This window comes from Streptomyces sp. NPDC058052 (assembly GCF_042885515.1).
GTDB lineage: Bacteria > Actinomycetota > Actinomycetes > Streptomycetales > Streptomycetaceae > Streptomyces.
Window position 1 is genome coordinate 53,809 of sequence record NZ_JBHVRX010000026.1, and the last position, 55,631, is coordinate 109,439.

Below are 55,631 nucleotides of genomic sequence, written 5' to 3' on the forward strand. Positions count from 1 at the left end.
CTCCGCAGCACGCGGGCGACGCACTTGTCAAGCCCCGAGATATGCCCTGACCTGCGGAAACGCCATTCAGAAGAAGCAGTTTCCGTGTTACCCTGGATAGCCACGGAAGGGGTACCTGTCACATGACGTTCAAGGTTGGCGACACCGTGGTCTATCCCCATCACGGGGCCGCGCTGATCGAGGCCATCGAAACTCGCCAGATCAAAGGCGTGGACAAGACCTACTTGGTGCTCAAGGTCGCGCAGGGCGACCTGACGGTTCGCGTGCCGGCGGACAACGCGGAGTTCGTAGGCGTGCGCGACGTTGTCGGGCAGGACGGGCTGGACCGGGTCTTCGAGGTGCTGCGCGCGCCGTACGCCGAGGAGCCGACGAACTGGTCCCGCCGCTACAAGGCGAACCTCGAGAAGCTCGCCTCCGGCGATGTCATCAAGGTCGCCGAAGTGGTCCGCGACCTGTGGCGCCGCGAGCGCGAGCGCGGTCTCTCCGCAGGTGAGAAGCGCATGCTCGCCAAGGCTCGGCAGATCCTGGTGAGCGAGCTGGCGCTCGCGGAGAACACGAACGAGGACAAGGCCGAGGCCCTCCTCGACGAGGTGCTCGCGTCCTGACGCCTGGCGCACACCATGCACAGCAGTAATGCCGCGGTGCCCGCCGACACACTGTGAATCATCGATTCCACAGTGCCGTCGCCGGGCACTGCGGCATGTTCGTCTCCTCTTTTCCTCCCCATCGCACCCGGGCACGAGCAGGGACACCGGTCCCGGGACACCCGTCCCGGGAGCTGCGGCTCCCGCATGGCGACGCCTCGACCGTCGTCACGGAAAGGGCCCGGTCGAGGCGTCGTCCCACAGCCTGCTGACGCCATACCCACGTCGCCCGCGGAAACAAACCTGCCGGAGTGCAACCGATGTCTGACGAAGCGCGTCCTAGCCGTACCGCCGTGGTGATCCCGGCCGCCGGGCGGGGCGTACGCCTCGGTCCTGGCGCCCCGAAAGCGCTGCGCGCGCTGAACGGCACCCCCATGCTCGTCCACGCCGTCCGCGCCATGGCCGCCTCCCGCGCGGTCCAGCTCGTCGTCGTGGTCGCCCCCGCCGACGGCGTCACCGAGGTCAAGCACCTCCTCGACGCCCACGCCCTCCCCGAGCGCACCGACTACCTCGTCGTCGCAGGCGGCGACACCCGCCAGGAGTCCGTCCACCTCGGCCTCAAGGCGCTCCCCGAGGGCATCACCACCGTCCTCGTCCACGACGCGGCCCGCCCCCTCGTCCCCGTCGACACCGTCGACGCCGTCATCGAGGCCGTCCGGGACGGGGCCGTCGCCGTCGTCCCCGCGCTGCCCGTCGCCGACACCGTCAAGGAGGTCGAGCCCGCCGGGCGGCCCGGCGACCCCGAGCAGGTCGTCGCCACCCCCGTCCGCGCCCGCCTCCGCGCCGTCCAGACCCCCCAGGGCTTCGACCACGCCACCCTGGCCGACGCCCACGCCACCATCGCCCTGGCCGGCGAGGGCGCCACCGACGACGCCGGCATGGTCGAGCGGCTCGGCGCGCCCGTCGTCGTCGTGCCCGGCCACGAAGAGGCGTTCAAGGTGACCCGCCCCCTCGACCTCGTCCTCGCCGAGGCCGTACTCGCCCGCAGGAGGGCCAACGATGGCTTCTGAGTTCCCCCAGGCCCCCGGCTCCGCGCCGGCCGGCCGGACCCCCTTCCTCCTCCCCCGCACCGGCATCGGCACCGACGTGCACGCCTTCGAGAAGGGCCGCGAACTGTGGTGCGCCGGCCTCCTCTGGGAGGGCGAGGAGTACGGGCTCGCCGGCCACTCCGACGGCGACGTCGCCGCCCACGCCGCCTGCGACGCGCTGTTCTCCGCCGCCGGCGTCGGCGACCTCGGCGCCCACTTCGGCACCTCCCGCCCCGAGTGGTCCGGCGCCTCCGGCGTCACCCTCCTCGCCGAGGCCGCCCGGATCGTCCGCGCCGAGGGATACGAGATCGGCAACATCGCCGTCCAGGTCGTCGGCGTCCGCCCCAAGATCGGCAAGCGCCGCGACGAGGCCCAGAAGGCGCTGAGCGAGGCCGCCGGCGCCCCCGTCTCCGTCTCCGGCACCACCACCGACGGACTCGGCCTGACCGGCCGCGCCGAGGGCCTCGCCGCCCTCGCGACCGCCCTGGTGTACCCCGTCACGCGCTAGGCCGTCCCTTTCGGATCCTGCCGGGCTCGCGGCGCCCGGCCCGCGGAAACGGCCTGGCACCGGCGAAAAACGTGCCCCGTGACCGGGAATCGGTCGCGGGGCACTACCACACGCCCACTACCCTGGACCCGTGACTATTCGCCTGTACGACACCAGCGCCCGGCAGATCCGTGACTTCACCCCGCTCACGCCGGGCTGCGTCTCGATCTACCTCTGTGGCGCCACCGTCCAGGCGGCCCCGCACATCGGTCACATCCGGTCGGGGCTGAACTTCGACATCATGCGCCGCTGGTTCGCCTACCGCGGCTACGACGTCACGTTCGTCCGCAACGTCACCGACATCGACGACAAGATCATCGCCAAGGGCAGGGACCAGGACCGCCCCTGGTGGTCGATCGGCTACGAGAACGAGCGCGCGTTCAACGCCGGCTACGACGCCCTGGGCTGCCTGCCGCCCACGTACGAGCCCCGCGCCACCGGCCACGTCCCCGAGATGATCGAGATGATGCGCGGCCTCATCGAGCGCGGCCACGCCTACGAGGCCGACGGCAGCGTCTACTTCGACGTCCGCTCCTTCCCGGGCTACCTCCAGCTCTCCAACCAGGACCTGGACGACCTCCGCCAGCCCGACGAGGGCGTCTCCGGCAAGCGCGACCCCCGCGACTTCGCCATGTGGAAGGCGACCAAGCCCGGCGAGCCCGACTGGGAGACCCCGTGGGGCCGCGGCCGCCCCGGCTGGCACCTGGAGTGCTCGGCCATGGCCCACAAGTACCTGGGCTCCGCCTTCGACATCCACGGCGGCGGCCTCGACCTGATCTTCCCGCACCACGAGAACGAGATCGCCCAGGCCAAGGCGTTCGGAGACGAGTTCGCCCGCTACTGGGTGCACAACGCCTGGGTCACCATGAGCGGCGAGAAGATGTCGAAGTCGCTCGGCAACTCGGTCCTCGTGAGCGAGATGGTCAAGAACTGGCGCCCCATCGTCCTCCGCTACTACCTGGGCACCCCGCACTACCGCTCGATGATCGAGTACAGCGAGGAGTCCCTGCGCGAGGCCGAGTCCGCCTTCGGCCGCATCGAGGGCTTCGTCCAGCGCGCCACCGAGAAGGCCGGCCGGACCGTCGCGCCCGCCGCCGAGGTGCCGCCGGCCTTCGCCGAGGCCATGGACGACGACCTGGGCGTCCCGCACGCGCTGGCGATCATCCACACCACCGTCCGGCAGGGCAACAGCGCCCTCGGCGCCGACGACAAGGACGAGGCCATCGCCCGCCTCGCCGAGGTCCGGGCCATGCTCGGCGTCCTCGGCCTGGATCCGCTCGACCCCCGGTGGGCCGACGGGTCCGGCGGCGGCGATGAGCTCCACGGCGTCGTCGACACCCTGGTCCGGCTCGTGCTCCAGCAGCGCGAGGCGGCCCGCGAGCGCAAGGACTGGGGCACCGCCGACGCCATCCGCGACCAGCTCACCCAGTCGGGCCTGGTGATCGAGGACAGCCCCGACGGCCCCCGCTGGACCATCGCCAACCGATAGAACGCCCCGAAGACGTGCCGCCCGGAGCCCCGGGCGGCACACTTCACTTACAGACTTCCGCACGTACGCCAGAGGAACAGGTAGCAGTCATGGCCGGGAACAGCCAGCGCAGGGGACGTCGCACGTCCAACAAGAAGGGCGCGACGATCGGCAGCGGTGGCAAGCGACGCCGCAGCCTGGAGGGCAAGGGCCCGACGCCCAAGGCCGAGGACCGCAAGGGCCACAAGGCGTTCCGCGTCTCCAACGCGATGGCCCGGAACGCGGCCAAGCGCAAGCCCGTCGCCCGCCGCGGCGGCAAGGGCCAGGCCGAGATGGTCGTCGGCCGCAACCCGGTCTTCGAGGCGCTCCGCGACGGCGTGCCCGCCTCCACGCTCTACGTCCAGCAGTTCATCGACAACGACGAGCGCGTGCGCGAGGCCCTCAACCTCGCCACCGGCCGCGGCACCATCAACATCATGGAGGCGCCGCGCCCCGAGCTGGACCGGATGACCAACGGCCTGAACCACCAGGGCCTCGTCCTCCAGGTCCCGCCGTACGAGTACGCGCACCCCGAGGACCTCGCCGCGGCCGCCTACGACGAGCACGAGGACCCGCTGATCGTGGCCCTCGACGGCGTCACCGACCCGCGCAACCTCGGCGCCGTCGTCCGCTCCGTCTCCGCCTTCGGCGGCCACGGCGTCGTCGTCCCCGAGCGCCGCGCCGCCGGCATGACCGCCGGTGCCTGGAAGACCTCCGCGGGCACCGCCGCCCGCACCCCGGTCGCCCGCGCCACCAACCTCACCCGCTGTCTGCAGGAGTACCAGAAGGCGGGCCTGACCGTCGTCGGTCTCGCCGCCGACGGCGAGACCGAGGTCCACGAGCTGGAGGCCCTGGAGGGCCCGGTCGTCATCGTCGTCGGCTCCGAGGGCAAGGGTCTCTCCCGCCTCGTCGGCGAGACCTGCGACTTCCGCGTCCGCATCCCGATGCCCGGCGGCGCCGAGTCCCTGAACGCCGGCGTCGCCGCCGGCGTCGTCCTCTACGAGGCCGCCCGCCGCCGCATGTCCTGACGCGCGGCTCCGGCAGGCCCCCGCGGGAGCGGCCGGACCGCCGCGACGACCCGTCGCGGCGGTCCGGCGATGCGCGTACCGTGCCTGCTGACACCTGGGGGGGCGGCGTGAGCAGGCGCATAGTGGTCACCGGCGGTGCCGGTTTCGTCGGATCGGCCTACGTCCGGATGCTTCTGGGGCCAGGGGGACCCGACGGCGTCGAGGTCACCGTCCTGGACGGACTTACCTACGCGGGAGACCTGCGGAACCTGGCCGGGCTCCGCGACGACCCCCGCCTCACCTTCGTGCGGGGGGACGTCCGCGACGGCCGGACGGTGGAGGCGCTGGCCGCCCGGCACGACGAGATCGTCCACTTCGCGGCCGAGTCCCATGTCGACCGCGCGAACGAGGCGGGCACCCCCTTCGTCAGCACCAACGTCCTCGGCACCCAGGTCCTCCTGGAGGCGGCCGTCCGGCACGGCGTCGAGACGTTCGTCCTCGCCTCCACCGACGAGGTCTACGGCACCATCGACTCCGGCTCCTCGACGGAGGACGCTCCTCTCTCACCCACGTCGGTCTATTCAGCCTCCAAGGCGGCCGCGGACCACCTGGCGCTCGCCCACCACCGCACCCACGGCCTCGACGTCCGGATCAGCCGCTGCTGCAACACCTACGGACCGCGCCAGTTCCCCGAGAAGATCGTCCCCCTCTTCGTCACCCGGCTCCTGGACGGACTGACGGTTCCGCTGTACGGCGACGGCGGCCAGGTCCGCGAGTGGCTCCACGTCGACGACCACTGCCGCGGCGTCGAACTCGTCCGCACCCGGGGGCGGGCCGGACGTGTGTACAACCTCGGCAGCGGAGTCGAGCTGACCAACAGGGAGCTGACGGACCTGCTGCTGGAAGCGTGCGAGGCCCCGGCGGACCGGGTGCGCCACGTCGCGGACCGCAAGGGCCACGACGCCCGCTACTCGGTGGACTGGTCCCGGGCCCGCGACGAACTCGGTTACACACCCGCCGTCGGTCTGCGGGAGGGACTCGCCGGGACGGTGGACTGGTACCGGGAGAACCCCTCGCGGCGGGAGCGCCGACCGTGAGCGGCGCGACGCCCGGCACCGGAGCAGGCGCGACGCCCGGGCGGGGACGGCACGGGCGCACGGACCGCATGACCGGCGCGGAGGGCCGGATGCGGCGCACGTCCATCGACGGCGTCCGGCTGTCCGTCCCCGAGGTGCACCCCGATGCCCGGGGCACCTTCCACGAGGCGTTCCGGCAGGACACCTTCACCGAGTCCGTCGGCCACCCCCTGCACCTGGCCCAGGCCAACGTCTCCGTGTCCCGGCGCGGGGTGCTCCGCGGCATCCACTTCGCGGACGTGCCGCCGGGGCAGGCCAAGTTCGTCTCCTGTCCGAGCGGAGCCGTCCTCGACGTGGCCGTCGACCTCCGCGTGGGGTCGCCGACGTTCGGCGCACACACGGCGCACGAGCTCAGCGCCCGCAACCACCACGCGCTGTACCTGGCCGAGGGGATCGGCCACGCGTTCCTGGCGCTGACGGACGAGGCGACCGTCGTGTACGTGTGCTCGACCTCCTACGCGCCCCACAGGGAACACGCCCTGGACCCCTTCGACCCCGACCTCGGGATCGACTGGCCGTGCCTTCCCACTCGCGTCCTGTCGCCGCGTGACAGCACGGCCCCGAGCCTCGCCGAGCTCGCCTCCCGCAACCTGCTGCCTTCGTACGCCAGTTGCCTGACCCGGTGATCTTGACGGACCTCGGACATCCCGAGCCCGTCAAGGCAGTGTCCTAACCCCGCGTCACTCGGTTAGATGAGTGTGGACACCAGAACGCCCCGGCCGGGGTTCGACGATCAGCCCGCGCTGAGCATGGTCAAGGTGGATTCCGATCCCGCCCAGGTGATCGTGAACCACGCCAGCTTCCGTGTGCGGCTCGCGCCGGCCCAGCAGCCGAAGTTCGCCGCGAACCCGCGTGTGGGCGCCCTCGCCGGCGCCGGCGGCGCGGGGGCGCCGCGCCGTCGACCCGTCGTGTGGACCGGCAAGGCCACGCCGGGCGCGACCGGACTCCTCCAGGCCGTGCGCGAGTCCTCGGCCGCCCCGGGGGCCGCGGTCTCCACGCTGGAGCCGACCACCCGGGCCATCCCGCGCATCGACGACACGATGCCGACGCCCGTCGTGCCGGCCGAGGCCGCCGCGCCGATCCTGCCGCCGATGCGGCGGGCCGAGGGCGCGTACGACGACGTGTACGAGATGCGGCCCGAGGCACCGGCGTACGAGGAGGCCCGTCCGGCTCCGCAGCGGCCCGGGGCCGACCCCGTCCGGCACGCCTACTACCCGGGCCGGCGGATGAACCTCGGCGTGGTGCTGCTGCCGCTCCGGGTCTTCCTCGGCTTCATCTCCATCTACGCGGGCATGGGCAAGCTCTGCGACCCCGTCTACTTCGACGGCGGCGAGCGCGGCTCCATGGTCAAGTGGCTGACCCAGCTGCACCCGTGGCCGCTCGCCGAGCCGCTCCGGGACTTCGCGCTCCAGCACCCCGTCGGCGCCGGACTGACCGTCGCCTTCCTCCAGGTCGTCGTCGGCGTCCTGACCGTCCTCGGCCTCTGGCAGCGCGTCGCGGCCGTGGTCGGCGCGCTGCTCTCGGCCGCGCTGATCCTCACCGTGAGCTGGCGGACCGTCCCGGTCTACGACGCGCCCGACATCATCTACCTGGCCGCCTGGTCGCCGCTGATCATCGCCGGCGCGCCGGTCTACTCGATCGACGGGCGTCTCGCCGGCGAGGCGTGGCGGACCCTCGGGCCGCGCGCCGAGCTGTGGGAGCTGCGCCGCCGGGTGATGCGCCGCTCGCTCCTCTTCGCCTCCGTCGCCGTCGGCCTCACCCTGCTGATCGGCTCGGTCCTCGGCGGGGCCGTGCGCTCCACCGAGATGGTGACCGTCCCGGGTCCGAACGACGACCCGATCAACCACCTGCCGGGCCGGCCGCTGCCGACCGAGCCGGAGCGCCGCCGCACCCCGTCGGAGTCGCCGCGCGGCGAGCGGACCGAGCCGTCGGCGCCGACGACGACCGAGGCGCGCGAGGAGACCCCGGAGGCGACGCGGGAGGAGACCCGGCCGACGGAGACCGGCTCCGGCACCGGCTCGTCGTCCCCGGCGCAGGAGCGCCGCCCGACCGCCACGGACGGCGGCGGCGGGAGCACCGGCAGCCGGACGCCGGCCCAGTCGCAGCCCGCGCCGCCGCCGGCCACCAGCGACAGCCCGAGCGGCACCTCCGGCGGTTCGTCCTCCGGCGGTTCGTCGACCGGCACCCCCAGCCAGGAGGCGCCGACGCAGGAGGCCACGACGGGCGGCGGCGAGGCCCCGCGGAACCCGATCGGCGGCCTGCTGGGCTGAGCCCGGAGCCGTTGCGCGGAGGAGAGAGGCGGCACCGCCCCGAGGGGTGGTGCCGCCTTCGCGTGTGCGTCAGAGGCCCTGCGCGGCGAGCTCCTTCGCGGCCTCCGTCAGGTCCTTGGCGGTGTCGATGGCCCTCCAGTACGCCCCCTGGGGCAGCGGGAAGCCCGCCAGGCGCCGCTCGCGGGCGAGGCGGGGGAAGGTGGTCCGCTCGTGGTCGCCGAGGTCGGGGAGGAGCTCGGTGAAGGCGGGGGAGAAGACGTACACGCCGGCGTTGATGAGGAACGGCGACGGCGGCGCCTCGACGAAGTCGGTGATGTGCCCGAAGGTGTCGGTCTCGACGGCGCCCCACGGGATGCGGGGGCGGGCCAGGGCGAGGGTGGCGGTGGCGTCCCGCTCGTCGTGGAAGGCGGCCATCTCGCGCAGCGAGAAGCGGGTCCAGATGTCGCCGTTGGTGGCGTACCAGGGGCGGTCCGGCGCGGGCAGGTGCGCGGCGGCGTACTTGAGGCCGCCGCCGCGGCCCAGCGGCTCGGACTCGACGACCGTGGTCACCTTGAGGGGGAGGTCGGCCTCCTCCAGCCACTCCTGGAGGACGTCGGCGAGGTGCCCGCAGGAGACGACGGCGTCGGTCACGCCCTCGGCGGCCAGCCAGGAAAGCTGATGGCCGATGATCGGGGTCCCGGTGCCCGGGATCTCGACCATCGGCTTGGGGCGGTCGTCGGTGTAGGGGCGCAGCCGCGAGCCCTGGCCGCCCGCCAGGACCACGGCCTGCGTCGGAGTGGTGTGCATACGGGGAACGATAGGTGCCCCGCGGGCGCGGACGCGGTGACGGCGCTCAGCTCGTCGCGCGCATCACGCCGGTCGCGTACGCGGTGTCGCAGACGGGCCGGGAGAAGGACTGGGCGCGGGCGGGGCCGTAGTGCTCGACGGCGGCGCGGCCGAGGGCGCGGGCGATCGACACGCAGTGCTCGGCGAGCGAGGGGCGGTTCTCGACCTCGCGCTGGAGGTGGGTGAGGGCGACGCCGGGGTCCTTCTCCTGGAGCTCGGAGAGGAGCCGGTCGCGCAGGACGTCCTGCGGGGCGCGGGACTTGGCGCGGGTGGAGACGTCCGCGGAGGAGGCGGTCAGCATCCGGCCGTCGGAGTCCTGGCCGGCCCACGGGACGGCGGAGACCGCGAGCGTTCCCGACAGGACCAGGACGACGGGCAGGACGAGGGCGAGGGAGCGGCCGATGCGGCGGGCAGTGTGCGTCACGCAGGCGAGCGTAGCGGCCGGTAGTGATATGGCGACATTTAGTCACTCTCGCGAGGGACGGTTCGACGCGGCTTTTCGATTCCCGTGTTGACGCCGGGCTCCGGGGAGGCCCCGAATGCCGGGGTTTTCCGGGATGAGTCCGTTTAAACGAACGACCCCGTGTCCGCAAGGGACACGGGGCCGTTCGCCACTGCTTCAGGCGATGCCTCGGACGGCGCCTAGGACGGCGCCCAGGACGGCGCCTCGGGCGAGGGTCACTCGCTGATGCGCTGCTCCGTCGACTTGGAGAAGACGTGCAGCTCGCCGGCGCGCGGGACGACGTGCAGCGTGGAGCCCTTCGAGGGGATCTCGCGGCCGCCGACGCGGATGACGATGTCCTTGTCCTCGCCGCCGACGCGGGTGGAGCCGTAGACGAAGCCGTCGGAGCCGAGCTCCTCGACGACGTTGACCGTCACGGCCACGCCGTCCTTGCTCGTCGGGCCGGAGACGTCGAAGTGCTCCGGGCGGACGCCGACGACGACGGTGGTGTCGCCGTTGGCGGCGGCGGTGGCCAGCGCGTCACGGGAGACCGGGACGACGCTGTTGCCGAACTTCACGCCGCCCTCGGTGATCGGGACCTCGATCAGGTTCATGGCGGGGGAGCCGATGAAGCCGGCGACGAAGAGGTTGGCGGGCCGGTCGTACATGTTGCGCGGGGTGTCGACCTGCTGAAGCAGACCGTCCTTCAGCACGGCGACGCGGTCGCCCATGGTGAGGGCCTCGGTCTGGTCGTGGGTGACGTAGACCGTGGTGATGCCGAGACGGCGCTGGAGGCCCGCGATCTGCGTACGGGTCGAGACGCGGAGCTTGGCGTCGAGGTTCGACAGCGGCTCGTCCATGAGGAAGACCTGCGGCTCGCGGACGATGGCGCGGCCCATGGCGACGCGCTGGCGCTGACCGCCGGAGAGCGCCTTCGGCTTGCGGTCCAGGTACTGGGTGAGGTCGAGGATCTTCGCGGCCTCTTCGACCTTGGCGCGGATCTCGCTCTTGTTGACGCCGGCGATCTTGAGCGCGAAGCCCATGTTGTCGGCGACGGTCATGTGCGGGTAGAGCGCGTAGTTCTGGAACACCATCGCGATGTCCCGGTCCTTCGGCGGCAGGTGGGTGACGTCGCGGTCACCGATGCGGATGGAGCCCGCGTTCACGTCCTCCAGGCCGGCCAGCATGCGCAGCGAGGTGGACTTGCCGCAGCCCGAGGGGCCGACGAGGACGAGGAACTCGCCGTCGCCGATCTCGATGTCGAGCTGGTCGACGGAGGGGGTCTTGGCGCCGGGGTAGATCCGGGTCGCCTTGTCGAAAGTGACAGAAGCCATGGTGATACGCCCCTTCACCGGCAGGAACGTGCCGGACGATCCGAGTAAAGGAAGGATGGGTCTAGTCCACCTGGGTGAACTCCGCTCGACGCTACCCCGGCGGTGTCCGGTCTGTCAGTAGTCGCAGGCGGGGAGTTTTCCGGAGTTCGCCCCGGCGCCGGCCGCCCGCCGGGCCGCCTCGCGGGGCGGCCGCGCCCTCGACCCTCCCCGGTGCTGTCCGGTGACCGGAACCGCACTCCCGTCCGGTCGGCGCACGTGCGGGCGGGTGATTGCGGGGGTCCGGAAGTTCTTCGGAGTGGTTGGTGGCGCTGTGTAGAGTGGGCACCACTCGCGCGGGGGAACGCGCGTATGCCTCCTTAGCTCAGTCCGGCCAGAGCAACGCACTTGTAATGCGTAGGTCGTCGGTTCGAATCCGACAGGGGGCTCCACCGAACTCGTGTCCCGGACCACTCTGGTCCGGGACACTTGTGCGTTACGGGGGCGTGTACGCGGAGTGGGGTTTCTCCCGGGGAGGGGTGCGGTCGATGGGTCGGCGTTCCGGTGGGCTGATCGGGATCTGGGCCGAGCAGCAGCGGGTGGCGCAGCGGGAGCGGGAGGGGCGGCAGCAGGCGCTGCTGCGGCAGCAGCGGGACGCGGAACGGGCGCAGCGGGCGTACGAGCGGGACGTGTCCCGGATGCAGCGGGAGCAGCGGGCCGCCTATCGGCGGCATCGGGAGGCCGACGCCCTGCGGAGGACGCACGAGATCGACGAGCGGGTCGCCGTGCTGGAGGGGCTGCTCGCGGCGGGGTGCCGGGCTCCGGCGTTCCAGGTGGACTCGCTGCGGCGGGCCGAGGAGGTCGAGCCGTTCGCGCCCGGCCCGCTGGGGCAGCCGGTGCCGCTGCCGGACCAGCGGGCGTACCACGGGCGGGGCGGCGGCCGGGCGCGGTTCGAGCAGGACTGGTACGCCGCTCAGGCGGCCGAGGCGCGCCGCCAGGAGTCGCTGGCCGCGTACCGGCGGGAGTACGACGCCTGGGCGGCCGCCCGGATCGCCGAGATACGGGAGCACAACCGGGGGGTCGCCGGGACGGCCGACGCCCTGTCGGCCGGGGAGCCCGAGACCGTCGTCGAGTACTTCTCCGCCGTCCTCTTCGCGTCCGGCGCCTGGCCCGAAGGGTTTCCCCGCGAGGTGTCGGCCGCCTACGACCGGGCCGGCCGCGGATTCGTCCTGGACTGGGACCTGCCCGGCTTCGAGGTGGTGCCCGAGGCGAAGGGCGTGAAGTACCTGCCGAGCACCGACCAGGAGAAGGAGGTGCCGCGGCCCGTGACGCAGCGGCGGGCGCTGTACCGCACCGTGCTCGCCCAGAGCGTGCTGCTCGCGGTGCGCGAGCTGTTCGCCGCCGACCGCTTCGGGGCCCTGGAGTCCGTGGCGCTCAACGGGTACGTGAGCGGGGTCGACCCGTCGACCGGGCTCGGGTCCCGGGTCTGCGTGGCGTCCGTGATGGTGGCGCGGCGGGACTTCGACCGGCTCAATCTGGGGCTGGTCGCCGCCGTGGAGTGCCTGACGGGGGCGCTGGGCGGGCGGCTGTCGGGCAAGCCGGAGGAGCGGGTCGCCGTGGTGCCCCTGCGGGCCCCCGATCAGGTCGGGTCCGACGTCGTGGTCCAGGGGGACGGGGAGGAGCCCGATCTGCTCTCCATGGATCCGATCGCCTTCGAGGGGCTGGTCGCGGAGCTGTTCCGGGCGCGCGGGCTCCAGGCGGTGACGACGCGGCGGTCGAACGACGGGGGCGTGGACGTCGAGGCGCTGGATCCCGACCCGATCAGCGGCGGGTCGATCGTGGTGCAGGTGAAGCGGTACCGGAACACGGTGCCGCCGAGCGCGGTGCGCGATCTCTTCGGGACGGTGCAGGGAGCGGGGGCCAACAAGGGGGTGCTCGTCACGACGTCGAAGTTCGGGCCCGGTTCGTACGCCTTCGCCGACGGCAAGCCGCTGACGCTGATATCCGGTACGGAGCTGGTCGAGCTGCTGCGCCGGCACGGGCTGCGGGGGCGGCTGGGGGCGGGGGGTCCGGCACCCGGGCCGGTGCGGGCGGAGCCGTCCGTCGAGGCGGACGAGGACTTCAACGTGCTCGGCATGGTGTGGTCGGGGGCGGTCGCGCTCGACGTGTGCGCTCTGGTGTGCGCGGGGAACCGGGTCCTGGCCGACGAGTGGTTCGTCTTCTACAACAACGGCGCGACGCCCGACGGTTCGGTGGCGATGGTGGCCGCGCCGGCGGGTGACCGGGCGGCGGTCCGGGTGGGGTTCGACGCGCTGCCCGCGGCGGCGGACCGGCTCGTGCTGGTGGCGGCGATCGATCCCGAGGTGAATCCGGACGGCGATCTGGCGGGCTTCGCGGACGCGGGGATCGTGCTGCGGGACGACGCGGGAGCGGAACTGGACCGGCTGGTGGTGTCGGACGGGCGGCCGGGGGAGACGGCGCTGGTCCTCGGTTCGTTCCGGCGCAGGGCCGGCGGGGACTGGGACTTCGTGGTCGGCGGCAAGGGATACCGGGGCGGTCTCGCCGAGCTGGTGGGGGATTTCGGGATCGACGTGGCGTGAGGGCGCGGTGCGGCGGGGCCTCCCGCCGGACCGGCCCCCCTGTGGGAGGGGCCGGGGCCTTCGGGGTACGGTGCGGCGCGCGCACCCAGGGGGGGTGCGGTTTCGCGACGAAGGACTGATCGCTTGCGCAGAACCATTGCTCTCGGGGGGACGGCCGCGCTGCTGGTGGCCGGGCTGGTGTCGGGGGCCTCCACGGCGGCCGCCGACGACTGGCCGCCCTCGTTCGACATCGAGGACCGGGTGATCCAGCCCGGCATGTGGCCCGCGGAGGTGGGGCCGAGCGGCGTCTCGTACGGCGAGACGCTCGACGGCACCCTGGTGTACGCCTTCAGCAAGGCGCCGCTGACCGACGCGGCGTGGACCAAGGGCGGTCTGCCCGCCGGTCTCTCGCTCCAGGCCGGCGACTGCCAGGCGCGGGCGGGGGTGACCGGGGTGTACACGTGCCCGGTCACGCAGGACGACGCGCACCCCGGCCTCGAGGTCGCGGCCGCGGAGGACACCGCCAACGGCACGACGCTCCACTACGGGTTCGTCTACGTCCCGCGCGGCGGCGACATCGCGAAGGCCGTCAAGGACGCGCAGATCGTCGATCTGCTGGTGGAGGACGGCACGCAGGCCGCCCGTACGGTCATCGTGAAGACGGTGCAGCACGTCGCCCAGAACACGGTCGAGCTCTCCACCCCGCCGGTCGCGGCGGGGACCACGGTCACCCACACCGCGAAGGTGCACGCGGTGGACAAGGGCAGGCTGGAGATCGCCTTCGAGCCGGGCGAGTCCATGCGGAACTGGGAGGAGGGCGAGCTCCAGGTCGGGATCACCGGTGTCCGGCAGAGCTCCGCGACCACCGAGTGCGACGTCACCAGCGGCTACCTCTCGCCCGGCGGCGTCGAGTGCGAGATCGACCCGGGCACCGAGGGGCCGGTCGACGTCTCCGTCTCGTACACGGTCAAGGCGTCCCCGTACGCGGCCGCGTGGAAGCTCGGCACCGTCGCCGAGTACCGCGTGTTCGACGACGGCGACAACCCGCGGACCCGGAGCGAGTTCTCGGTCCAGAGCTCCCGTCCGGTGCCGACGCACTACGCGATGGTGTCCCGGGACAAGAGCGGGACGCTGCACTGGCACCACGGCACCGGCAAGGCTTCCGCGCCCTTCCGGGAGTGGACGGAGACCGTCGGGCGCGGCTGGGGGATCTACAACGCGGTCACCAAGCTCGCCCCGATCACCGGCGAGGCCACGGGCGGGGGCGTCGTCGCCCGCGACGCCTCCGGTGTCCTGTGGAGCTACCGGACCACCGGCGTCGCGTACGAGCCGCTCTCCACGCGGGTGCGGGTCGGCGGCGGCTGGGGGATCTACAACCAGCTCACCGGCGTCGCCGACGCGAGCGGTGACGGCCGTCCGGACATGATCGCGCGGGACGCGTCCGGCGTGCTGTGGCTGTACAAGGGCACCACGAGCACGACCGCGCCCTTCGCGACCCGGCTGCGGGTCGGCGGTGGCTGGGGGATCTACAACCAGCTCACCGGGGCCGGCGACCTCACCGGTGACGGGCGGGCGGAGCTGATCGCCCGTGACACGGCCGGCGTGCTGTGGCTGTACCCCGGGACCGGCAGGGCCGACGTGCCCTACGGGGCGCGCGTCCGGGTCGGTACGGGCTGGCAGGGCTACCCGCTGGTGTCGTCGCCCGGCGACCTGACCGACGACGGCCGGGCCGACCTGATCGCGCGGGACGGTGCCGGGAACACCTACCTGTACCAGGGCACGGGCAAGGCCGCGGCGCCGTACTCGGGCCGGGTGAGGATCTCGCTCGGCACGGACACCCCGTCGCCGAACGCGTTGTTCTGATCCGCGGATGAGACCGAAGGCCCCGGGCCCCGTGAGGGGTCCGGGGCCTTCGCCGTGCCGCCGGAGGCGGGCCTCGCCCGTGCCGCCGGAGGCGGGTCAGCGGCCGGCGATCCTGTTCGCCCAGACCGCCACGCGGTCCGTGGCCGCCGTGAGGCCGGCGGCCTCACGGCGGTCGGCGCCGCGGAAGGCGGCGTACATGGTCTGGACGCCGAGCCAGCGGAAGGGTTCCGGCTCCCACTTGCGGACCTTGTGGTCGACCCAGGGGAGGGTGGTGAGGTCGGTGGCGCCGCCCTGGCCGGAGTCCTGCTGGATGAGGTCGCGGAGGGTGCGGGCGGCGAGGTTGGTGGTGGCGACGCCGGAGCCGACGTAGCCGCCGGCCCAGCCGATGCCGGTGGAGCGGTCGAGGGTGGCGGTGGCGCACCAGTCGCGGGGGACGCCGAGGACGCCCGACCAGGCGTGGTCGACGGCGACGCCCGCCAGCTGCGGGAAGAAGCGGATGAGGATCTCGCGGAGCGCCTCGACGGTCCGCGGCTGGGTGCGGCCGTCGTTGTCGGTCTTCGAGCCGTAGCGGTACGGGACGCCGCGGCCGCCGAGGGCGATGCGGCCGTCGGCGGTGCGCTGGGCGTACATGTAGGCGTGGGCCATGTCGCCGAGGGTCTCCAGGCCGTTCCAGCCGATCGACTCCCACTGGGCGTCGGTCAGCGGCTCGGTGGCGATCATGGACGAGTTCATGGGGAGCCAGGTGCGGCGCTGGCCGGCGAGGGAGGCGGTGAAGCCCTCGGTGCAGCGGAGCACGTACGGGGCGCGGACCGTGCCGTACGGGGTGCGGGCGTGCTTGGGCTCGATCGCGGTGACCGGGGTGGACTCGTGGATCGTCACGCCGAGCGCCTCGACGGCGGCGCGCAGGCCGTTGACGAGCTTCACCGGGTGGAGTCGGGCGCCGTGCGGGGTCCAGGAGGAGCCGACGGCGCCGGCGACGCGGATCCGGGCGGCGGTCTCGCGGGCGCCGTAGATCTCGCGGTCGGTCTCGCCGAAGGCGTGCTCGACGGCGTGGAACTCCTTGAGGCGGGCCAGCTGGGCGGGGGAGAGCGCGACCTCCAGGACGCCGCCGCGGTGCTGGTCGGCGTCGATCTTCTCGGCGTCGAGGACGTCGAGGACCTCGGTGACCGTGGCGTTCATCGCCTGCTGGAGGCGGACGGCGCCGTCGTGGCCGTGCAGCGCGGCGTAGCGGTCGCGGCCGGCGATGCCGTTGTAGAGCCAGCCGCCGTTGCGGCCGGAGGCGCCGTATCCGCAGAAGCGGGCCTCCAGGACGACGATGTCGAGGAAGGGCACGGCCTTCTTCAGGTAGTAGGCGGTCCACAGGCCGGTGTAGCCGCCGCCGACGATGCAGACGTCGGCGGTCCGGTCGCCGGGCAGCGGTTCGCGGGGTTCCGGCAGGCCCTCCTGCGCGAACCAGAACGAGATGCCGCCGTTGACCGTGCCGCCCATGCTGCCCGTACTGCTGTTCATGCCTGTCCCTCTTCCCGGTGCGTGGCGGGAGGGTACCGGGGGCGTTGGTCCCCTGGATACGGGTCCTTCGGCGCTCGGCGGCGGCGGGGCGCGCGCCTAGGTTCGGGAGTGCGGATTTCGTCGCTCCGGAAGGATCCCCCCATGTCTGTGCGCAGGACCCGGCGTGCCCTCGCCGCCGCCGTCGCCGCGGGTCTCATCGGCCTTGCCGCCGTGGGGTGTTCGTCGTCGGGCGGTACGCCGCCGGACGCGGCCGGGAAGGCGGCGGCGGCTCCGTCGGAGCACGCGGAGACGCTGAGCGTGCTGCCGTCGAGGGCGGAGCCCACGAAGATCGTCGTCGGTGACGCGGACGCCCCGCACACGGTGACGGTCTACGCGGACCCGCGCTGTCCCTCCTGCGCGAGGTTCGAGGCGAGCGGCGGCACGGTGCTGGCGGAGCGGGCGGCGAAGGGCGAGGTGAGGGTCGAGTACGTGGTCGCCTCGTTCCTGGACGCGCGCACCGGTGGTACGGCGTCGGCGCGGGCGGCGAACGCGCTGCGGGCGGCGGCGGACGCGGGCCCGGGGAAGTTCGCGGAGTTCCAGGCGGCGCTCTTCGCCTCCCAGCCGGCCGGCGAGCCGGAGGACGCCTTCACCGCCGACCACCTGCTGAGGATCGCCGGCCAGGTGGAGGGGTTGCGGAGCGACGCCTTCGACGCGGCGGTGCGCGACGGGAGCCACCGGGCGTGGGTGGCGGCCGCGGAGAAGGCGTTCCAGGACTCCGGGGTCGGCGGCACGCCCTCCGTGGTGGTGGACGGGAAGGCGCTGGACGGCGGGACGGGCCTGTACGACGCCGGGGCGTTCGGGCGGATATTGGACGGCGCTCTGGGATGACCGGGCCGTAGGGTCGGGGGGTGATCGACGTACCCGAGGAACTCGCGGTCTCCCAGGCGAAGTACAACGGCGAGGCGGGGCGGGCGTTCATCGCCGCGCTGCCCGGGCTGGCCGAGGACTTCCTCGGCCGGTGGGGGCTGCGGCTCGACGGCCCCTCGCTGCACGGGGTGGCCTCCCTGGTGCTGCCCGTCCGGCGGGCGGACGGCACGCCCGCGGCGCTCAAGCTCCAGCTGCTCGACGAGGAGAGCGAGGGCGAGCCGGTCGCGCTGCGCGCGTGGGGCGGGGACGGGGTCGTCCACCTGCTGGAGCACGACCCGGAGACGGGCGCGATGCTCCTCGAACGGGCCGACCACCGGCGGCACCTGTCCCGGCTCGGGGACGAACGGGAGGCCGTACGGATCCTGGCCGGGCTGCTCGCGCGGCTCTCGGACCGGCCGGCGCCGCCGGGGATGCGGCGGCTCGGCGACATCGCCGCCGGGATGGTCGCGCGGACGCCGGCCGCGGCGGCCCGGCTGGGCGCGCGGGACGCGGCGCTGCTCCGGGACTGCGCCGCCGCCGTACGGGAGGTGGCGGGCGAGCCGGGGGACCGGCTGCTCCACTGGGACCTGCACTACGACAACGTGCTCGGGGCGGAGCGGGAGCCGTGGCTGGTCATCGATCCGAAGCCGCTCGCCGGGGACCCGGGCTTCGAGCTGCTGCCGGCCCTGACCGACCTGTGGAACCCGGATCCGGACGCGCTCCGGTGGCGCTTCGACCTGCTCACCGAGCGGCTCGCCCTCGACCGGGAGCGGGCGCTGGCGTGGACGCTGGGGCGGGTGCTGCAGAACGGGCTGTGGGACGTCGAGGACGGCGAGCCGGAGCTCGACGCCGACCAGGTGGTCATCGCCCGGGCGCTGCTGGCACGCTGACCCCATGATCCGTACCGCCACCCCGGCCGACGTGCCCGTCATCCACGCCCTGATCCGTGATCTCGCGGAGTACGAGAAGGCCCTCGACGAGGTCCGGGCGACCCCGGAGCAGCTCCATGAGGCGCTCTTCGGCGAGCGGCCCGCCGCCTACGCCCACATCGCCGAGGACGGGGAGGGCGAGCCGGTCGGCTTCGCGCTGTGGTTCCTCAGCTTCTCGACCTGGCGCGGGGTGCACGGCATCTACCTGGAGGACCTGTACGTGCGTCCGGAGGCGCGGGGCGGCGGCCACGGCAAGGCGCTGCTGGCCGAGCTGGCCCGGATCTGCGGGGAACGCGGCTACGAGCGCCTGGAGTGGTCGGTCCTGAACTGGAACACGCCGTCGATCGACTTCTACGAGGCGCTGGGCGCCCGTCCGCAGGACGAGTGGTCGGTCTACCGTCTGACGGACGGGGCCCTGGCGGCGCTGGGCGGGCGGGGGACGGTGTAGGAAGTCCCTATGTGCAACGATCACGGCAACCACGGCGACGACATGGGCGTCGAGGCCCGCTTCCAGCGGATCACCGCCTTCATCGAGGACCGCCTGACCCCGCTCTTCGACCCTTCGAACGGCAGCGACCACGGTTTCGGGATGGACGACACCTCCCGGGCCCTGCGGGCGCTGCGCTACACGGTGCAGGCGGCCTCGCAGGTCACGGGGCTGGTGGAGAAGCGGGAGACGGCGCCGGAGCTGCGCCAGGTGGTGGACCAGGCGCTGGAGCACAACTGGGACGCGCTGCGCTCCATCGCCCGGATGTGGGAGGACCACGAGGACTTCCGCAAGGAGTTCAAGGCGCACTCCTGGGACGTGCTCGGGGTCTGACCCCGAGCCGGTCCCGCCGGTCCCGCCGGTCCTGTCGGTCCTCTCGGTCCTGTCGTCCCCGCTCAGGGCACCAGGACCACCTTGCCCATCGTGCCCCGGGTCTCCAGGGCGCGGTGGGCCTTCGCCGCTTCGGCGAGGGGGAAGCGGTGGACGGCGGGGCGGAGGGTGCCGGCGGAGGCGGCGGCGAGGGCGGCGAGTTCGAGGGCGCGGACGTCGCCGCCGGCCTTCTGGATCATGACCGGGCCCAGGACGGAGCCGGAGGTGATGCCGCGGGCGGTCAGCTCCTCCTCGGTGAAGGTGAGGGCCTGGCCGTCGTGGAGTCCGGTGCCGGACCAGCCGAAGACGAGGTGCTGTCCGCCGGGGCCGAGGAGGTCGACGGCGGCGCGTCCGGTCCCGCCGCCGACGGAGTCGAAGACGACGGTGGCGGTGCGGTCGCCGAGGTGGGCGCGGACCTGGTCCGGCCAGTCGGGGCGGGTGTAGTCGACGGCGAGGTCGGCGCCGTTCTCGCGGACGCGGGCGACCTTGGCGGGGCCGCCGGCGAGGCCGATGACGGTGGCGCCGGCGTTCTTCGCGTACTGGACGAGGAGGGTGCCGATTCCGCCGGCGGCGGCGGGCACGATCGCCACCGAGTCCGGGCCGAGTTCGGTGAAGAGGAGGATGCCGAGGGTGGTGCGTCCGGTGCCGATCATGGCGACGGCCTCGGCGTCGCCGAGGTGGTCGGGGAGGGTGTGCAGCCGGGCGGCGTCGGTGACGGCGAGCGCCGCGTAGCCGCCGGGGTTCATGCCGAGGTGGGCGACGACCCGCTTGCCGAGCCAGGAGGGGTCGGTGCCCTCGCCGAGGGCGTCGACGGTGCCGGCGACCTCGCGGCCGGGGACGGTGGGGAGCGCGGCGGGGGCGGGGAAGGGGCCCGGCAGGCCCTCGCGCAGCGCGGTGTCGAGGAGGTGGACGCCGGCGGCGGTCACCGCGATCCGGACCTGGCCGGGGCCGGGCACCGGGTCGGGCACCTCCTCGTAGGTGAGGTTCTCGGCGGGTCCGAAGGCGTGGAGGCGGACGGCGTGCATGACGGTTCCCCTGTCGTCGCGTGGGCGGTCGTGCGGGCGATGGCCCCAGCCTCGTACCTCGACCTTGCTTGAGGTCAAGGGCGGGTTGTCGGTGGCGTGCGTCACGATGGGCGCATGAAGCGAAAGACGACGGCGCCCCGCGCACCCCGGCGGCCGGAGCTGCGGCTGCCGCCCCTGGAGCCGTACGAGGGCGGTCTGGAGCCGGACGGGGACTACGACGGCCTGGAGCTGGCCGGGCTCGACCTCGCGGGGGCCTCGGGGGAGGGCGCGCGGTTCCTGGACTGCGCGGTCCGGGAGTGCGCGCTCGACGGGGCGCGGCTGACGGGGGCGCGGTTCCTGGACTCGCGGCTCGACGCGGTCCGGGGCGTGGGCACCGACCTGGCGCAGGCGCAGCTGCGGGACGCGGAGGTCGTGGAGGCGCGGTTCGGGGGGACGCAGCTGCACGGCTCGGCGTGGGAGCGGGTGCTCGTCCGGGGCGGCAAGTGGGACTACCCGAACCTGCGGGCGGCGACCCTGCGGGACGTCGTCTTCGAGGGGTGCGTCCTGGTGGAGCCGGACTTCGGCGGGGCGGTGCTGGAGCGGGTCGCGTTCGTGGACTGCGAGCTGGCCGGCGTCGACGTCTCCGGGGCGAAGCTGGTCGACGTGGACCTGCGCGGGGTGCGCCGCCTGGAGATCGCCCGCGGGGTGGAGTCCCTGGCGGGCGCGGTGATCTCCTCGGCGCAGCTGCTCGACCTGGCGCCGGTCCTCGCGGCGCGGCTGGGGCTCCGGGTGGAGGACTGAGCCCCGCCCCGCGGGTCACCTGAGGCGGGGGAAGCGGGCCTGGAGGTCCCAGACGGCCGGGTTGTCGGCCAGGCCCTCGTGCATGTCGGTGAGGTCGGCGATCAGGTCGTGGAGGAAGTCGCGGGCCTCGCGGCGCAGCGCGGCGTGGGAGAAGGTGAGCGGGGGCTCCTCGCCGGGCATCCAGTCGGCCTCGACGTCCACCCAGCCGAAGCGGCGCTCGAAGAGCATCCGGTCCGAGGACTCGGTGAAGTCCAGCTCGGCGTACTGGGGACGGGAGGCGCGACTGCCCTGCGGGTCCCTGTCGATCTGCTCGACGATGTCGCAGAGCGCCCACGCGAAGTCGAGGACGGGCACCCATCCCCAGGCTGTGGACACCTCCCGGTCCTCCTTGGTGTCCGCGAGGTAGACGTCCCCGCAGAAGAGGTCGTGCCGCAGCGCGTGCACGTCCGCCCGCCGGTAGTCGGTCTGCGGGGGGTCGGGGAAGCGCCGGGAGAGGGAGTAGCCGATGTCGAGCACGCCCCGATGGTGTCATGCCCCCGGGGCGGTGTCATGGCGCCCGGGAGTCAGCCGCGGTGCACCGCCCGGGCGACCCGCGGGCCCAGCCAGCGCTTCAGGCGGCGCAGGGCCTCCAGGCGGCCGGCGGCCCGGTCGATCCGATAGTAGAGCTGCGGCGGCACGTACGGCAGCAGGGGGGAGTGGCGCTGGCCGAGGAGCGCGAACATCCGGTCGGGCTCCAGGCCCATGTAGCGGGGCAGGTTCTCGTACCACTGGGCGCTGAGGCGGGCCGCGCTCTGCGCGGAGACGAGCTCGGCGCGGCGCCGCTTCCCGTAGGCGGTGAGCGCCGCGTCGAGGGCGGCGGGGTCGGCGGGGCCGCCGCGCAGGGCGGCGGCGAGGGCGAGGGCGTCCTCCAGGGCGAGGGTGGTGCCGGCGCCGATCGAGTAGTGGGTGGTGTGGGCGGCGTCGCCGAGGAGGACGGTCCGGCCCCGGTGCCAGTTCTTCGTGGTCAGCGTCCGGAAGCGCAGCCACTGGGCGGGGTCGGCGCCGCGGTCGCGGCCGATCAGCTCGTGGCCGTCGAGCAGGTCGTGGAAGAGCTTCTCCAGGAGGGCCAGGCAGTCGCCCTCGGGCAGGGTGTCCAGGCCGAGGCCGGTCCAGGTGCCGGGGGCGCACTCGACGACGCAGGTGGAGCGCTCGCCGCTGAAGCCGTAGGCGTAGCACCAGATCCAGCCGTGCTCCGTCTCCTTGAAGGCGAAGCTGAAGGAGTCGAAGACCTTGGTGGTGCCCAGCCAGATGTAGGGGTTGCGGCCGGTCGCGAAGGCGGTGCCGTAGTGCGCGGAGTGGGCCTCGCGCAGCGCGCTGTGGACGCCGTCGGCGGCGACGACCAGATCGGCGTCCGCCAGCTCCGGGGCGTCGGGGCCGGCGATCGGGTGCTCGTACGCGAGGGCGACGCCGAGCTCGGCGGCCCGGTCGGCGAGGAGGCCGAGCATCCGGCGGCGGCCGATGCCGAAACCGGCGTCGCCGCGGTGCACGGTCCGCTCGTCGCGGACGATCGCGAGGCCGTCCGTCCAGGTCACCGACGCCTCGGCGACGGCGGCGGCCGACTCCGGGTCGCCGGCCCGCAGCTTGTCGAGCAGCCCGGCCCAGTAGGTGACGCCCCAGCCGTAGGTGGAGCCGGCCGCGTTCCGCTCGTACACGGCGATCTCGTGGGACGGGTCCTGCCGCTTGAGCAGGATCGAGAGGTACAGGCCGGCGGGCCCGCCACCGACGACGGCGATCTTCACGTGTGCGCTCCCACGGAGACATGACGCTGTGCACTGGAACGACAGCGCACGGTAGCAGCCTCAGGGGAGCAGACGCCGCTCCTTCGCGACCGCCACGGCGCCGGCCCGCGTGTCGACCCCGAGCTTGGCGTAGATCCGGCCCAGGTGGGTCTTGACGGTGGCCTCGCTGATGAAGAGCGCCCGGGCGATCTCCTTGTTGCCGAGACCGCGCGCCAGCTGGCCGAGGATGTCCCGCTCCCGGTCGGTGAGGGACGGGCCCGCGGCGCCGCGCATCCGGTCCATGACCCGGCTCGCGACCGGCGGCGACAGGGCCGTGCGCCCCTGGGCGGCGGAGTGGATCGCGGCGAACAGCTCCTCGGGCCGCTCGGCCTTCAGCAGGTAGCCGGTCGCGCCCGCCTCGATGGCCCGGGTGATGTCGGCGTCGGTGTCGTACGTGGTGAGGACCAGGACGTGGACACCGGTCGGCGCGATCCGGCGGGTCGCCTCCACGCCGTCGATGCCGGGGCCGAGCTGGAGGTCCATCAGGACCACGTCCGGCGTCAGCTTCGCGGCCATCGCGACGGCCTCCTCACCGCTGCCGGCCTCCCCGACGACCTCGATGTCGGGGGTGCTGCCCAGCAGGGCGAGCAGTCCGGCGCGGACGACGACATGGTCGTCGCAGAGCAGGATGCGTACGGTCACGGGCCGGCCTCCGTCGGGGGTGCGAGGGGATCGTGGGGATCGAGGGGATCGAGGGGATCGAGGGAATCGTGGGGGGTGAGGGGGATCGCGGCGGAGAGCACGGTGCCCTCGCCGGGGGTCGACTCCACCGTAAGCGTGCCGCCCAGCTGCCGGGCGCGCACGCGCATCGCGGGCAGACCGTGGCCCCGGACGCCCCCGTCGGCGCGGGGCGAGGCCGGGTCGAAGCCGCTGCCGTCGTCGGCGACGTCCAGGACCACCTGGTCGTCGAGGTAGGTGAGGGTGAGCGCGGCCGAGGTGGCGGCGGCGTGCTCGCGGATGTTGGCGAGCGCGCCCTGCGCGATCCGCAGCAGCGCCGACTGGGCCCGGTCCGGCAGCGGCACCGGCGTCCCGTCCACCCGGAAGGCGGCCGACTCGCGCTCCGCCAGCCCGCGCAGCGCCTGTTCCAGGCCGCCGCCCTCGGCGAGGTCGGCGGGGGCCAGGTCGTGCACGAAGCGGCGGGCCTCGGCGAGGTTCCGCTCCGCGATCGACTCGGCGGTCCGCACGTGCTTCCGCGCGGTGCCCGGGTCGCTGTCCCAGGTGCGGTCGGCGGCCTGGAGCAGCATCTGCTGGCTCGACAGGCCCTGGGCGAGGGTGTCGTGGATCTCCATGGAGAGCCGCTGCCGCTCGGCGAGGGTGCCCTCGCGCCGCTCGATCGCGGCGAGTTCGCGGCGGGTGCGGATCAGGTCGTCGATGAGGGCGCGCTGCCGGGCGGCCTGCCGTTCCGCGTGGACGAAGACGCCGGTGGCGAGGGCGGCGACGGCGGGCGGGGCCACGATCAGGTTGGGGTCCCAGCCGCCGTGCGACAGCTGCACCTGCGCGAAGACCACGAAGGCGGTGAGGAGGGCGACCAGGACGACCGCGGCCTTCGGCGGCAGGGTCCGCAGGCCGGTGTAGAAGAGCGGGACCGCGCACCAGGCGAAGCTGGGCGCGAGGACGACGAGCACCACCCAGACGGCGACGACCGTGCACAGCCAGGCGATCCGGCGCGGGGTGGCCCGGGTCCCGAGGACGGGCCCGAGCAGGTACAGGGCGGCGAGCGCGCCGCTGAGGGCGATGATCCAGGGGCTGCGGTCCTCCCACTCGTGCCGCAGCAGGAACCGGGCCAGCGAGGCGCCGAGCAGCAGGAAGAACGCCACGTGCATGACGCGCGCGAGCCACCCGGCGTCCGGGTCGTGCGCGCGGCCCGCGCGGCCGAGCGGGCCGGGGCCGTACGGCGAGTGCCCGTGCGCCGCGTCCCCGTGCGGGGCGTTCGGGGGGTGCGGGGTGTGCCGCGCGTGCCGGCCGGTCCGTTCCACCGTCTCGCCTCCTTCGCGGGCTGTCCGCCCGGTGCCGTGCCCTGGTACCCGGCGCTGACCTGGGTGTACGTATCCATGCTGACCCGCGCGGACCACCCCGGCATCAGCCGATCGGCTGACCCCGCCATCCACCGGTGCGCGCCGGGAGGGCAGCCGGACCGTGGACCGCCGGGGGCCGGAACCGGACCCAGGATGGAGTGCAGAGCGAAGGAGACGCCCTCCTCCGCCGGACCGATCAGGTCCGCCACGACCTCCTCGGGAGACCGCCATGAAGAAGAAGCTCGTTCTCGGTGCCACCGCCGCCGCCGTCCTGACCGCCGGCACCTTCGGCGCCGTCTCGGCGAACGCCACCGCCCCGGCCGCCGCTCCCGCCGCCGTCGCCAAGGCCGACGCGGGCGGCGACGGCCTGCGCCAGACCACGCACCTCACCATCGACGCCGCCACCGACGCCGCCGAGGCCGTCCTGGAGGCCGCCGAGAAGGAGAACCAGCGCGTCTCCGTGGCCGTGGTCGACCGCAACGGCAACACCATCGTCACCCTGCGCGGCGACGGCGCCGGCCCGCAGTCCTACGAGTCGGCGATCCGCAAGGCGTACACCGCCGTCTCCTGGAACGCCCCGACCTCCGAGCTCGCCAAGCGCCTGGAGCAGGCCCCGAACCTGAAGGACATCCCGGGCACCCTCTTCCTCGGCGGCGGCGCCCCGGTCGCCGCGAACGGCGGCCCGATCGCCGGCATCGGCGTGGCCGGCGCCCCCTCCGGCGACCTGGACGAGAAGTTCGCCCGCGCCGGCGTCGCCGAGCTGGCGGAGTAACACCCGCCTGGCGAGGACACCCCCGCCAGGACGGCCGGCCGCCGCGCGGAGTGGTCCCGCGCGGCGCACGCCGCACCCCATGGACCGGTGAGGGCGCCCGACTCCCCCCGACGGGCGCCCTCACCGTCACCTTCTGTCCGACTTGTCTAGGATCCGGGTATGACCCGGATCAGCCGGACCGGACGGTCCCCCCGGGCCGCCGCCGTGACGGCGGCGGCTCTCGCCGTGCTCGGACTCCTCGCCGGCGGCTGCACTCCGGCGACCAGCGGGGTGCGGGGCACGCCTGGCGCGTCCGGAGTGCACGACCCGTACTTCCCCCGGCTCGGCAACGGCGGCTACGACGTCTCCCGCTACGCCCTCGACCTCGCCTTCGACCCGGCCGCGGGCCGCCTCGACGGCACCGCGCGGATCACCGCCCGCGCCACCCAGGACCTCTCCGCGTTCAACCTCGACCTCGCCGGCCTCACCGTGACGGAGGCGACCGTCGACGGCGCGCCCGCCGCCGCCAACCGGGCCGGCGACGAGCTGACCCTCCGCCCCCGCGACGAACTGCGGCGGGGCGCCGAGTTCACCGTCACCGTCGCGTACTCCGGGGTGCCCGAGCCGCTCACCGACCCCGACGGCTCGACCGAGGGCTGGCTGAACACCACCGACGGGGCCGTCGCGGTCGGCGAACCGGCCGGCTCCATGACCTGGTTCCCCGGCAACCACCACCCGTCGGACAAGGCCGTGTACGAGATCGCGCTGACCGCCCCCAGCCGTCTGGCGGCGCTCTCCAACGGCGTCCGGGTCTCCGCCGAGCCCGTCTCCGGCGGCCGCACCCGCACGGTCTGGCGCCAGTCCGAGCCGATGGCGAGCTACCTCGCCACCGCGATGATCGGCCGGTACGAGACCACCACCGGCACCGCCCTCGGCGACGTCCCCGTCGTCACCGCCGTCGAGCCCTCGCTGGTCTCCGCCACCGCCGCGCTCCGCGCCGAACTCCCCACGCTCCTCGCCCGCCAGCAGGACCGCTTCGGCCCGTACCCCTTCGGCGCGGCCGGGGCCGTGGTCACCGCCGACGGCCTCCTCGGCTACGCCCTGGAGACCCAGACGAGGCCCGTCTTCCCCGCCGCCTCCTTCGACCGCGCGACCCTCGTGCACGAACTGGCCCACCAGTGGTTCGGGAACTCCGTCACCCCCGAGGACTGGCAGGACCTCTGGCTCAACGAGGGCTTCGCCACCTACGCCGAGTGGCTGTACGCGGAGGAGCACGGCGGCGTCCCGGCCCGCGAGAGCTTCGCGGCCGCCTTCGCCGAGGAGGCCAACTGGGCCTTCCCGCCCGCCGATCCGCCCACCGCCGAGAACCTCTTCGACGCGCCCGTCTACCAGCGCGGGGCGATGGTCCTGCACCAGGTGCGGCAGGCCGTCGGGGACGAGGTCTTCGACGGGCTGCTGCGCGGCTGGGCCGCCGAGCACCGGCACGCCAACGCCTCCACGGAGGACTTCACGGCCTACGCGGAGGCGGTGGCGGGACGGGACCTGGACGCGGTGTGGGACGTCTACCTGTACGGCGAGGACCGGCCCGACCGGCCCTGACGCCGGGTCAGCCGGCGGTGATCCGCAGCACCCCCGTCACGGTGCCCTGGAGGTAGGCGCCGTCCGGGGCGACCGTGCCGGCCATCTGGAGGGTGTCGTACAGCGAGCCGATGCCGACCTGCTTCGCGCGCAGCACTTTGCCGGTCTCGGGGTCGATCTGCGCGTAGCGGTACGGGTCGAGCAGGCTCGTGCCCTTCGTGCCGGGGATCACCGGGTCGCGCAGCACGGTGTGCAGGGTGTGGGTGGCGGTGGACAGCTTCGGGACGGCCGCCGAGCGCAGCGCGTTGTCCCAGACGACCGCGCAGCCGGTGCCGTCGGGACGGACGTCGACCCGGGTCAGGCCGCCCGCGAAGTCGGCCGAGGCCGGCACGGAGGAGCCGGCGCCCTCCGGCAGCGCCGGGTACGGGTAGCCGTAGGTGCCGGCGACGTAGACGCTGGTGCCGGCGCCGACCGGGGAGTTCTCGCTGCCGGGGCCGCCGGCCGCCCGGAGCACGGGCGAGGAGCACACCTCGGAGCCGTCGGCCGTGCGGTACACCTTCAGCCGGACGGTCGTGTCGGCGTTGTCGACGATCGCGATCCACTCGGTGCCGGTGCCCGGGCCGAGGAAGGTCGGGGTGGAGCCGCTGCCCCAGCTCAGCAGCCCCGGCTTGCGGGCCTGGCCCCGGTCGTACGCCTGCCGCCACGCGATCCGCGGGGTGCCGGAGGCGTCCGCCGTCAGCAGGTACGTGGCGTGGGTGCTGGTGACGGCGGTGCCTTCGGGGGCGGTGGAGATGCTGTTGGCGACCCGCTCGCCGGCGGGCAGCCGGACCGTCGTGACCTGGCCGGTGCGGTCGTCGGCGAGGCCGACCACGCCGCCGCCGGTCGCGAACCAGACCCGGCCCCGCCAGTCCGGCGAGAGGCCCGTCACCGCGTCGCCGTCGGGGACGGCGTCGCCGAGCGGGAGGCGCTGGTCGACCGAGAGGCGCCAGGCGCCGGAGGCGTCCCGGTGGTGCCCGACGCGGAGCAGGCTGCGGCTGCCGTCGACGACGACCAGCCGGTCCCGGTCGTCGAGGTAGGCGTAGACGCCGCCGAGCAGCGAGCCCTTGGTGAGCTGGAGCGAGGCGAGCGAGTCGCCGGTCGAGGGGTCCAGCAGGTGCACGGTGGGCACCTGGCCGAAGATCGGGGTGCACAGGACCACCGGGTGGCGGTCCGAGCCGACCAGGACGGTCGGGCAGGCCGAGGCGAGCGCCGTCCGCTTCGACGCGAGCGCGCCGGCGCCGGGCCCGGCCAGCGGCGTGGTGTCGGAGGAGCCGGTGTCGCCGTGCATGGTCGCGGTGCCGTCGGGGCCCGCGTACGGGTTGTGCGGCGGGGCCGGTACGGCGGCGGGCGCCGCGCCGGCGGGGACGGCGGCCGTGAGCGCGAGCGCGGCGGCGGTCAGCGCGGCGGCCAGCGGCCCGCGCCGGGTACGGGGGCGCGCGGAGAGGACGGGCATGGCGGAGGACCTTCCGGGAGGGGCTCGCGGAGGCGAGCACGGCGGATCCGCGCACGGCGGCACGCCTCGCGGCCCGGTCCGGGACGGGGTGGTGCCCGGACGGGCGGAACCTTCGGGACGGTCGCGAGGGCGGGGCGGGGCGCGGGTGGGCCGGACGGCCGGTGGACGGCGGCGCCGGCGGGGGAGCGGACGGAGTCCGGGGCCGGAGGGCGCGCGGTGGGCCGGTGCGGGGGCCGCCGGGGCAGGGATCACCCGGTCGGGCCGCGGCCGGCCGGCGGAGCGCGGTGGTCCGGCTCAGCGACCGGGACAGAGGGCGCCGGACGTCCGCGCGAGGTCGACGTGACGTCGTCGCGTGAGCGGTGCGGGCCGGGGATCCATGCGGGCGATCGAAGCAGCCGCCCGCCGCCGGGGTCAAGATCCGGGCGGCCGCGTTCCACGGAGTGGGACGGCCGGGCGGCCCGTCTCAGCCGGAGGCGGGCGTGCCGTCGGGGGTGAGGGCCTTGCGCAGCACCCGGCAGGGGCGGCCGTGCGCGAGGTCGGGGCGGCGGGCGGTCTCCTCGTAGCCCAGGGAGGTCCAGAAGGCGAGGGCCTTCGGGTTGTTCTCCAGGACGGCGAGCCTGAGTCCGGTCCGGCCCCGGGCGCGGAAGCCGTCCTCGACGTGGCCGGCGAGGCGGCGGCCGAAGCCGGCGCGGTGGGCGTCGCCGTGGACCATCAGCAGGCCGAGCCACGGGTCCGGGTCGGCCGGGTCGGGATGGCGGGCGAGGGTCACGGCGACGGCGACGAGCCGGCCCTCGGAGCGGGCGAGGAGCACCTCGGCGCCCGGATGGGCCAGTTCGTCCGCGAGGGCGGCGGCGACCTGCTCGGGCCGGATGTCGCCCGGGTCCGGGAAGTCGCCGCTGAGCTGCTGGAACTCGCGGTTCGAGGCGTAGAGCGCGGTGAGTTCGGTGAGCAGCGGGCCGGGGAGGGCGGTGCCGTCCTCCTGGGCCCTGGGCGCGAGGGTCTCGACGATCACGGGGCAAGGGTAGGGCCCCGGCGGGCGGATGCCCGGCCGGGGCCCGGAGCCCTGGTGGTGGCGTCGGTCAGAGGTTGACGCCGAAGTCGCGGGCGATGCCCTCCAGGCCGGAGGCGTAGCCCTGGCCGACGGCGCGGAACTTCCACTCGGCACCGTTGCGGTACAGCTCGCCGAAGACCATGGCGGTCTCGACGGCGGCGTCCTCGGAGAGGTCGTAGCGGGCGATCTCGGCACCGCCGGCCTGGTTCACGATGCGGATGTAGGCGTTGCGCACCTGGCCGAAGTTCTGCGAGCGGGAGACCGCGTCGTAGATGGAGACCGGGAAGACGATCTTGTCGACGGTGGCCGGGAGGCCCGCGAGGTTGACGTTGATCTGCTCGTCGTCGCCGCCGCCCTCGCCGGTGCGGTTGTCACCCGTGTGGACGATGGTCTGGTCCGGGGTCGACTTGTTGTTGAAGAAGACGAAGTGGGCGTCCGAGGCCACCTTGCCGGCCGCGTCGACACCGATCGCCGAGGCGTCGAGGTCGAAGTCGGTGCCGGTCGTCGTGCGGACGTCCCAGCCGAGGCCCACGGTGACGGCGGTCAGACCCGGCGCCTCCTTGGTCAGGGAGACGTTGCCGCCCTTGCTGAGGCTGACTGCCATGGAAGTCCCTTTCATCGTGTTCACACGCTGTCTTCGTCCGGAGAAACGCTGAGAGGTCTTCCACGGTTCCCGGGACGGAAAACAGGGTGACGGTCCGTGCCCGTCCCGGGGAACATGGAGGGCATGTCAGGTCCGTATCAGATCCGCGGCTCCGTCTCGCTCCCCGAGGCCGAGCTCCAGTGGCGTTTCTCGCGCTCCTCGGGTCCCGGCGGCCAGCACGTGAACACCTCCGACTCGCGCGTCGAGCTGCTCTTCGACCTCGCCGCGACCGGGGCCCTGCCCGAGGTGTGGAAGTCCCGCGCCCTGGAACGGCTCGCCTCCCGGCTGGTGGACGGCGTGCTGACCGTACGGGCCTCGGAGCACCGTTCCCAGTGGCGCAACCGCGAGACGGCCTGCGTCCGGCTGGCCGCGCTGCTCGCCGAGGCGACGGCCCCGCCGCCCAAGCCCCGCAAGGCCACCCGCATCCCGCGCGGCATCAACGAGCGCCGGCTGCGGGTGAAGAAGCAGCGCGCCGAGACCAAGCGCGGCCGGCAGGGCCGCGACTGGGGCTGAGCCCCCCCGGGGAGACCGGACGCCGCACGGGCCCCTCGCACCGGGTCCGCCGGTCGGCCGCACCGGGTCCGCCGGTCGGCCGCACCGGGTCCGCCGGTCGGCCGCGCCGGCCCGGGCGGTCAGCCCAGGCGGTGGTACCTGCCGCGGAAGTACGTGAGCGGGCCGCCGTCCGGCGAGGGGAGGCCGACCGACAGGACACGGCCGATCACCAGGGTGTGGTCGCCCGCGACCACCCGGCTCTCCGTGCGGCACTCCAGGGTGGTGAGCGCACCGCCGAGCAGCGGCGCCCCGCTGACCTCGCCCCGCGTGTACGGCAGGTCGGCGAAGAGGAGGCGGTCCGAGACGCGGCCCTTCATCGCGAAGCGCCCGGCGACGTGCCGCTGGCTCTCGGAGAGCACCGACACCGCCCAGACCGGGACCTCCTCCAGGAGGTCGTCCATCCGGGAGCCGTTGCGCAGGCTGACCAGGACCAGCGGCGGGTCCAGCGAGACGGAGAGGAACGCGGTGGCCGTCATGCCGACGTCCTCGCCGCGCGGACCGTCGTCGGGGTCGTGCGCGGTCACCAGGACCACACCGGCCGCGAGGCGGGACATGGCCGCCCGGAACTCGTCGTCGCTCACCCCCTCAGCATGAGGGATGGCGAGGTCCGTGACGGGCGGCGAGGGCGGGGTCTTCTGGAGCACACCGGCACGCTAACCGCGGCTCCGTCCGCCCCGCATCGGGCCCGGGGACCAGTCCGGCGCCCGGCGCGGGACCTAGGACCACCGGACGGGGCCCGGGCCGCGGGACGGGCCGCCGGCGGGGGCGTCCGGCGGGGCCTCCGGGGCCGGGCCGCGGCCCGGGAGGGCGTACCCCCGCCGGGTACCGGAGGCGCGGGCGCCGCGCCGGTCATCTCCGACCCGCCGGATCCCGCCGCGCAATGCTGTGACTTGAGTCACAGAGCGCACTATTTGCTGACCCTGTGTACCGGGTGCGCAGCTCGCTGTGATTCAGTGGCGGGGACAGTACAGCACGAAGCCGATGAGAACCCTGGAGTTGCTGTCGAGGTCTCGGGGAGAGCGAGCGATGGAGACCGAGTCGGAGCCGTACGTCCGTCTCTCGACCCTGCGGCAACTGCATCAGGTCGTGGCGGACCTCAACACCGCCCGCAGCCTCGCGGACACCCTGCAGACCGTCGCCGACGGTGTCGTCGCCGGCCTCAACTACCAGCTGGCCTGCGTCAACCTCGTCCGTCCCGACGGTGACCTGGTCGTCGCCGCCTTCGCCGGAGACCCCGCCGCCGAGGCCCTCATCACCGGCCGCGTCGGGTCCCGCGACGCCTGGGACCGCCGGCTCTCCATGGGCGTCCCCTGGGGCGAGCTGCGGTTCATCCCGCACACCGAGGGCTGGGTCCTGATGGACGACGACGTCCCCCAGTGGCACACGGACGGCCCCGCGCCCCGCTTCGAGGACGAGTGGCACCCCCACGACCGCCTCTACGCCCCCATGTACTCGCCCGGCGTCCGCTCCGCCCACCCGGGAGGGCCTCCGGGGAGCGGCCGCGAACTCCTCGGCGTCATATCCGTCGACCGCCCGCGCAACGGCCGGCACCCGGGACCCTGGGGGCAGGAAGCCCTCCAGATGTACGCCTCCCAGTCCGCCATCGCGATCAGCAACGCCCGGCTCCGCTCCAACATGCAGCGCGCCCTCGTCCGGCTGGAGCGCGAGCAGCAGGCCCTCCGCGCCAGCGAGGAATCCTTCCGGCAGGCGTTCGAGTACGCCCCCTCCGGCATGGCCATCGCCGAGCTCGGCGGCGACCAGCACGGCCGGCTGCTCCGGACCAACGACGCCCTCTGCCGGCTCCTCGGCCGCCCCGCCTCCGTGATGCGCCGCTACTCCTTCGCCGACCTCGTCCACCCCGAGGACATCGGCACCCTGCTCCGCACCTCCGCCGAGGGCGGCCGCGCCGAGCTGCGGCTCGGCCGGCGCGACGGCACCTACGTCTGGGTGTCGCTGCGCAACTCCGTGGTCGCCGACACCGCCGACGGGCCCCGCTTCCTCCTCACCCACGTCGAGGACATCGAGGAGCGCAAGCGGCACGAGCTCCAGCTCGCCCACCGCGCCTCCCACGACGCCCTCACCGGTCTGCCCAACAGCGCCGAGCTGCGCTCCCGGCTCTCCGCCCGGCTCTGCGAACGCCCCGCGCACCCCGGCGCCTACCAGGGCCCCGGCCCCGACGCCGGTTTCGGGTACGGCTCCGAGCCGCTGCCCGTCGCCCACGACGGCGGGTACGAGTACGACCACGAGCACGAGCACGGCTTCGGCTTCGAACCGGCCGCCGGCGGGGCGTTCGACCACCACGTGCACACGGTCGCGCCGACCGGCGGCGACACCGACGACGGCACCAAGGGGCTCGCCGTCCTCTTCTGCGACCTCGACGGCTTCAAGTCGATCAACGACCGGTTCGGGCACCACACCGGCGACGCGGTCCTCATCGAGGTGGCCCGCCGGCTCACCACCGGCGTCAGGGACGGCGACACCGTCGCCCGTCTGGGCGGTGACGAGTTCGTCGTCCTCGCCGACGGGCTGGGCTCCGCCGACGCCGCCGACCTCGCCGTCCGGCTGCGGAACGCGATCATCCCGCCCATCCGCGTGGACGGCCGCGCGGTCCGCGTCGGGGCCAGTTTCGGCATCGGCTGGGCCGAATGCGGGATGACCGTCGAAGAGGTCCTCAACTCGGCCGACCAGCGGATGTACGTGGAGAAACGGTCCCGTGCCAAGGTGCACCGCCGGGCCGGATGATCCTTCCCGGCACGGGGGGTTCATTCGTTCGGGGTAGGCTCGCCGGGTCGGCGACGGCTGGCGAGCATGGAGAGGATGACCCGGATGGCTGCCGGTAACGACGGCGCGAACAAGCCCGAGGACGACGATCCGTTCGGCTACCTGTACGCGGACGGACAGGCAGCGGCCGGCGGCCGCGCCCCCCAGGGCGGCGGCTACGGCTACCCAGGCCCCGCGCAGGCCCAGCCGGGCGTGCCCCGCACTTCGTACAACCAGGTCAGGACGGTCGGCGAGCGCCAGTACGGGCAGCAGCCGGCCCAGCCGTACGTGCCGCCGCAGCAGCAGGCGCAGTACGGCCAGCCGCACCCGCAGTACGCGGCGCCCGAGACCTACCCCGGCAACGAGCGGACCCGTCAGGTCCAGCCGCCGCCCTCGCGCGGCCGCGGCCCCAACACCAAGGGCCTGCTGATCGGCGCGGTCGCGGTCGTCGCGGTCGTCGTCGCCGGCATCACGGCGGCGATCATCGGCAACCAGGGCGGGAAGAAAGGCCCGGAGGCCGGCGGCACCACGCAGTCCTCGGCCCCGGCCCCGGCCCCGAGCGAAGAGCCCTCCGGCTCCGCCGAGCCCTCCGAGGAGCCGACCAAGGCCCCTCTGCCGAAGCAGGACGCGGCGACGCTGACGCTCGGCGGCATGGCCACGGTCGGCAAGGACATCAAGGGCGCGAAGGGCCCGGGCGGCAACTACGTGGCCCTCAACGGCGTCGGCGGCTCCGCGAGCTGGACCGTGGACATCCCCGAGGCGGGCGACTACACGCTCAAGATCATCTATAGCGTGCCCGGCAAGGACGCGGACGCCATGCTGACGGTCAACGGCAACCCGCCGTACAAGGTCAACATGAAGAACTACGCGCTCGCGCCGGAGGGTGACTGGGAGAAGGGGTGGACCACCACCTACGGCTACACCACCCTCACCAAGGGCAGCAACTCCCTCAAGATCTCCTGCGAGCAGGGCAACTCCTGCGAGGCGATCATCGACCAGGTCTACCTGGTGGAAGGCAAGGTCGGCAGCTGACGCCCACCCCCGGCGCCCCTTCCTGAGGCGCCCCGCCGACGGTCAGGCGGTCAGGCGGTCTCCGCCGTGACCGTCACCTTCGGGAGGAGGTCGGCGAGGACCTGCGGGTCGTACTCGCCGGCCACCGGGGAGGCGACCGTGGCGGCCGAGAGGGCGACCGCCCGCGCCAGGCGGTCGGGCCAGGGGGTGTCGTCGACCAGGCCCGCGAGGAGGGCGGCGACCACCGAGTCGCCGGCTCCCGTCGGGTTGCCGTGGACCGGGGCCGGGGGCGTCGCGCGCCAGAGGCCGTCCGGAGTGGCGGCCAGCAGGCCCTCGGGGCCCAGGGACGTGACGACCGTGTGGGCGCCGCGGCGGCGGGCGTCCTGGGTGGCGCGGCGGGGCTCGCGGGAGCCGGTGAGGCCGGCGAGCTCGTCGGCGTTGGGCTTCACCAGGTCGGGGCGGGCGGCGATGCCGCGGCGGAGCGGTTCGCCTCCGGTGTCGAGGAGGACCGGGACGCCGGCGGCGCGGGCCGTGCGGACCAGGTCCGCGTAGGCGCCGACGTGGACGCCCGGCGGGAGGCTGCCGCAGAGGGCGACGGCCGCGGCCCCGTCGAGCAGGTCCGCGTACCGCTCGCGGAAGGCGGCCCACTCGCCGGTGGTGACGGCGGCGCCGGCCTCGTTGAACTGGGTGGTGTCGCCCGCGCCGGTGTCCACGACGGCGAGCGTGCGGCGGGTGGCCGCCTCGGTGGCGACGAGCGCGTCGGTCAGCCGGGGGACGGGGGCGAGCAGGGTGCGGAGCCGGTCCCCGGTGGGGCCGCCGGCGAAGCCGGTGACGACGGTCTCGTGGCCGAGCGCGGCGAGCACCCGGGCCACGTTGACCCCCTTGCCGCCGGGGCGCTCGGCGCTGCGGGCGACGCGGTGGCTGGCGTGCGGGACCAGCTGGGGCACCTCGTAGGTGAGGTCCAGTGCCGTGTTGAGGGTGACCGTGAGAATCACCTGCCCACCCCCGTACTTCCGGTAAGTCCTTGCGGCGACTGCCGTGCGACGCGGCACGATCATGCCAAAGGAACGGCGGGAGGCCCAGACCCCGGGCCCCCGCCGTCCCCTTTCCGCCCTGATCAGGCGGTCTGCGGCACGCGGACGGGGACTCCCTGCGGGGCGACGATCCACTCGCCCTTGCGCATGACGCCCTTCACGTCGAAGCCGGCGTCGAGGACGACCATGTCGGCGTCCTTGCCCGGCTCCAGGGAGCCGACCCGGTCGTAGACGCCGAGGAGGCGGGCCGGGTTGGCGGAGATGGCCTGGACGACGGACTCGACGGGGAGGCCGTCGACGGTGGCGGCGCGCTTGAAGGCGCGGTCCAGGGTGAGGGTGGAGCCGGCGATGGAGCCGCCCTCGACGAGACGGGCCACGCTGTCCTTCACCTCGACCTCCAGCGGGCCGAGCATGTAGCGCCCGTCGCCGAAGCCGGCCGCGTCCATGGCGTCGGTGATGAAGGCGACCCGTTCGGCGCCGGCGTGGTGGAAGGCGAGCTCCAGGGCGGCCGGGTGGAGGTGGGTGCCGTCGTTGATGAGCTCGACGGTGATCCGCTCGTCCTCCAGGAGGGCGGCGATCGGGCCGGGCGCGCGGTGCCCGAGGCCGGGCATCGCGTTGTACAGGTGGGTGGCGACGGTGGCGCCGGCGTCGATGGCCTCGACGGTCTGCTCGTAGCTGGCGTCGGTGTGGCCGATGGCCGCGATGACGCCGTGCTCGGCGAGGAGGCGCACGGAGTCGATGCCGCCGGGCAGTTCGGTCGCGAGGGTGACCATCCTGGCCTGGCCGCGGGCGGCGTCGATCAGCTTGAGGACCTCGGCCGGGTGCGGGTCGCGCAGCAGGGTCTCGTCGTGGGCGCCCTTGCGGCAGGGGGAGATGAACGGGCCCTCGAAGTGGAGGCCGGCGATCTCGCCCTGCTCGGCGAGCTCGGAGAGGAGGCCGGCCCGCGCGGTGAGGAAGTCCATGTCGCCGGTGACGAAGGAGGCGACGACGGTGGTCGTGCCGTGCAGGCGGTGGGTGTGGACGCCCTTGAGGACCTCGTCGACGGTGCCGGAGGTGAAGGAGGCGCCGCCGCCGCCGTGGTTGTGCATGTCGACGAAGCCGGGGACGAGCCAGTGGCCGGTGAGGTCGAGGACGGGGGCGTCCTCGGGGGCGCTGCCCGCGATGCGGGCGCCGTCGACGATCACGCGTCCGTTCTCGACGATCCCGGTGGGCAGCACGACGCGTGCGCCGGCGAGAACCTTGTGATCGGACATCAGGCGGAAACCTCCGAGTCGGTGGGGCGCTGGTCGGCGAGCAGGTCCCAGGCGAGGAGGCCCGCGCCCAGGCATCCGGCGGTGTCCCCGAGGGCCGCCGGGACGATGGCGGGCAGCTTCTGGAAGGTCACTCGTTCCTCCACCGCGGCCCGAAGGGGTGTGAACAAGGTTTCCCCGGCCTCGGCCAGACCGCCACCGATGATGAGGGTGCGCGGGTCCAGCAGGGTGAGGGCGGTGACCAGGCCGTCGGCGAGGGCGTCCACCGCCTCCTGCCAGACCCGTACGGCGTCGGGGTCGCCGGACTCGACGGCCTTGGCGCAGTCGGCGGCGTCCGCCTCGGGGTCGCCGGACGCCTCGGCCCAGGCGAGGGAGACGGCGGAGGCGGAGGCGTACCGCTCCAGGCAGCCGCGCTGGCCGCAGCCGCAGTCGGTGCCGCCGGGGCGGACGACGATGTGGCCGATCTCGCCGGCGTAGCCGTGGGCGCCGGCCTCGATGCGGTCGCCGATGCCGATGGCGCCGGCGATGCCGGTGCCGAGGGGGACGAAGAGGAAGCGGTCGGCGCCGTTGCCGGCGCCGATGCGGCCCTCGGCGAGGCCGCCGGTGCGCACGTCGTGGCCGAGGGCGACGGGGATGCCGTCGAGCCGGGCGCTGAGGAGTTCGCGCATGGGAACGTCGCGCCAGCCGAGGTTGGCGGCGTAGACGGCGATGCCGTTCTCGGCGTCGACGATGCCGGGGACGGCGACTCCGGCGGCCGCGGCGGGCTCGCCGTACCGCTCCTGGCCGAGGGCGCGGAGCTCCTCGGCGAAGCCGAGGATGGTCTCCACCACGGCTTCGGGTCCGCGGCGGCGCCCGGTGGCGCGGCGGGCCTCGTGGAGCAGGGTGCCGTCCGCCCCGACGAGGGCGGCCTTCATGCCGGTGCCGCCCACATCCAGGGCGATGACGTGTCTCACGGGGGACAGTCTCGCGCGAGATTGCCCTAAAGGTCTAGTCCACTGCTGAGGATTGTTGCGCTCGGATACAAATTCGGGCCCCAGGCTGTGGGGGGTTTGTGGCGAAGGGCCCCCCGGAGTTGCGGAAGTGATACCCGACTGGTGTAGACCTCTTGTCCGGGGATGGGGCAGACTTTCGGCCCTTCCTTCGATGGATTTGCAGCTCACTGCTGCTCAACGACGAGCAAAAGGTGGATGAAGCCGTGGAGCGGCGACGATTCCTTGGACTGACCGCGGCCGCCGCCGCCCTGGGCCTGACCGCCACGGTCGCCGGCTGCGGCACCCTCGGCGGTGACGGCGGCGACGTGACCCTCCGCCTGGTCGCCGCCGACTACGACCTCACCGGCGGCAACACCACCAGGAAGTACTGGGACGACCTCGTCGCCGCCTTCCAGGCCGGCCACCCGGGCATCAAGGTCCAGGTCCAGATCGAGTCCTGGGACGACGTCGACCGCAAGGTCGCCGAGATGGTGAAGGCCGGCCAGGCCCCCGACGTCGCCCAGATCGGCGCCTACGCCGACTACGCCGCCGCCGGCCAGCTCTACTCGGCCGACGAACTCCTCACCATCCCGGTGCAGGCCAACTTCGTCCCGGCGCTCGCCGAGGCCGGCCAGACCGACCGCGTCCAGTACGGGCTGCCGTTCGTCGCCTCCACCCGCCCCCTCTTCTACAACGCCGGCCTCTTCGAGAAGGCCGGGATCAAGGCCCCCACCACCTGGGACGAGCTCGCCGAGGCCGCGCAGAAGCTCAAGGAGGAGGGCGTCCGCACCCCCTTCGCGCTCCCCCTCGGCCCCGAGGAGGCCCAGGCCGAGTCCCTGATGTGGCTGCTCGCCGCCGGAGGCGGCTGGACCGACGAGTCCGACCGGTACGCCGTCGCCTCCGAGGCCAACGTCGAGACCTTCACCTGGCTGAAGGACGAGCTCGTCGGCCAGGGCCTCACCGGCCCCATCGCCCCCGGCAAGCTCAACCGCAAGGCCGCCTTCGCCGCCTTCGCGCGCGGTGAGGTCGGCATGCTCAACGGCCACCCGTCCCTCGTCCAGGAGGCCGCCAGGCAGGGGGTCGAGGTCGGCCAGGCCCCGCTGCCCGGCGTCGACGGTCCGGCCAAGGCCACCATGGGCGTCGCCGACTGGATCATGGGCTTCAAGCAGAACGGCCACCGCAAGGAGACAGGCACCTTCCTCGACTTCGTCTTCAGCGACGAGAACGTGCTGAAGTTCGCCGGGGACAACGACCTGCTGCCGGTCACCGTCAGCGCCTCCACCCGCATGGAGACCGCCACCGAGCACGCCGGCCTGCGCGAGTTCCTGAAGGCGCTGCCCACCGCCCAGCTCCCGCCGGTCGGCAAGACCTCCTGGGCCAAGGTCAGCGAGACCATCAAGCGCGACATCGGCAAGGCCGTCACCCCGGCCGGCCGCCCGGCCGACGTCCTCGGCTCCATCGCCCGTACGGCGACGGAGGCGGAGGCGGCGGAGTAGACCGCCGGGTAATAGGTTGGTCGTATGACCGAAGAGACGCCCCGGACGCCGGCGGACGGCAGCGGGCTCGGGGAGCGGGAGCGGTCCGTGCTCGCCGTCGAGCGCCGCTCCTGGCCCGGCCCGGGGGCCAAGGAGCGGGCCGTCCGCGAGGGCCTCGGCCTCTCGCCGACCCGCTACTACCAGCTCCTCAACGCCCTCCTCGACGACCCGCGCGCCCTCGCCCACGACCCCGTCACGGTCAACCGCCTGCGCCGGGTCCGGGAGGAGAGGGAACGGCGGCGGTGAACCCGGCCGGGCGGTGAAACCCGTCCGAGGGGGTGAGTCCGGCCACGCTGACGGGGGCCGCGAGCGTCGGTAGGGTCGGTCGCATGGTCAGCAGCCTTCCGCACCCGACCACCCCCGCCGGCCGCGACGGCCTGGGAGCGCTCCTCGCGCGCCCGTCCGAGGCCGTCGTCGCCCTCGACTTCGACGGGACGCTCGCCGAGATCGTCCCCGACCCCGAGCGGGCCCGCGCCCACCCCGGAGTCGTCCCCGCGCTCACCGCGCTCGCCCCGCACCTGTCCGCGATCGTCGTGGTGACCGGCCGGCCCGCCGGGGTCGCGGTCCGCCACGGCGGCCTCGCCGGGGTGCCCGGCCTCGAACACCTCACCGTCCTCGGCCACTACGGCGCCGAGCGCTGGGACGCGGCCACCGGCGCCGTGACCGCCGCCGCCCCGCACCCCGGCGTCGCCTCGGTCCGCGCCGAGCTCCCCGGCTTCCTCGACCGGCACGGCGCCTGGCCCGGCGTCTGGATCGAGGAGAAGGGCCGCGCGGTCGCCGTCCACACCCGCCGTGCCCGGGACCCGCAGGGCGCCTTCGAGGCCCTGAAGGGCCCGCTCGGCGATCTGGCCGCCGCGCACGGCCTCGTCCTGGAGCCCGGCCGGCTGGTCCTGGAACTGCGGCCCCCGGGCATGGACAAGGGGGTCGCGCTGGCGGAGTTCCTGCGCGAGAAGGGTGCCCGTGCGGTGCTGTACGCGGGCGACGACCTGGGCGACCTGCCGGCCTTCGCCGCCGTGGAGAAGCTGCGCGGCGACGGTCTGCCGGGCCTCCTGGTCTGCTCCGGCTCCGACGAGGTCCCGGAACTGGCCGAGCGCGCCGACCTCGCCGTGGAGGGCCCCGCCGGCGTCGTCGCGCTCCTCGCACACCTGGCGGAGGCGGTACGGGAGGGCTGAGCGCCCTTCCGTACCGCCTCCGCGGTCTTTCCTGGATCAGTGCGCGGCCGGGTTGGCCACGCGGATCGTCAGGTCGTCACCGGCGTCCCCGGTGACGGTGACCTTCACGCCGTGCCCGGCGACCTTGACGCTGGCCTGCGGCGCCGAGGTGTCGTAGTAGGCGTTCGGGTCGGTGTCGTCGAAGACCGGGATGCCCGGCGCCGACGGGACGCAGGCGGCGAGGGTCTCGACGGTCTGCTGCTTGCCCTTGCCGGTCAGCGCCTCGGTGTGGAGGCAGGTGGAGTCGGTGGCCTCCAGGCCGAAGGTGGCGTCGAAGGGCTGGCGCCGGTTGCTGGGCGCGGCGCCGTTCGGGTAGGCGAACGGGGCCGGGCGGGCGTCGACGGCCATGGCCGAGCCGCCGCCGGGATGGTTGCTGACGTTGTTGTCGTCGAAGGACCGGTCGACGTACCAGACGAGCATGCCGTTCTGGTACCGGAACCACTCGACCCAGTCGGGGGCGGTGAGGGGCTTGCTGAACTGGTACGGGCCCTCGGCGAGGAGCGCGTCGGCGCCGACGTACTCGCGGTTCTCCAGCAGGTAGTACCGCGGGTGGGTGGCGGACTCGGTGCCGGTGGAGACCTTCCAGCGGCCCTGCGCGGTCCAGCCGTTCGCGCCCTGCTCGACGTCGTCCGTGGCCAGGGTGGTGCCGCCGCTGGCCAGCGTGATGTCGTCCAGGAAGGCGCCGGCGAGGTGCACGCCGCCGTCGGTCTGGTAGCGGAAGCGGAAGAGCGAGGGCTTCCCGGCGGCGTCGTACGAGAACCGCAGGGTCGTCCAGCGGCCCGCCGAGGAGCCGTCGACGGCCTCGCCCGCGCGGGCCCAGGTGGCGCCGCCGTCGAGGGAGTACTCGGCGAAGAGGTAGTCGAAGTCCGCCTCGATCTCGTACCAGGCGCTCGCCTTCACGGTGACGCGCGGGGCGGCCGGGACGGAGCGGGTGAGCGACTGGTTGAGGCCGTCGGCCGAGCCGGTCCACCAGGCGTGCGTGCCGGAGGCCGGGGTGGCGTAGGTGGTGCTCGCGGCCTTGTCGGGGAGCGCGACGCGGACGGCCTGCGCCTTGCCGGCCTCCTGGAGGGCGGCGGGGCTCAGGGTGTACGTGCCGTCGGAACCGAGCGGGGCGTCGACGAGGTCCAGCCAGCCGAGGAAGAGCTTCTCCTCGGCGCCCATCAGGCCCGGGTGGGTGCCGATGCCGGCGTTCGCGGCGGCGCCGTGGCTCAGCCAGGAGCCGGAGCTCATCAGGGTCCAGAAGGCGGTGGAGTTCTCGCCGCCGTCGGTGTCGTAGTAGTCCGGCAGGCCGAGGTCGTGGCCGAACTCGTGGCAGAAGACGCCGAGTCCGCCGTTCTCGCCCTCGGTGGTGTAGTCGCCGAGCCAGTACTTCGACTGGCCGATGCGTGCGCCGCCGGCCTTGTTCTGGGTGCCGGCCACGTCCGGGCCGGTGAGGCCGTAGTCGTCGCCGTTGACGTACCAGCGGTGCGACCAGATGGCGTCCTCGCCCTGGGCGCCGCCGCCGGCGTCCTCGCCCATGCCGGCGTGGACGGCCTGGAAGTGGTCGATGTAGCCGTCGGCCTCGTCGAAGTTCCCGTCGTGGTCCCAGTCGTTGCGGTCCCAGACGTCGAACTGCGCGAGGTACGCGTCGATCTCGGCGGGCGTCTTGCCGGCCGCGCGCTGCGCGTTCCACCAGGCGTCGCCGGTGTCCTGGACGAAGGCCCACGAACCGCCTGCGTCCTCCACGGAGTTGTCGCCGTAGGCGGAGGCGTTGCCGGGGACCTTGACCCAGTCCTCGACGACGTTGGAGACGGAGTAGGCGCCGTTCGACAGCTTCTCGTAGTACGTCCTCATCGACTCGCCGGGGCCGTTGAAGAGGTTCTCGTAGTACGCCTTGTCGAAGTCGGCGGTCCAGGCGTTGGAGTTGTCCGTGGCCCGGTCCGGCTGGGCTATCTGGTTGTGCAGCGGACCGGGGACGGTGCCGAGCTTGCCGGAGCCCTGGTCGCCGAACTCGGAGAGGATCGTGAGGATCTTCTCCTGCCGGACGGCGGTGGTGGTCTCGGTCTCGGCGAACTTGCCGGGCGCGACCTCGACGACGCCCCGGGCGTTCGCCTTCGCCTTGCCCCGGGCGACCAGGTCGATCGCCTTCTCGCGCAGCTCGGTGCGCTGTTCGGTGAGCGGTCCGGGCCGGTTGTCGGACCGGTGCGCGGCCGCTTCCGTGCCCGCAGGCGCCGTGTCCTGGATCTCCTGCGCGGCGGCGACGGGGGTGAGCCCCGCCGCGAGGAGTGCGGTGAGCGCCGACCCGAGGGTCATGCCCACGACAATCTTCTTCACTTGCGATCCCTTCGCTCACATGCGGGTGTGCCGCATGGTTCGCGCGGTTCCGTTTGAGGCTGACGGATCGCCTGGGGGAACGATCGCGGCAGAGTCTGGCACGGGAGGGGCCGCGAGGAGGAGGGGTCGGACCGAGTAAAATTTCACTGTTTCCCGGGCGTCAGCGAACCAGCAGGTCCACCAGGCCGGTCGCCTTCCCCCCGGCGCTGCTCGCGGCGAGCCCCCGGCGCATCAGCTCGAAGTACGGCTGGATCAGCTCCGGGCTGACACCCTGATCCTCGGCGGTGGTCAGGAAGGTCGGCGTGCCGGCCACCTGCATCGCCAGGTTGGAGTCCGCGTCGTCGAAGTCGCCGCTCGCCAGTTGGCGGGCGGTCTGGTCGATCGCCGGACCGACCATGGCCCTGACCCAGTCTCCGAGCAGCGGCGCGAACGCGACCGGGTCGATGTCCTCCCGCCGGATCAGGGCGAAGGCGTGCGCGGCCCCCGCGAACATCCCGTACATGGCGCTGAGCAGGGCCACGTCGTGCAGGGCCGCGAAGCCCGCGTCCTCGCCGACGTAGGTGGTGCCGACCGGCACCGCGAGGGTCTCCTGGTGGAGCTCGAACAGCTCCCGCGAGCCGCTGTAGAACACATAGCCGCCGGCCTCCGGGATCCCGACCATCGGCGGGACGGCCATGATGCCGCCGTCCAGGTAGCGGGCGCCGCGCTCCTCGGCCCACACGGCGCGGGCCCGGGCCTGGGCGGGGGTCGTGGTGGTCAGGTTGACCAGGTCCTTGCCGGTCAGGTCGGCGCCGTCCAAGGCCGTCTCCACCGAGGCGTCGTCGAGGAGGCAGACGACGACGAGGGCGTTCGCCGCGACCGCCCCGGCCGCGCTGTCCGCGACCTTCGCGCCCTCGGCGGCCAGCGCCTCCGCGCGGGCCGGGGTGCGGTTCCAGACGGTGAGCGGATGCCCGGCGGCGAGCCAGGTGCGGGCCAGGGCGGTGCCCATCGCACCGAGGCCGAGGAGGGTGACGGGGGTCTTCTCATGCGTGTTCGCTGTCATGGCCACAAGGCTGCTCCGGGGATCTGACCTGCTCAAGTACCCACTTCGGAGTGGGTGGTTACCCTGAGGTGAGTGAACAGGTCAGGAGGGTGCGGCACATGGCGACGCTGAACCGGCCCGGCGCCGAGGACGGACACGTCTGCGGCATCGACACCGCGATGGAGGTGATCGGCGGCAAGTGGAAGGTCCTCGTCCTGTGGGCGCTCCACGAGGGCCCGGAGCGCCGCTTCGGCGAGCTGCGCCGGATGGTGCCGGGCATCACCGAGAAGGTCCTCGCCTCGCACCTGCGGGAGATGGAGGCGGACGGGATCGTCCGCCGCGTCTCGTACGACGAGGTCCCGCCGCGCGTCGAGTACGGCCTCACCGGGGACGGCGTCCGGCTCAACGACGCCCTGGAACCGCTCGCGGCCTGGGGCCGCGAGCGCCGGGGGGCGACCTCCTAGGACGGCTCGCGCAGGGCGGCCAGCTGGTCGAGGAACCAGCGCTGCGGCGGGAGGGCGGTGGCGGCGGCGGCCAACCGCTTGGTCCGCTCGGCCCGTTCGTCCGCCGGCATGGTCAGGGCCGTGTGGAGGGCCTCGGCGGTCGCCGAGACGTCGAAGGGGTCGACGGTGAGGGCGTCCTGCCCCAGCTCCCGGCAGGCGCCCGCGCCGGTCGACAGGACCAGCGCGCAGCCCTCGTCGGAGACCACGGGTATCTCCTTCGCCACCAGGTTCATGCCGTCCCTGACCGGGTTCACCAGGGCCACGTCCGCGAGGCGGTAGGCGGCGAGGGAGCGGGTGAAGTCGTCCTCGACCGAGACCAGCACCGGCTGCCAGTCCGGCGTGCCGAACTCGGCGTTGATCTCCTCCGCCAGCTCCACCACCGAGGCCGTGTACGCCCGGTAGGACGCCAGGTCCTGCCGGGACGGGTAGGCGGAGGCCAGGTGGACGACCCTGTCGCGCCACTCGGGGTGGGTGACGAGGAGCTCCCGGTAGGCCAGCAGGCCGCGCAGGATGTTCTTCGACAGCTCGGTGCGGTCGACGCGGACGATGGTCCTCCGGCCGCCGACCTCCTCGCGGAGCCGGGCCAGCCGGTCGTCCACCTCGGGCCGGTGGGCGAGCGCCCGCAGATCGTCGCCGTCGACGCCGAGCGCGTACACCTGGACCCGGGTGCGGCCCTTGCCGACGCCGTAGCGGCGCCACTCCACCCCGCGCCAGGGGTCGCCGCTCGGCCAGACGCCCTGGGCCATGCCCGTGGAGTCGTCCCGCTGGGAGCAGCAGGTGATGAAGAGCGAGGCCCATCCCCAGGTGTGGAAACCGAGCTCGTCCGCGCCGAGCATGCCCCACAGCAGCTCCTCGGCGATGTCGTCCGGCACCATCCGCAGGTACTCCGACGACACCCACGGCGTGTGCGTGAAGTGGCCGATCCGGAGGTCGGGGCGGAGCTCGCGGAGCATCCCGGGGACCAGCGCCAGGTGGTAGTCCTGCACCAGGACGGACGCGCCCTCGGCGGCCTCGGCGGCCAGCGCCTCGGCGAAGGCGCGGTTGTAGGCGCGGTACGACGCCCAGCGGCGCCGGAAGGCGGCGTCGAAGACGGGCTCGCGCGGGATGTCGTACAGATGGTGGTGGAGGAACCAGAGCACCGAGTTCGCGATGCCGTTGTACGCGTCGGCGTACACCTCGGGGTCGATGTCCAGCATCCTGACGCCGGGCTCGGCGACCCCGCGCCGGACCGCCTCGCGGTCGCCGTCGCCGAGCGCCGCGCACACCCAGAGGCTTTCCTGGGAGTCCACGGCGCTGAGGCCGGAGACGAGGCCGCCGCCGCCCCTGCGGGAGGAGAGCGTGCCGTCGTCACCGAGCGTGTACGAGACGGGGCCTCGGTTGGATGCCACGAGTACGGAAGCCATGTGGCGAACCTAGCCCGTCCCGTAAACGCTCAAACGTACGTATACGGTCGGCGGTCGGCCGGATACGGACGGCCGCCGGGCCCGCGGCCGGTGGCCTAGCGGATCCGCCGGCCGCGCATCGCCGCCTTCGCGACCAGGCCCGTCGCCGCCAGGACCACCGCGAGCGCGCCGAGCAGCCACAGCCGCTCCCCGTCGCCGCCGGTCTCGGCCATCGAGCCGCCGCTCCCGGTGCTCCCGGTGCCGCTCCCGCCGCCGCCGGTGCCGTCGTGGCCGGGGCCGGGCGCCGGGGCGACGGCGGTGGTCACGGAGGGCGAGGGGGCCGGGCCGGTGGGCTCCGCCGTCGCGTCCCGGTCCGCGGAGGCCGCCGGGTCCGGGTCCGCGGGGGCCGCCGGGTCCGGGTCCGCCGGCTCCGGCGGGGTGGGGGCGGACGGCGACGGCGCCGGGTCCGGGGTCTCCACCACCGGGGCCACCGCGCACGCCGGGTCCTCGCTGCCCTTGCCGCAGGTGGAGCGCGGGGAGGTCACCTCGACGGCGCCGCCGAGCTTCCCGTCGCCGGTGGCCGGGTCCTTCACCGTCACCGCATAGGTCACGGTGGCCGTCTTCCCGGCCGGGATGTCACCGGTCCAGTGGATCCGCTGCTTCCGGTACGTCGCCTCGCCCAGGTCCGCCTTCGCGTCGCCCGCGTAGGCGGCGTCGTCGAGGACGCCGGTCAGGTCGTCGGTGAAGGAGGCGTCCGGGTGGTCGAGGCCGCTGACGTTCTTCGCGGTGATCGTGTACGTGACGGTGCCGCCCGGCTCCACCGTGCGCGGGTGCGCCGCCTTGGTGACCTCCAGGTCCGGCACCGGCACCGAGAGGACGAGCCCCGCGGGCACGTAGGTGTCGCCGCTGGTGGCGAAGGTCAGCTCCGCCGAGGTGGCGCCCACCGGGATCGCGCCGTCGGGGACGTCGAACTCCTTCGCGTCGAGGGACAGGTTGTCGGCGAGGTCCGGGGAGACCGCGCCGTCGTCCCCGCCGACGAAGAAGTTGTCCGTGCCGCCGGTGCGGGCCTCGGTGACGTTCTTCCCGCCCACCAGGAACCTGTCGCCGGGCGTGTTCCCGTCGCCCTCGTACGCCGTCACGCCCGCCCGCGCCTTTCCCGGGGAGCGGTGGAAGCCGTCCACCGTGATCGTCGTGGCCGGGGAGGCCGGGCGCTGGAGCACGTGCCCGCCGTAGACGTGGACGGAGCGCCGCTCCGGGGCCTCGGCCGGGCCGGGGCCGGGGAAGCGGTGGACCACGGTCAGGGACCAGCCGGCGACACAGCCCTTGCCGCCCGGTGCCCACACCCCGCCCACGCCGACCGCCACCGGCGCGTCCGTCCCCGAGACGCCCGCGAAGGCGGCGGTCACGTCGGACTCGCCGGTGTAGTGGTGCGGCCCGACGGTGTCGGCCGGGTCCACGACCATGCTGTCGATCGAGACCGGCGCGGCCTTCCTCCCGCCGACCGAGAGCAGCGGCGCCGTGGTCGCCGGGTCTCCGGGGGAGGGGTCCACGTCGGCGCCCGAGGCGGCGCAGCGCTTCGGCGACGTCCCGCCGGGGCCCCGGTACGTGCCGTCGCTGCCGCCCCAGGAGAGCCGGGCGTAGGCCACCTCGGCCCCCTCGGGGATCCGGATCCGGCCGGTGCTGGAGCCGTACGCGCCGCCGGTGCCGTCGGTGTCGAGGCGCCGCATGACGAAGGCGTCGTCGTGGTCGGAGCCCTCGCCCTTCGTGGCGGCGGCGCAGCGGGCCGCCAGGCCGGCGGGGGCCGTCGGGCAGCCCATGACCGTGTTGCCGATCGTGGTGAAGTCCCCGTACAGGGACGCCTGGTACCGCAGGCCGAAGGGTTCGACGACGTCGGCGGCGGCCGGCCCGGCGGTGGCCGCCGAGAGCGTGCTCGCGGCGAGGAGACCCGCCGCGAGCACACGGGAGGGGTGAGATCGTACGAAGCTCATAAAAGGGCAATGTAGGCAAAGCCCATCATTACGGGGCGTTACGCCACGCGGCGGTGCGCGTACTCCGTGATCTCGGCCATCGGCGGCCGCTCCTCGGTGTCCACGGCGTACGTCCGCGGCTCGAACCCCTCCGGACCCCGCTCGAACTGGGTCAGCCAGGGGCGGACGAGATGGCCCCGGGAGAGCCGCAGCTGCGCCGTCCGGTAGATCGCCGCCGCCATCCGGCCCAGCGCCCGCCCGTCCTGGTGCCGGTGCTTGCGCACCCCCACGTCCACCTGCGCCAGCGCGTCCAGGCCCACCGTGTGCAGCGCGTCCACCAGCAGCCCCAGCTCCACTCCGTAACCGACCGGGAACGGCAGTCGTTCGAGCAGCGAGCGCCGCGCCGCGTACTCGCCGCCCAGCGGCTGGACGAAGCCGGCGAGGCGCGGCCAGTGCAGATTGAGCAGCGGGCGCGCCACCAGCTCCGTCACCCGGCCGCCCTGACCAGGTGTGTCTCCGAACGGGCGGTCGTACATCGCCTTCACGAACTCCACGTCCGGGTCGGTGAGCAGCGGCCCCACGATCCCCGTCACGAAGTCCGCGGAGAAGTCCCGGAGGTCCGCGTCCACGAAGCAGACCACGTCCCCGCTGGTCACCATGAGTGACCGCCACAGGACCTCGCCCTTGCCCGGGACCGCCGGGATCCGGGGGAGTATGTCGTCCCGCGCGACCACCCGGGCGCCGGCCGCCGCCGCGACCTCCGCCGTGCGGTCCGTGGAGCCCGAGTCGATCACCACCAGCTCGTCCACCAGCGGCACGGCGTCGGTCATCAGCTCGCGCCGGATCACGCTGACGATGTCCCCGACGGTCGCCTCCTCGTTCAGCGCGGGCAGCACCACGCTGACCGTCGTCCCCCGCTTGGCGGCGAGCACCCGCTCCAGCGGCCGGTCGGACACGGACCAGGACCGCCGGGTCAGCCAGCGCTCCACTTCTTCCAGCAACGTGATCTCCATCTCGCGGATCGGACGACCGTCTCCACCTTCGAAGCCTTCGGTTACAGTCTTGAACAACGCGGATGCCCGATGCATGTCGGGGTGCCACCCGCGTCTCACAATCGAATACCGCTCATCCAGAGGGGCAGAGGGATACGGCCCGTTGAAGCCCCGGCAACCCTCCAGTCGGTTCTCGTCCACCGTCTCCAGGCCACCACCCCAGGTGGGGCCCTGACGGACGCAGCTTGTTTGCGCGAGGCCACCGGCTAGGGAAGGTGCCAAATCCGTCTCATGGCGAAAAATTCGTCATGGGAAAGATGAGGAGAAAGGGCCTCGCCTCCATGGCTGTAAACACCGTCGCACCCGCAACCGCCGCTGCTGACGCCCCTGCCCCCACCGTCGATCTCGGCCCCGCGTCCGGCCTTTCCTGTCGCGAATGCGGCCAGGTCTTCGCCCTCGGCCCGATCTTCGCCTGCGAGCTCTGCTTCGGCCCCCTCGAAGTGGCCTACGACCTCCCCGCCGGCGACCCCGAGGCGCTGCGGAAGCGGATCGAGTCCGGCCCCGCGAACATCTGGCGGTACGCGCCCCTGCTGCCCGTCCCCGCCGACGTCGCCGAGAAGCCGAACCTGAACCCCGGCTGGACCCCGCTCGTCAAGGCCGACAACCTCGCCCGCGAGCTCGGCGTCGCCCCCGGCAAGCTCTTCGTCAAGGACGACTCCGGCAACCCGACCCACTCCTTCAAGGACCGGGTCGTCGCCCAGGCCATCGAGGCCGCCCGCGCCTTCGGCTTCACCACCCTCTCCTGCTCCTCCACCGGCAACCTGGCCGGCGCCGTCGGCGCCGCCGCCGCCCGGGCCGGCTTCCGCTCCTGCGTCTTCATCCCGCACGACCTGGAGCAGGGCAAGGTCGTCATGGCCGGCGTGTACGGCGGTGACCTCGTCGCCATCGAGGGCAACTACGACGACGTCAACCGCTTCTGCTCGGAGCTCATCGGCGACCCGCTCGGCGAGGGCTGGGGCTTCGTGAACGTCAACCTCCGCCCGTACTACGGCGAGGGCTCCAAGACGCTCGCGTACGAGATCTGCGAGCAGCTCGGCTGGGTCATCCCCGACCAGCTCGTCATCCCGATCGCCTCCGGCTCCCAGCTCACCAAGATCGACAAGGGGCTCCAGGAGCTCATCAAGCTGGGTCTCGTCGAGGACAAGCCCTACAAGATCTTCGGCGCCCAGGCCGAGGGCTGCTCCCCGGTCTCCGCCGCCTTCAAGGCCGGCCACGACGTGGTCCGCCCGCAGAAGCCGAACACCATCGCCAAGTCCCTGGCGATCGGCAACCCGGCCGACGGCCCGTACGTCCTCGACATCGCCCGCCGCACCGGCGGCGCGGTGGAGGACGTGAACGACGAGCAGGTCGTGGAAGCCATCAAGCTGCTCGCCCGGACCGAGGGCGTCTTCGCCGAGACCGCGGGCGGTGTGACCGTCGGCGTGACGCGCAAGCTCGTCGAGGCCGGCCTCATCGACCCGAACCTCACGACCGTCGTCCTCAACACCGGCGACGGCCTCAAGACCCTCGACGCCGTGGCCGACAGCTCCCAGGCGACCGCCACCATCCGCCCGAGCCTGGACGCGTTCCGCGACGCGGGCCTGGCCCACTGAAAGGTCTGTGAAGCCACCATGGCCGTGAACGTCCGCATCCCCACCATCCTCCGCACCTACACCGGCGGGCTGTCCGAGGTCGCCGCCGAGGGCGCGACCCTCGCCGAGGTCATCGCCGACCTGGAGAAGAACCACACGGGCATCGCCGCCCGCGTCCTGGACGACCAGGGCAAGCTGCGCCGCTTCGTGAACGTCTACGTGAACGACGACGACGTCCGCTTCGAGCAGGGCCTGGAGACCGCCACGCCGGACGGCGCGGGCGTCTCGATCATCCCCGCGGTCGCCGGCGGCTGCTGATCCCCCACGGCCTTACCGGTCGGTACTGAATTGCCCCTTCCGCGAGAGAAAGCGGAGGGGGCAATTCTGCATGGTTGAGCGCGGTAGAGTTGGGGAAGTCCCCTCCGCCGCTCATGCCACGCGCATATGAGCCCGGCCCGGGACCTGACAAGAATGCGACAACCGGCGGCCGGAAAGCGCGCACACTCTGCCCCTTATGTGCCTTTCGCCCGGCCCGACTTGCCCCGCAATTCAAGGATTTCTTCCTGATTCCCCTTTCCGCTCCGCTCAGATTTCCCAGCGGATTGCCCTGTTGCAGAGGGCAGTTGGACAGATACATTCAGCGGCGGTCGACGCGTTCCGGCGCAGGTTCTGACCCGGGTCCGTGAAGTGCGGATCCGCGCAAGGGCCAGTAAGTAATAGGGGAGTTAGGCATGGCTCAGGGCACCGTCAAGTGGTTCAACGCGGAGAAGGGCTACGGCTTCATCGCGGTCGACGGTGGTGCGGATGTTTTCGTCCACTACAGCGCCATCCAGATGGATGGGTACCGCAGCCTCGAAGAGGGCCAGCGAGTCGAGTTCGAGATCTCGCAGGGCCAGAAGGGTCCGCAGGCGGACATGGTCAAGGTGACTGCCTGAGCGCGACGCGATCGGCCACCGACGCCAACGCCGTCGAGGGGCCCGCATCCCATGGGATGCGGGCCCCTCACGCGTTCCCGGGCGACCTGACGGTGTCACCGGAGGGGGCGCCCGATCCCCGAGAGTCGCTTGCACTCGCATGGGTCGAGTGCTAATCATTGGCGTTAGCACTCGGAAGGTGAGAGTGCTACGAGGATCGGGCAGACGAGGCCGCCGACCCGGGTGGGGCAAGGAACCACGCGGAACGCGGAGGCCGTCCGTCGCGGGCGTCGGCGCGGTCCTGGAGCGTTATCCACCCCATGTCCGGGAGGACCACTTCACATGGCCAAGATCATCGCGTTCGACGAGGAGGCCCGGCGCGGTCTCGAGCGCGGCATGAACCAGCTCGCTGACGCCGTCAAGGTCACCCTCGGCCCCAAGGGCCGCAACGTCGTCCTCGAGAAGAAGTGGGGCGCCCCCACGATCACCAACGATGGTGTCTCCATCGCCAAGGAGATCGAGCTCGAGGACCCGTACGAGAAGATCGGCGCCGAGCTGGTCAAGGAAGTCGCCAAGAAGACGGACGACGTCGCCGGCGACGGTACGACCACCGCCACCGTCCTCGCCCAGGCGCTCGTCCGCGAGGGCCTCCGCAACGTCGCCGCCGGCGCCAACCCGATGGCCCTCAAGCGCGGCATCGAGAAGGCCGTCGAGGCCGTCTCTGGCGCCCTGCTCGACCAGGCGAAGGAGGTCGAGACGAAGGAGCAGATCGCCTCCACCGCCTCCATCTCCGCCGCCGACACCCAGATCGGCGAGCTCATCGCCGAGGCCATGGACAAGGTCGGCAAGGAAGGCGTCATCACCGTCGAGGAGTCGCAGACCTTCGGTCTGGAGCTTGAGCTCACCGAGGGCATGCGCTTCGACAAGGGCTACATCTCGGCGTACTTCGCGACCGACATGGAGCGCATGGAGGCGGCGCTGGAGGACCCCTACATCCTCATCGTCAACTCCAAGATCTCCTCCGTGAAGGACCTCCTCCCGCTCCTGGAGAAGGTCATGCAGTCGGGCAAGCCCCTGCTGATCATCGCCGAGGACGTCGAGGGCGAGGCCCTGTCGACCCTGGTCGTCAACAAGATCCGCGGCACCTTCCGCTCCGTCGCGGTCAAGGCCCCGGGCTTCGGCGACCGCCGCAAGGCCATGCTCCAGGACATCGCCATCCTCACCGGCGGCACGGTCATCTCCGAGGAGGTCGGCCTCAAGCTGGAGTCGGCCGGTCTCGACCTGCTGGGCCGCGCCCGCAAGGTCGTCATCACCAAGGACGAGACCACCATCGTCGACGGTGCCGGTGACAGCGAGCAGGTCGCGGGCCGCGTGAACCAGATCCGCGCCGAGATCGAGAACAGCGACTCCGACTACGACCGCGAGAAGCTCCAGGAGCGCCTCGCGAAGCTCGCCGGCGGCGTGGCGGTCATCAAGGCCGGTGCCGCGACCGAGGTCGAGCTCAAGGAGCGCAAGCACCGCATCGAGGACGCCGTGCGCAACGCCAAGGCCGCCGTCGAGGAGGGCATCGTCGCCGGTGGCGGCGTGGCCCTGCTCCAGGCCGCCAGCGTCTTCGAGAAGCTGGAGCTGGACGGCGACGAGGCCACCGGTGCCGCGATCGTCAAGCTCGCCCTGGAGGCCCCGATCAAGCAGATCGCGGTCAACGCCGGCCTCGAGGGCGGCGTCGTGGTCGAGAAGGTCCGCAACCTCACCCCGGGTCACGGCCTCAACGCCGCGACCGGCGAGTACGTCGACCTGGTCGCCGAGGGCATCATCGACCCGGCCAAGGTGACGCGCTCCGCGCTGCAGAACGCCGCGTCGATCGCCGCGCTGTTCCTCACCACCGAGGCCGTCATCGCCGACAAGCCGGAGAAGGCCGCCGCGCCGGCCGGCGGCGGCATGCCGGGCGGTGACATGGACTTCTGATCCTGACGGATCGGTGGTTCATCGCTGAACGCGAACGCCGAGGGCGGCACTCCCCAGCAGGGGGGTGCCGCCCTCGGCGCGTTCCCGGGGGCTCACACGACGGGCCGTACGAGCGCCTCGGCGAGGGGTTCGCCGGTGCGCCGGGCCAGGGCCGTCCGGGCCTTCACCTCGGACAGGGTCCGGGGCCGGTAGCCGGGCCCGCACCCCTGGCAGCAGCTCGTGCGGAACCGCACGCCCGCGTGCAGCAGGACGGAGAGGACCCGCCACGCCTCGGTGTCCCGTCGCCTCGGGGGCTGGAAGGCGGAGCCGACGCCGGTCATCGGCTCGCCGCAGCGGGGGCAGGGGCGTTCGCCCGCGCCGTACCCCTGCTTGTAGGAGGCCCGGCAGGGCAGGCAGACGTACGAGGTCCGTTGGATTCCCATGGGGGAAGCGTAGGGACCGGGACGCCGGAGGGCCCGCGATTTCGGCGCCCGCGGCCGGACCGGGACCCTCCGCTTCCCGTCAGGTTTCGGCCAGTTGTACGATCGCGCCAGCCGGCAGGTGGGGGGCATCGGGCCGGCGCCCGCGCGGACCGCCGCGTCGTGCCGTCACCGCCGCGTGCCGCCACCGCGCCGCCGTCCCGCGTACCCCCCACGGCCCGACGCCATCGACGTTCCGCACGAGGGGACCCCTTTCTTGTCCGTCCGAAGAACCGTCGCGCTCGCCCTGAGCGCGACCCTGGCCCTCACCGGCCCCGCGGCCGTCACGGCCCCGGCCGCGGCGGCGGCCGAAACGGCGCCGTACGAGGTGACGATCCCGGCGCTCAGCGATCCCGAGGCCCCGGTCCACGGAAGTGTCGTGGGCGCCGGGACCGGCGTGCAGGTGTCCGGCCCCCGGCAGGTCCGCTGGCACAGCCTGAGCGGCGGCCGCATCGCCTACGCGCCGGCCTGTGAACCGGAGGAGTGGTACGGGTCCGGGGACGTGTTCGTCTGCCGCGACCCCTGGAGCGGATACGCCACCGTCCACGACTTCGCGACCGGCCGGACCTCCGAACTGTCCACCGAATCCGGCGAGGCGTGGGTGCCGGTCGTCGCCGGCCGGCACCTGGTCCGGTCCCAGGCAGGCTCCGACGGCGTCACCCTGTCCTTCCTCGGCTACGGCGAGAACGCCCCCGCCGACCGGGAGGTGCTCCTGCCGGGTGCCTCCTCGGGGCCGTGGGTCCTCGCCCAGGACGGCACGAGCGCGGTCCTCCGCTACCACGTCGGCGAGGACAGCGCCGTCGGACTGCTGGACTTCGCCGCCGGGACGGTCACCCCGCTGCCGTACGCCGGGGCACGGTCCGCCGCGCTCGACGCGCAGCGGATCGTCCTCGGCGGCACGACGGAAGCCGTCGTCCTCTCCCGTACCGACCCGACCGCCCCCGGCCGCGTCCTCGCGCTCCCGGAGCCCGCCGCGGACGGCACCGCGCGGCTCGACCTCGTGGGCGAGTGGCTCCTCGGCCGGGCCGCGCTCCCCGCGACGGACGAGAACCTCCCGTCGGCCGGGCTGTACGCCGTGCCGCTCGCCGGCGGCGCCGCCCGTGACCTCGGCATCACCCTCCGGGCCGAGGAGCCGGCCGGGCGCGGTCCGGACGGCGCGGTGTACGTGGTGGGCACGCCGGACGCGGGCGCGGTCGGCGTGCAGCGGATCGCCCCCGGCGCCGACGGCGTGCCGGCCGCCGGGCGCTTCCTGGCCCTGACCGGGGCCTTTCCCCGGGAGAGCCTGACCCTCTCTCAGGGACGGCTCGTCTCGCAGACCACCACCGCGGTCTCGGACCGGGTCCTCCAGGGGTACGACCTCGCCCTCACGGGCACGCACGCGGCGACCGCGCGGTGGACCTGCGACTCTCTCGTGGCGGCCGCGAACTGCCCGCAGATCCTGCCCAGCGCGACGTACCCGCGCTGGTGGACGGAGACCGGCGACGGCCGCCTGGTGACCCTGGAGAGCGCCGACCGTCCCGACTGCGCGGACTGCGCGGTCGCGGTGCGCGTGACGACCCCGGGCAGCGGCGGCACCACCCGCGGGGTCGTGGTCAAGCACGCGAGCAGGCTCACGCCGGACACCCTCGTCCGCGCCTCGGGCCGTTACGTGCACTTCTACGCCGACGCGGGC

Annotated in this window: 52 protein-coding genes, 1 tRNA gene and 1 riboswitch (1 of these 54 running past the window's edge); of the genes, 30 read left to right on the plus strand and 23 right to left on the minus strand. The window is 73.6% G+C overall.

Annotated features, from left to right (window positions below; translation table 11 throughout):
- Nucleotides 1-122: 122 nt before the first annotated feature.
- From ACFVU3_RS29415 to ACFVU3_RS29450, 8 genes are all read left to right on the plus strand, one after another.
- Nucleotides 123-605: a CarD family transcriptional regulator gene (locus ACFVU3_RS29415; RefSeq protein WP_003953493.1), complete on the plus strand. Its 483-nt coding sequence runs from the start codon at nt 123-125 to the stop codon at nt 603-605.
- 299 nt (nt 606-904) lie between these two features.
- A complete protein-coding gene (gene ispD / locus ACFVU3_RS29420; protein WP_390070895.1) occupies nt 905-1,654 on the plus strand; it encodes a 2-C-methyl-D-erythritol 4-phosphate cytidylyltransferase in 750 nt (249 codons plus the stop codon).
- Nucleotides 1,644-2,180, plus strand: a complete 537-nt coding sequence (ispF, locus tag ACFVU3_RS29425) for a 2-C-methyl-D-erythritol 2,4-cyclodiphosphate synthase (RefSeq protein WP_390070896.1) — start codon at nt 1,644-1,646, stop codon at nt 2,178-2,180. The genes ispD and ispF overlap by 11 nt, the downstream gene beginning before the upstream one ends.
- A gap of 130 nt (nt 2,181-2,310) precedes the next feature.
- Nucleotides 2,311-3,708 (plus strand): cysteine--tRNA ligase, encoded by a 1,398-nt coding sequence (gene cysS, locus ACFVU3_RS29430; RefSeq protein ID WP_390070897.1) that lies wholly within the window; start codon nt 2,311-2,313, stop codon nt 3,706-3,708.
- An 89-nt stretch (nt 3,709-3,797) separates the two neighbouring features.
- Nucleotides 3,798-4,754 (plus strand): 23S rRNA (guanosine(2251)-2'-O)-methyltransferase RlmB, encoded by a 957-nt coding sequence (gene rlmB, locus ACFVU3_RS29435; RefSeq protein ID WP_390070898.1) that lies wholly within the window; start codon nt 3,798-3,800, stop codon nt 4,752-4,754.
- Between the two features lie 167 nt (nt 4,755-4,921).
- Entirely contained in the window at nt 4,922-5,830 is a 909-nt protein-coding gene (locus tag ACFVU3_RS29440) for a dTDP-glucose 4,6-dehydratase (RefSeq protein WP_390070984.1), read from the plus strand.
- Between the two features lie 89 nt (nt 5,831-5,919).
- The gene (gene rfbC / locus ACFVU3_RS29445) at nt 5,920-6,495 is read left to right on the plus strand and encodes a dTDP-4-dehydrorhamnose 3,5-epimerase (RefSeq protein WP_390070985.1); all 576 of its coding nucleotides are present in this window, start codon (nt 5,920-5,922) and stop codon (nt 6,493-6,495) included.
- A 66-nt stretch (nt 6,496-6,561) separates the two neighbouring features.
- Complete coding sequence (locus ACFVU3_RS29450; RefSeq protein WP_390070899.1) at nt 6,562-8,139, plus strand: DoxX family membrane protein; 1,578 nt, start codon at nt 6,562-6,564, stop codon at nt 8,137-8,139.
- Nucleotides 8,140-8,208: 69 nt separating this feature from the next.
- On the opposite strand, the gene ACFVU3_RS29455 is transcribed toward ACFVU3_RS29450, so the two are convergent.
- The 3 genes from ACFVU3_RS29455 to ACFVU3_RS29465 all read right to left on the minus strand — a co-directional run bounded on the left by ACFVU3_RS29455 (nt 8,209) and on the right by ACFVU3_RS29465 (nt 10,740).
- The gene (locus tag ACFVU3_RS29455) at nt 8,209-8,925 is read right to left on the minus strand and encodes an NDP-sugar synthase (RefSeq protein WP_390070901.1); all 717 of its coding nucleotides are present in this window, start codon (nt 8,923-8,925) and stop codon (nt 8,209-8,211) included.
- Nucleotides 8,926-8,971: 46 nt separating this feature from the next.
- A complete protein-coding gene (locus tag ACFVU3_RS29460) occupies nt 8,972-9,388 on the minus strand; it encodes a hypothetical protein (protein ID WP_390070903.1) in 417 nt (138 codons plus the stop codon).
- A 254-nt stretch (nt 9,389-9,642) separates the two neighbouring features.
- Complete coding sequence (locus tag ACFVU3_RS29465) at nt 9,643-10,740, minus strand: ABC transporter ATP-binding protein (protein WP_390070905.1); 1,098 nt, start codon at nt 10,738-10,740, stop codon at nt 9,643-9,645.
- Between the two features lie 350 nt (nt 10,741-11,090).
- On the opposite strand from ACFVU3_RS29465, the gene ACFVU3_RS29470 reads away from it, so the two are divergent.
- From ACFVU3_RS29470 to ACFVU3_RS29480, 3 genes are all read left to right on the plus strand, one after another.
- Nucleotides 11,091-11,168: transfer RNA gene (locus ACFVU3_RS29470), tRNA-Thr, on the plus strand.
- A gap of 96 nt (nt 11,169-11,264) precedes the next feature.
- Complete coding sequence (locus ACFVU3_RS29475) at nt 11,265-13,316, plus strand: restriction endonuclease (protein WP_390070906.1); 2,052 nt, start codon at nt 11,265-11,267, stop codon at nt 13,314-13,316.
- Nucleotides 13,317-13,439: 123 nt separating this feature from the next.
- Nucleotides 13,440-15,158, plus strand: a complete 1,719-nt coding sequence (locus ACFVU3_RS29480; RefSeq protein WP_390070908.1) for an FG-GAP repeat domain-containing protein — start codon at nt 13,440-13,442, stop codon at nt 15,156-15,158.
- Nucleotides 15,159-15,254: 96 nt separating this feature from the next.
- Here the strand turns inward: ACFVU3_RS29480 and ACFVU3_RS29485 are convergent, their stop codons facing one another.
- The gene (locus tag ACFVU3_RS29485; RefSeq protein WP_390070987.1) at nt 15,255-16,646 is read right to left on the minus strand and encodes an NAD(P)/FAD-dependent oxidoreductase; all 1,392 of its coding nucleotides are present in this window, start codon (nt 16,644-16,646) and stop codon (nt 15,255-15,257) included.
- 162 nt (nt 16,647-16,808) lie between these two features.
- On the opposite strand from ACFVU3_RS29485, the gene ACFVU3_RS29490 reads away from it, so the two are divergent.
- Genes ACFVU3_RS29490 through ACFVU3_RS29505 form a run of 4 tightly spaced genes read left to right on the plus strand, consistent with a single transcriptional unit; the run spans nt 16,809 to nt 19,301 of the window.
- Nucleotides 16,809-17,534 (plus strand): DsbA family protein, encoded by a 726-nt coding sequence (locus tag ACFVU3_RS29490; RefSeq protein ID WP_390070910.1) that lies wholly within the window; start codon nt 16,809-16,811, stop codon nt 17,532-17,534.
- A 20-nt stretch (nt 17,535-17,554) separates the two neighbouring features.
- Nucleotides 17,555-18,442, plus strand: coding sequence for an aminoglycoside phosphotransferase family protein (locus tag ACFVU3_RS29495; RefSeq protein ID WP_390070911.1), 888 nt, complete (start codon nt 17,555-17,557; stop codon nt 18,440-18,442).
- Between the two features lie 4 nt (nt 18,443-18,446).
- The gene (locus ACFVU3_RS29500) at nt 18,447-18,929 is read left to right on the plus strand and encodes a GNAT family N-acetyltransferase (protein ID WP_390070912.1); all 483 of its coding nucleotides are present in this window, start codon (nt 18,447-18,449) and stop codon (nt 18,927-18,929) included.
- 9 nt (nt 18,930-18,938) lie between these two features.
- Nucleotides 18,939-19,301, plus strand: coding sequence for a hypothetical protein (locus tag ACFVU3_RS29505; protein ID WP_390070913.1), 363 nt, complete (start codon nt 18,939-18,941; stop codon nt 19,299-19,301).
- A 62-nt stretch (nt 19,302-19,363) separates the two neighbouring features.
- On the opposite strand, the gene ACFVU3_RS29510 is transcribed toward ACFVU3_RS29505, so the two are convergent.
- Entirely contained in the window at nt 19,364-20,362 is a 999-nt protein-coding gene (locus ACFVU3_RS29510; RefSeq protein WP_390070915.1) for a zinc-binding dehydrogenase, read from the minus strand.
- Between the two features lie 114 nt (nt 20,363-20,476).
- Between ACFVU3_RS29510 and ACFVU3_RS29515 the strand changes: the two genes are divergently transcribed.
- Nucleotides 20,477-21,142, plus strand: coding sequence for a pentapeptide repeat-containing protein (locus ACFVU3_RS29515; RefSeq protein ID WP_390070916.1), 666 nt, complete (start codon nt 20,477-20,479; stop codon nt 21,140-21,142).
- Nucleotides 21,143-21,157: 15 nt separating this feature from the next.
- Here ACFVU3_RS29515 and ACFVU3_RS29520 read toward each other — a convergent pair whose 3' ends face one another.
- The 4 genes from ACFVU3_RS29520 to ACFVU3_RS29535 are packed head-to-tail and all read right to left on the minus strand — an operon-like array spanning nt 21,158 to nt 24,782.
- Nucleotides 21,158-21,658, minus strand: a complete 501-nt coding sequence (locus ACFVU3_RS29520; RefSeq protein WP_390070918.1) for a hypothetical protein — start codon at nt 21,656-21,658, stop codon at nt 21,158-21,160.
- A gap of 47 nt (nt 21,659-21,705) precedes the next feature.
- Nucleotides 21,706-22,920 (minus strand): FAD-dependent monooxygenase, encoded by a 1,215-nt coding sequence (locus tag ACFVU3_RS29525; protein ID WP_390070919.1) that lies wholly within the window; start codon nt 22,918-22,920, stop codon nt 21,706-21,708.
- A 60-nt stretch (nt 22,921-22,980) separates the two neighbouring features.
- Nucleotides 22,981-23,601: a response regulator gene (locus ACFVU3_RS29530; protein WP_390070921.1), complete on the minus strand. Its 621-nt coding sequence runs from the start codon at nt 23,599-23,601 to the stop codon at nt 22,981-22,983.
- Nucleotides 23,598-24,782, minus strand: a complete 1,185-nt coding sequence (locus tag ACFVU3_RS29535; protein ID WP_390070989.1) for a sensor histidine kinase — start codon at nt 24,780-24,782, stop codon at nt 23,598-23,600. The genes ACFVU3_RS29530 and ACFVU3_RS29535 overlap by 4 nt, the downstream gene beginning before the upstream one ends.
- 421 nt (nt 24,783-25,203) lie before the next feature.
- On the opposite strand from ACFVU3_RS29535, the gene ACFVU3_RS29540 reads away from it, so the two are divergent.
- Both ACFVU3_RS29540 and ACFVU3_RS29545 read left to right on the plus strand, forming a co-directional pair.
- On the plus strand, nt 25,204-25,746 hold the full coding sequence (locus ACFVU3_RS29540; RefSeq protein WP_390070923.1) for a heme-binding protein: 543 nt from the start codon (nt 25,204-25,206) through the stop codon (nt 25,744-25,746).
- Between the two features lie 159 nt (nt 25,747-25,905).
- The gene (locus ACFVU3_RS29545) at nt 25,906-27,324 is read left to right on the plus strand and encodes a M1 family metallopeptidase (RefSeq protein ID WP_390070924.1); all 1,419 of its coding nucleotides are present in this window, start codon (nt 25,906-25,908) and stop codon (nt 27,322-27,324) included.
- Nucleotides 27,325-27,331: 7 nt separating this feature from the next.
- Here ACFVU3_RS29545 and ACFVU3_RS29550 read toward each other — a convergent pair whose 3' ends face one another.
- The 4 genes from ACFVU3_RS29550 to ACFVU3_RS29565 all read right to left on the minus strand — a co-directional run bounded on the left by ACFVU3_RS29550 (nt 27,332) and on the right by ACFVU3_RS29565 (nt 30,450).
- Nucleotides 27,332-28,795, minus strand: coding sequence for a hypothetical protein (locus ACFVU3_RS29550; protein WP_390070925.1), 1,464 nt, complete (start codon nt 28,793-28,795; stop codon nt 27,332-27,334).
- Nucleotides 28,796-29,089: 294 nt separating this feature from the next.
- Complete coding sequence (locus ACFVU3_RS29555) at nt 29,090-29,173, minus strand: putative leader peptide (protein ID WP_390070990.1); 84 nt, start codon at nt 29,171-29,173, stop codon at nt 29,090-29,092.
- Nucleotides 29,174-29,258: 85 nt separating this feature from the next.
- On the minus strand, nt 29,259-29,807 hold the full coding sequence (locus ACFVU3_RS29560; protein WP_390070926.1) for a GNAT family N-acetyltransferase: 549 nt from the start codon (nt 29,805-29,807) through the stop codon (nt 29,259-29,261).
- 67 nt (nt 29,808-29,874) lie between these two features.
- Nucleotides 29,875-30,450, minus strand: a complete 576-nt coding sequence (locus tag ACFVU3_RS29565) for a TerD family protein (protein WP_043226150.1) — start codon at nt 30,448-30,450, stop codon at nt 29,875-29,877.
- Nucleotides 30,451-30,564: 114 nt separating this feature from the next.
- Here ACFVU3_RS29565 and arfB point away from each other — a divergent pair, with 114 nt between their 5' ends.
- Entirely contained in the window at nt 30,565-31,002 is a 438-nt protein-coding gene (gene arfB, locus ACFVU3_RS29570) for an alternative ribosome rescue aminoacyl-tRNA hydrolase ArfB (RefSeq protein WP_390070992.1), read from the plus strand.
- Nucleotides 31,003-31,121: 119 nt separating this feature from the next.
- On the opposite strand, the gene ACFVU3_RS29575 is transcribed toward arfB, so the two are convergent.
- Entirely contained in the window at nt 31,122-31,685 is a 564-nt protein-coding gene (locus ACFVU3_RS29575) for a flavin reductase family protein (protein WP_390070928.1), read from the minus strand.
- A 382-nt stretch (nt 31,686-32,067) separates the two neighbouring features.
- Between ACFVU3_RS29575 and cdgB the strand changes: the two genes are divergently transcribed.
- Nucleotides 32,068-33,783 (plus strand): diguanylate cyclase CdgB, encoded by a 1,716-nt coding sequence (gene cdgB / locus ACFVU3_RS29580; RefSeq protein ID WP_390070930.1) that lies wholly within the window; start codon nt 32,068-32,070, stop codon nt 33,781-33,783.
- Nucleotides 33,784-33,867: 84 nt separating this feature from the next.
- A complete protein-coding gene (locus ACFVU3_RS29585) occupies nt 33,868-34,833 on the plus strand; it encodes a carbohydrate-binding protein (protein ID WP_390070931.1) in 966 nt (321 codons plus the stop codon).
- A gap of 50 nt (nt 34,834-34,883) precedes the next feature.
- Here the strand turns inward: ACFVU3_RS29585 and ACFVU3_RS29590 are convergent, their stop codons facing one another.
- The 3 genes from ACFVU3_RS29590 to ACFVU3_RS29600 form a co-directional block, all read right to left on the minus strand.
- The gene (locus tag ACFVU3_RS29590) at nt 34,884-35,807 is read right to left on the minus strand and encodes a 1-phosphofructokinase family hexose kinase (RefSeq protein ID WP_390070932.1); all 924 of its coding nucleotides are present in this window, start codon (nt 35,805-35,807) and stop codon (nt 34,884-34,886) included.
- A gap of 122 nt (nt 35,808-35,929) precedes the next feature.
- Complete coding sequence (gene nagA, locus ACFVU3_RS29595) at nt 35,930-37,099, minus strand: N-acetylglucosamine-6-phosphate deacetylase (protein ID WP_390070934.1); 1,170 nt, start codon at nt 37,097-37,099, stop codon at nt 35,930-35,932.
- The gene (locus ACFVU3_RS29600) at nt 37,099-38,049 is read right to left on the minus strand and encodes an ROK family protein (protein WP_390070936.1); all 951 of its coding nucleotides are present in this window, start codon (nt 38,047-38,049) and stop codon (nt 37,099-37,101) included. The genes nagA and ACFVU3_RS29600 overlap by 1 nt, the downstream gene beginning before the upstream one ends.
- A 230-nt stretch (nt 38,050-38,279) precedes the next feature.
- Here ACFVU3_RS29600 and ACFVU3_RS29605 point away from each other — a divergent pair, with 230 nt between their 5' ends.
- From ACFVU3_RS29605 to otsB, 3 genes are all read left to right on the plus strand, one after another.
- Nucleotides 38,280-39,563, plus strand: coding sequence for an ABC transporter substrate-binding protein (locus ACFVU3_RS29605; RefSeq protein WP_390070938.1), 1,284 nt, complete (start codon nt 38,280-38,282; stop codon nt 39,561-39,563).
- Nucleotides 39,564-39,587: 24 nt separating this feature from the next.
- Nucleotides 39,588-39,848, plus strand: a complete 261-nt coding sequence (locus tag ACFVU3_RS29610; RefSeq protein WP_390070940.1) for a DUF3263 domain-containing protein — start codon at nt 39,588-39,590, stop codon at nt 39,846-39,848.
- A gap of 83 nt (nt 39,849-39,931) precedes the next feature.
- Nucleotides 39,932-40,774: a trehalose-phosphatase gene (otsB, locus tag ACFVU3_RS29615; protein WP_390070942.1), complete on the plus strand. Its 843-nt coding sequence runs from the start codon at nt 39,932-39,934 to the stop codon at nt 40,772-40,774.
- Between the two features lie 36 nt (nt 40,775-40,810).
- Here otsB and ACFVU3_RS29620 read toward each other — a convergent pair whose 3' ends face one another.
- Nucleotides 40,811-43,126 (minus strand): immune inhibitor A domain-containing protein, encoded by a 2,316-nt coding sequence (locus ACFVU3_RS29620; protein WP_390070944.1) that lies wholly within the window; start codon nt 43,124-43,126, stop codon nt 40,811-40,813.
- Between the two features lie 160 nt (nt 43,127-43,286).
- A complete protein-coding gene (locus tag ACFVU3_RS29625; protein ID WP_390070946.1) occupies nt 43,287-44,168 on the minus strand; it encodes an NAD(P)-dependent oxidoreductase in 882 nt (293 codons plus the stop codon).
- 98 nt (nt 44,169-44,266) lie between these two features.
- Between ACFVU3_RS29625 and ACFVU3_RS29630 the strand changes: the two genes are divergently transcribed.
- Nucleotides 44,267-44,611, plus strand: coding sequence for a winged helix-turn-helix transcriptional regulator (locus tag ACFVU3_RS29630; RefSeq protein ID WP_390070948.1), 345 nt, complete (start codon nt 44,267-44,269; stop codon nt 44,609-44,611).
- Here the strand turns inward: ACFVU3_RS29630 and ACFVU3_RS29635 are convergent.
- The 3 genes from ACFVU3_RS29635 to ACFVU3_RS29645 all read right to left on the minus strand — a co-directional run bounded on the left by ACFVU3_RS29635 (nt 44,608) and on the right by ACFVU3_RS29645 (nt 49,000).
- The gene (locus ACFVU3_RS29635; protein WP_390070950.1) at nt 44,608-46,053 is read right to left on the minus strand and encodes a trehalose-6-phosphate synthase; all 1,446 of its coding nucleotides are present in this window, start codon (nt 46,051-46,053) and stop codon (nt 44,608-44,610) included. The two genes, ACFVU3_RS29630 and ACFVU3_RS29635, sit on opposite strands and share 4 nt — an antisense overlap.
- Nucleotides 46,054-46,148: 95 nt before the next feature.
- On the minus strand, nt 46,149-48,020 hold the full coding sequence (locus ACFVU3_RS29640) for an isopeptide-forming domain-containing fimbrial protein (RefSeq protein WP_390070952.1): 1,872 nt from the start codon (nt 48,018-48,020) through the stop codon (nt 46,149-46,151).
- Between the two features lie 38 nt (nt 48,021-48,058).
- Nucleotides 48,059-49,000, minus strand: a complete 942-nt coding sequence (locus tag ACFVU3_RS29645) for a glucosyl-3-phosphoglycerate synthase (RefSeq protein ID WP_390070994.1) — start codon at nt 48,998-49,000, stop codon at nt 48,059-48,061.
- A gap of 121 nt (nt 49,001-49,121) precedes the next feature.
- A riboswitch (SAM riboswitch) is annotated at nt 49,122-49,315 on the plus strand.
- Here ACFVU3_RS29645 and thrC point away from each other — a divergent pair.
- The 4 genes from thrC (at nt 49,309) to groL (ending at nt 53,501) form a co-directional block, all read left to right on the plus strand.
- Nucleotides 49,309-50,643 (plus strand): threonine synthase, encoded by a 1,335-nt coding sequence (thrC, locus tag ACFVU3_RS29650; protein WP_390070996.1) that lies wholly within the window; start codon nt 49,309-49,311, stop codon nt 50,641-50,643. It overlaps the preceding riboswitch by 7 nt.
- An 18-nt stretch (nt 50,644-50,661) precedes the next feature.
- Nucleotides 50,662-50,940: a MoaD/ThiS family protein gene (locus tag ACFVU3_RS29655; protein WP_390070954.1), complete on the plus strand. Its 279-nt coding sequence runs from the start codon at nt 50,662-50,664 to the stop codon at nt 50,938-50,940.
- A gap of 413 nt (nt 50,941-51,353) precedes the next feature.
- Nucleotides 51,354-51,557, plus strand: coding sequence for a cold-shock protein (locus ACFVU3_RS29660; RefSeq protein ID WP_030498267.1), 204 nt, complete (start codon nt 51,354-51,356; stop codon nt 51,555-51,557).
- A gap of 321 nt (nt 51,558-51,878) precedes the next feature.
- Entirely contained in the window at nt 51,879-53,501 is a 1,623-nt protein-coding gene (gene groL, locus ACFVU3_RS29665) for a chaperonin GroEL (RefSeq protein WP_030750329.1), read from the plus strand.
- Between the two features lie 92 nt (nt 53,502-53,593).
- Here groL and ACFVU3_RS29670 read toward each other — a convergent pair whose 3' ends face one another.
- On the minus strand, nt 53,594-53,923 hold the full coding sequence (locus tag ACFVU3_RS29670) for a deoxyxylulose-5-phosphate synthase (protein ID WP_390070956.1): 330 nt from the start codon (nt 53,921-53,923) through the stop codon (nt 53,594-53,596).
- A gap of 253 nt (nt 53,924-54,176) precedes the next feature.
- On the opposite strand from ACFVU3_RS29670, the gene ACFVU3_RS29675 reads away from it, so the two are divergent.
- Nucleotides 54,177-55,631, plus strand: partial view of an FG-GAP-like repeat-containing protein gene (locus tag ACFVU3_RS29675; RefSeq protein ID WP_390070958.1) — the 5' end (the start) only. 1,629 nt of this gene lie beyond the right edge of the window; 1,455 of the gene's 3,084 nt are visible here — the first part of the coding sequence; the start codon lies at nt 54,177-54,179; its stop codon lies beyond the right edge, outside the window.

Coding starts and splice junctions, on each gene's coding strand:
- ACFVU3_RS29415 (WP_003953493.1), top strand. CDS start 123: ATGACGTTCAAGGTTGGCGACACCGTGGTCTATCCCCATCACGGGGCC.
- ispD (WP_390070895.1), top strand. CDS start 905: ATGTCTGACGAAGCGCGTCCTAGCCGTACCGCCGTGGTGATCCCGGCC.
- ispF (WP_390070896.1), top strand. CDS start 1,644: ATGGCTTCTGAGTTCCCCCAGGCCCCCGGCTCCGCGCCGGCCGGCCGG.
- rlmB (WP_390070898.1), top strand. CDS start 3,798: ATGGCCGGGAACAGCCAGCGCAGGGGACGTCGCACGTCCAACAAGAAG.
- ACFVU3_RS29440 (WP_390070984.1), top strand. CDS start 4,922: ATGCTTCTGGGGCCAGGGGGACCCGACGGCGTCGAGGTCACCGTCCTG.
- rfbC (WP_390070985.1), top strand. CDS start 5,920: ATGCGGCGCACGTCCATCGACGGCGTCCGGCTGTCCGTCCCCGAGGTG.
- ACFVU3_RS29450 (WP_390070899.1), top strand. CDS start 6,562: ATGAGTGTGGACACCAGAACGCCCCGGCCGGGGTTCGACGATCAGCCC.
- ACFVU3_RS29455 (WP_390070901.1), bottom strand. CDS start 8,925: ATGCACACCACTCCGACGCAGGCCGTGGTCCTGGCGGGCGGCCAGGGC.
- ACFVU3_RS29465 (WP_390070905.1), bottom strand. CDS start 10,740: ATGGCTTCTGTCACTTTCGACAAGGCGACCCGGATCTACCCCGGCGCC.
- ACFVU3_RS29475 (WP_390070906.1), top strand. CDS start 11,265: ATGGGTCGGCGTTCCGGTGGGCTGATCGGGATCTGGGCCGAGCAGCAG.
- ACFVU3_RS29485 (WP_390070987.1), bottom strand. CDS start 16,646: ATGGGCGGCACGGTCAACGGCGGCATCTCGTTCTGGTTCGCGCAGGAG.
- ACFVU3_RS29490 (WP_390070910.1), top strand. CDS start 16,809: ATGTCTGTGCGCAGGACCCGGCGTGCCCTCGCCGCCGCCGTCGCCGCG.
- ACFVU3_RS29500 (WP_390070912.1), top strand. CDS start 18,447: ATGATCCGTACCGCCACCCCGGCCGACGTGCCCGTCATCCACGCCCTG.
- ACFVU3_RS29505 (WP_390070913.1), top strand. CDS start 18,939: ATGTGCAACGATCACGGCAACCACGGCGACGACATGGGCGTCGAGGCC.
- ACFVU3_RS29510 (WP_390070915.1), bottom strand. CDS start 20,362: ATGCACGCCGTCCGCCTCCACGCCTTCGGACCCGCCGAGAACCTCACC.
- ACFVU3_RS29515 (WP_390070916.1), top strand. CDS start 20,477: ATGAAGCGAAAGACGACGGCGCCCCGCGCACCCCGGCGGCCGGAGCTG.
- ACFVU3_RS29535 (WP_390070989.1), bottom strand. CDS start 24,782: ATGCACGTGGCGTTCTTCCTGCTGCTCGGCGCCTCGCTGGCCCGGTTC.
- ACFVU3_RS29540 (WP_390070923.1), top strand. CDS start 25,204: ATGAAGAAGAAGCTCGTTCTCGGTGCCACCGCCGCCGCCGTCCTGACC.
- ACFVU3_RS29545 (WP_390070924.1), top strand. CDS start 25,906: ATGACCCGGATCAGCCGGACCGGACGGTCCCCCCGGGCCGCCGCCGTG.
- ACFVU3_RS29550 (WP_390070925.1), bottom strand. CDS start 28,795: ATGCCCGTCCTCTCCGCGCGCCCCCGTACCCGGCGCGGGCCGCTGGCC.
- ACFVU3_RS29555 (WP_390070990.1), bottom strand. CDS start 29,173: ATGGATCCCCGGCCCGCACCGCTCACGCGACGACGTCACGTCGACCTC.
- ACFVU3_RS29565 (WP_043226150.1), bottom strand. CDS start 30,450: ATGGCAGTCAGCCTCAGCAAGGGCGGCAACGTCTCCCTGACCAAGGAG.
- arfB (WP_390070992.1), top strand. CDS start 30,565: ATGGAGGGCATGTCAGGTCCGTATCAGATCCGCGGCTCCGTCTCGCTC.
- cdgB (WP_390070930.1), top strand. CDS start 32,068: ATGGAGACCGAGTCGGAGCCGTACGTCCGTCTCTCGACCCTGCGGCAA.
- ACFVU3_RS29585 (WP_390070931.1), top strand. CDS start 33,868: ATGGCTGCCGGTAACGACGGCGCGAACAAGCCCGAGGACGACGATCCG.
- nagA (WP_390070934.1), bottom strand. CDS start 37,099: ATGTCCGATCACAAGGTTCTCGCCGGCGCACGCGTCGTGCTGCCCACC.
- ACFVU3_RS29610 (WP_390070940.1), top strand. CDS start 39,588: ATGACCGAAGAGACGCCCCGGACGCCGGCGGACGGCAGCGGGCTCGGG.
- otsB (WP_390070942.1), top strand. CDS start 39,932: ATGGTCAGCAGCCTTCCGCACCCGACCACCCCCGCCGGCCGCGACGGC.
- ACFVU3_RS29625 (WP_390070946.1), bottom strand. CDS start 44,168: ATGACAGCGAACACGCATGAGAAGACCCCCGTCACCCTCCTCGGCCTC.
- ACFVU3_RS29630 (WP_390070948.1), top strand. CDS start 44,267: ATGGCGACGCTGAACCGGCCCGGCGCCGAGGACGGACACGTCTGCGGC.
- ACFVU3_RS29635 (WP_390070950.1), bottom strand. CDS start 46,053: ATGGCTTCCGTACTCGTGGCATCCAACCGAGGCCCCGTCTCGTACACG.
- ACFVU3_RS29640 (WP_390070952.1), bottom strand. CDS start 48,020: ATGAGCTTCGTACGATCTCACCCCTCCCGTGTGCTCGCGGCGGGTCTC.
- thrC (WP_390070996.1), top strand. CDS start 49,309: ATGAGGAGAAAGGGCCTCGCCTCCATGGCTGTAAACACCGTCGCACCC.
- ACFVU3_RS29655 (WP_390070954.1), top strand. CDS start 50,662: ATGGCCGTGAACGTCCGCATCCCCACCATCCTCCGCACCTACACCGGC.
- ACFVU3_RS29660 (WP_030498267.1), top strand. CDS start 51,354: ATGGCTCAGGGCACCGTCAAGTGGTTCAACGCGGAGAAGGGCTACGGC.
- groL (WP_030750329.1), top strand. CDS start 51,879: ATGGCCAAGATCATCGCGTTCGACGAGGAGGCCCGGCGCGGTCTCGAG.
- ACFVU3_RS29670 (WP_390070956.1), bottom strand. CDS start 53,923: ATGGGAATCCAACGGACCTCGTACGTCTGCCTGCCCTGCCGGGCCTCC.